This window comes from Variovorax brevis, from assembly GCF_030317105.1.
Taxonomy (GTDB): domain Bacteria; phylum Pseudomonadota; class Gammaproteobacteria; order Burkholderiales; family Burkholderiaceae_C; genus Variovorax; species Variovorax brevis.
In genome coordinates this window covers 56,174-112,508 of record NZ_JASZYG010000008.1, presented here as the reverse complement: position 1 = coordinate 112,508, position 56,335 = coordinate 56,174, and the positions used below count along the sequence as shown (strand labels likewise).

Below are 56,335 nucleotides of genomic sequence, written 5' to 3'. Positions count from 1 at the left end.
AGCCGAGAGTGGCGTGTAGTCGGCTGCGAGCACGTGCGCCATGCGGTTCTCGAACATCCAGCTGTTGCCGGCGCTGTGCGTGATGACTTCGTAGAGCGCGTCGGGCGCCACGCCTTCGCGCAGGCCCAGCGCCATCGCCTCGGCCGCCGCGGCGATGTGCACGCCGGCCAGCAGCTGGTTGATGATCTTCACCTTGCTGCCCGCGCCTGCGCAGTCGCCCAGGCGGTAGACCTTGCCGGCCATCGCGTCGAGCAGATCGCCGGCCTTGGCGTAGGCCTCGGGTTTGGCGGACGACATCATGGTCATCTGCCCGCTGGCCGCCTTGGCGGCGCCACCGGAAATGGGTGCGTCGATGTAGTGGATGCCGGCGGCATGGAGGCGTGCTTCAAGCGCGATGGACCAGTTGGGATCGACGGTGGAGCACATCACGAACACGCTGCCGGGCTTCATGGCCGCGGCCGCGCCGTTGTCGCCGAAAAGCACCGACTCGGTCTGCTGCGCGTTGACCACCACGCTCACCACGAGATCGCATTGCGCGGCCACTTCGGCGGGGCTGGCGTGCGCGACGCCGCCGTCCTGCGCAAAGCTTGCCGCGGCACCGGGTCGTGCGTCGCACACATGCATCTCGTAGCCGGCGCGGCGCAGCGTGGCGGCGATGCCCGCGCCCATGGCGCCCAACCCGATGAGTCCTGCTTTTTTCATGTGGATTCCTGAAGGATGGCTGCCATCATAGAAACGCCACCGATCGGCCTGCAGCAGGATTACCCGCCATGCGTGGCCAGTGGCTTATTTTGCGCGCCTGCGGCTCAGGTCGAAGACCGACGGAACACGCGGCGCCGACGCGGCCTTGCGCCGGGCCGCGGCTTTCTGCCGCTGCACCCACGCGATGTGGTCCACCAGCTTCTTGCGCAGGCGGCGCAGGGCTTCGATTTCGGCGTCGACAGCGACGATGCGCCGATCGAACTCCTCGCGCAGGTCGTCGAAGCGCAGGGTGCCTGCGCGGTAGCGCGGCAGCCAGTCCTGCAGTTGCGCAAGGGAGAAGCCGAGTTCGCGCGCCATCGACACGAAGATCACGTCGCGCACCGCACGCGCCTCGAACTCGCGGTAGCCCGAAGGCTTGCGCGTGGCCTTGAGCAGGCCGATTTCCTCGTAGCGTCGCAGACGATGAACCGATACGCCGGTGGCAAGCGAGAGCTCCGAGACCTTCATTGGCTCTGTGGCAAGGCGTCTTCGACGGTGTACCAAGGCGCCTTGCACGCCACATGGACATGTCGCTGCCCTGTCGCGGGTAACGGCGTGTCAAGCGTGCCGAGGGCCATCGACGATGAATCAGCCATGCACGACCTCCGCGCGAGTGTTGAATGCGCGGCGATCTTAGTACCGCGCAAGGTCTACGGCTTGTCGCCCTCGCGTCGCTCCTGGCCGAGTTTTTCCATCATCTTTTCGCCTTCTTCATCCTTGCCATCGCTGGGAATGGACTCTTCCTGGGTGATCTCGGGCTCTTCTTTCGCGCCGCTTCCGGGTGAAGGCGCCTGGGGCTTGGAGGTGGGGGCTTGCATGCGGTGCTCCTGGGTGTGAGTGAGCCTCACGCTATGGCCGAGCGCGGCAGCTGACCTACAGGCCACCACGCAGAACGCGTGTCAGCGGGAACCGACGGCACTTGATTTCCTGCCGATTCCACAACTCGCTCCCACGCGGTATTGACGGGCCGCACCCGTTGACCGCTATCGCGGAAACACAGCCCCTGAAGCCGACAGCATGAAGTTGATCGGCACTTCGCGCCAGGTGATGGTGCCGTCGTCCTTGAGCGGCTTGAATTGCCACTTGCGCACCGCCGCGACGGCCGCGTCGTCGAGCCGGACGTAGCCACTGGACTTCTTGACCTCCACCCGCGTCGGCCGCCCGTCCGGGCCGGTGAGCACGTGCAGCAGGACCTGCCCTTGCTCGCCATTGACCCGTGATTCCGCCGGGTAGGGAGGCGCGGCGTTGGGTGTGGCTGGCTTCCAGTCATCGGTGGCGCCAGGTTGCTTTGCGTCGCTGGCGCAGCCGGCACTCAAGAGCGCTGCCGCAAGCCCCGCGCATAGAGCACCTGCGACGCTGATTCGTCCTGTTCGCCGACCCGAGAAACCGAGCATGTTGTCTCCTCAAAAAGCTGCCGAAGTCCACTCACTGCCGCGCTGCATGCACGGCGCGCCGCGAGTATAGGGGCCGCCATTTGCGCCATTTGCGCGACTTGCGCCACTCGCGCCGCCTGCGCCCTGCGCGACACCACGCACAACCCTCGCACAGTGCGAGGGTCGATAGCCTGCCGCTTCACTTTCCGGAGCTTCGCAAATGACCCCCCACATCGCTTTCCTGCGCAACGCCGTGCTCGCCATGCCCATGGCGAAAACGCTTCAGCTATCGTTCCTGCGCATCGAGCCTGGACACGTCGAGCTGGAAATGCCCGTGCTCGATGCCTTCTGTTTTCGGCCGGGACAGCTTCAGGCGACCGCCGTCTTCGCCATCGCGGACTTCGCCGCCGTGGCCGCTGCCGGCACGCTGCTGGAACCGGGCTGGATCAACGCCACCATCGACGGCACGCTCAAGCTCGTGGCGCCGGCCCGCGGCACCCATCTGCGCGCCCGTGGCCGCGTGGTCGATGCCGCCCGATTGCTGACGGTGTGCGCGGCGGACGTCTACGCAGTGGATGGCACGGCAGAAACGCTGTGCGCGACGCTGCTCGGCACGGCGCGAAACATCGACGGCTCGAGGCACTGAGCAACGCCAGTCGACACCAGCCCGCGTCACGGCGCCTCTGGCCGTCCGGCGTCCAACTGCCCGGCGGGTTGAGGGGATCGTCAGCGCGCCGACGACTTTCCGGCGCTCCGTTGCGCCCTCGCGCGACCGGCGTTACGCGGCGACGCTTCTTCCCCCTCCGCTTCCACCAAGGCGCGCAGACGCACGATAGCCTCATCCCACTGCCCCGAAATCTGGTCGAGGTACCGGCGCGCTTGCGCCAGCCGAGCGGCCTCGAGTTCCCAGACGCGCTCGCGGCCCGAACGACCGCTGCGCACGAGCCCCACGCCCTCCAGCGCCAGAAGATGCTTGGTGATAGCCTGGCGCGACACCCCGCCGCCCTCGGTCAGCCGGACGATCGACTGCGGTCCCGCATTGCACAGCCGGGCGACGATCTGCAGGCGGGTGGCATCGCCCAGGGCCGCAAAGAGCGGTGCAGCGCCGTCGAGGCTGCCGCCCGAAAGACTACGCATCCGGCTGCAACGCCAGGTACTTCGCGATGAGTTGAGCCTGGTGCGTCCAGCCGCCGTCGTTGGCGGCAAAGGCCTTGGCGCGGCGTTCAAGCGGTATCTGATCAAAGCCTGATTCGGATATGACCAGCAACGTGCCCCCGGGTGCGTCCGAAAGCTCGAACACGATGAGCGTCGTGGGTTCCTGGCTGTAGTCCACGCCCGGCTCGATGGCGAAGGGATGCCAGCGGAAAGAGATCAAGCGCATCGGTTCGATGGCGACCACCGAAAACTCGAAGGGCATGCCGGTGTGTGGCTCCTGCATCTTCGCGACTTCGGGATCCACGGTCGTGGGGGTGATCCTGCCCGTGAGTTTCGCGCCTGCCGTGAAAGGCGCGTCGAAGCGGACGCCGAACCAGCTGCCGAACTGGCTGGCGTCGCTGATGGCACGCCACACACGCTCGCGCGATGCCTTCAGGACCACTCTCTTTTCAATGCGATCTGTGCTCATGAGCAACCTCCGGGTTGCGTATTTGTAGCACCCACCACGTCGTCACGCAACCCATGGGTTGCGCAGTCCAATGTGCATCATGCGCCGGTGTGCTTCAGAATTGCGCGATCACGCAATGCGGAAGGAATGCGATGTCCAGGCTTCGAGTCCAAAGTTTCTCGCTCTCCATCGACGGCTATGGCGCAGGTCCGCGCCAGGACCTGCAGAACCCGCTGGGCGTGCGCGGGCCGGAAATGATGGAGTGGGTCTTCCACACGCGCATGTTCAGGGCGATGCACGGCCAGGGCGAAGGCGGCGAGACGGGCATCGACAACCGCATCGCGGAACAAGGCTTTGCCAACATCGGCGCGTGGATCCTCGGCCGCAACATGTTCGGCCCCGTGCGCGGCCCCTAGCCCGACGACGACTGGAAGGGTTGGTGGGGGGACGAGCCGCCCTACCACACGCCGGTCTTCGTGTTGACGCACCATCCGCGCGCACCGCTGGCCATGGCGGGCGGCACCGAATTCCGCTTTGTCACGCAGGGCATCCACGCCGCGCTGGAGCAGGCGCGCGAGGCGGCCGGTGGGCGTGACGTCCGACTCGGAGGCGGCGTCGCGACGGTTCGGCAGTATCTGGCGGCGGGCCTCGTCGACGAAGTGCATCTCGCCATGCCGCCGGTGCTGCTGGGATCGGGCGAGCATCTTTTTCAGGGAATGGACCTGTCCGCACTCGGCTACGAAGCCACGGAGGCCGTGGCCGGCGAGCGGGCCAACCACGTCTTCCTGCGCAAGCGGGCCTGAGCTGCGCAGCAAGCACTGACTGGCGCCGCACTATCGGCGGCGGCACTCAACCCAATGCGCGGCGTGCAGCGTTCGCGACGCTCTCGGCATCGACGTGGAAAAACTTGCGCAGCGCCGCGCGCGTGTCGCTGCGACCAAAGCCATCGGTGCCCAGCGTGATGTAGCGGCGTCCCTGCGGCAGGAACGCGCGGACGCTTTCCGGCACCGCGCGCACATAGTCGGTCGCCGCGACGATGGGTGCTTCGGGCGATGTGCCCAACTGTTGCGCGATGAAGGCCGTGCCGGGTTCCGCGTCGCCCTGCAATGCACGCGCTTCACAAGCCTGCCCATCACGCGCCAGCTCGCTCCAGCTCGTGACGCTGAAGACCTCGGCATCGATGCCTTCTTCAACCAGCATCCGGGCGGCCTTGATGACTTCGTTGAGGATGGCACCGGAGCCCAGCAGCGTCACCCTTTTGGCGCCTTCCGCTCCGGACCCATAAGCCCCGAAGCGATAGCAGCCACGCAGCACGTCCGCCTGCGCACCGGACGGCAAATCCGGCTGCGCGTAGTTCTCGTTCATGAGCGTGACGTAGTAGAAAACGTCCTTCTGCTCCACCACCATTTCGCGAATGCCCGCATCCACGATGACGGCCATCTCGCCCGCGAAGGCCGGGTCGTAGGCCTTGCAGTTGGGAATGGTCGCGGCCACGAGGTGGCTGCTGCCGTCCTGATGCTGCAAGCCCTCGCCGCCGAGCGTGGTGCGGCCCGAGGTCGCACCGAGCAGGAAGCCACGCGAGCGCTGGTCGGCAGCAGCCCAGATCGCATCGCCCACGCGCTGGAAGCCGAACATCGAGTAGTAGATGTAGAAGGGCAGCATCGCCATGCCGTGCACGCTGTAGCTCGTGGCTGCGGCCGTCCAGCTCGCGATGGCGCCGGCTTCGCTGATGCCCTCTTCCAGTATTTGACCGTCGGTGGCTTCGCGATAGCTCAGCACCGAGCCGATGTCTTCCGGTGCGTAGCGCTGGCCCACGCTGGAATAGATGCCGACCTGCTTGAAGAGATTGGCCATGCCGAAGGTGCGTGCCTCGTCCGCCACGATGGGCACGATGCGCGGGCCCAGGGCAGGGTCTTTCATGAGGTTGCCGAGCATGCGCACGAAGGCCATCGTGGTGCTCATCTCCTTTCCGTTGGCCGCGACGGCAAATTGCGCGTAGCTTTCGATGTCGGGCTTGGGCACCACGTCGCAATGGGTGTCGCGGCGCGGCATGCTGCCACCGAGCGCGGCGCGCCGCTCATGCAGGTAGCGCATCTCGGGGCTGTCGTCGGCCGGCTTGTAGAAGGCGAGCGAGGTCGCCTGCTCATCGCTGAGCGGCAGGTTGAAGCGGTTGCGAAACGCGATCACGTCGCTGTCGTCCAGCTTCTTTTGCGAGTGCGTGGTCATCTTGCCCTGGCCGGCGCTGCCCATGCCGTAGCCCTTCTTCGTGTGGGCAAGGATGACGGTGGGTTGTCCGCGATGCGCAGCGGCTGCGGCATAGGCGGCGTGAATCTTCACGATGTCGTGTCCGCCGCGCTTCAGGCGGTCGATCTGTTCGTCCGTCATGCCTTGTGCAAGGCGGGCCAGCGCCTCGTTCTGGCCGAAGAAGTTGTCGCGGTTGAAGCGGCCGTCCTTCGCCGCGAAGGTCTGCATCTGGCCGTCGACGGTGTCGGCGAAGGCGCGCGCCAATGCGCCCGTGGTGTCGCGCGCAAAGAGGCCATCCCAGTCACTGCCCCACACGAGCTTGATGACGTTCCAGCCCGCGCCCGCAAAGAGCTTTTCCAGCTCGTCGATGATGCGGCCGTTGCCACGCACCGGACCATCGAGGCGCTGCAGATTGCAGTTGACCACCCATACGAGGTTGTCCAGCTTTTCGCGCGCGGCAAGGGTGAGCGCGCTCATCGATTCGGGCTCGTCCATTTCGCCGTCGCCGAACACGCCCCAGACTTTCCGGTCTCCGCAATCGAGCAGGTTGCGGTGTGTGAGGTAGCGCATGAAGCGCGCGTGATAGATCGAGCTGATCGGCCCGATGCCCATCGAGCCGGTGGGGAACTGCCAGAAGTCCGGCATCAGATAGGGATGCGGATAGCTGCTGAGGCCGCGTGCGCCTTCGGCCACGTCCAGCTCCTGGCGGTAGTGCTTCAGGTCGTCTTCGCTCAGGCGCCCTTCGAGAAAGGCGCGTGCGTAAACGCCCGGTGCGCTGTGCGGCTGGAAGAAGACGAGGTCACCGCCATGCTGGCCTTCGCCTGCATGAAAGAAGTGGTTGAAGCCCACCTCGAACAAGTCCGCCGCACTCGCATAGCTGGCGATGTGGCCGCCGAGTTCTCCGTAGGCCTGGTTGGCGCGCACCACCATGGCCAATGCGTTCCAGCGCATGAGCGAGCCGATGCGCTCCTCGATGGCGAGGTCGCCGGGGAATACGGGCTGCGCATCGACCGCAATCGTGTTGACGTACGGCGTCGACAGTTCGGGCTGCCATCCGATGCGGCGCTCGCGCGCGAGGCGGGCGAGTTCCTCGAGCATCCAGCGTGCGCGCTGGGGGCCTTGCGCGTCGACCAGCGCGGCAAAGGCTTCGCGCCATTCGGCGGTCTCCTGCGGGTCGGGGTCGTGCGAGGACATGTCGAGCAAGGTGCGCAAATGTCCGGGAGTGATCGGGGCGTTCATGACCCGCACTTTAGGCCGTCGCGCGCAGAATCGGGTGCGGATGCGGGATCTTTGACGGTGCCTCGACAGCATAATCTGCCGCAATTCCCCCGATTTACGGAATGCCATGAAGCTCGATGCCATCGACCTGCGAATCCTCGATGAATTGCAGCGCGACGGCGCGCTCGCCAACGTCGAGTTGGCACGCCGGATCGGCCTTTCTCCGTCGCCCTGCCTGGCGCGCGTGAAGGCGCTGGAAGCCGCGGGGGTCATCGACCGCTATGTCGCCATTGCCAATGCGACGGCGCTGGGCTTGGGCCTGAACGTGTTCATCTCCATCAGCCTGACCTCGCAAAGCAAGGCCTCGCTCGCTGCGTTCGAGCAACGCATTGCCGAGCACGACGAAGTGATGGAGTGCTACCTGATGACCGGCGACAGCGACTACCTGATCCGCGTGGCCGTCGCGGACATTGCCGCGCTGGAGAAGTTCATCCTCGAACAGCTCACGCCCATCGAGGGCATCGAGAAGATCCGCTCGAGCTTTGCCCTCAAGCAGGTGCGCTACAAGACGGCGCTGCCCTTGCCGGCAACGCCGTCTTCCTGACGAGACTCAGCCCTTCAGCGAAGGCTGGATCGGATCGGCCGTGAGATAGCCCACCGCCGCGCTGTAGCGGTTGTTGTAGTTGGCGCGGACCAGCGGATCGAGCGTGGCCTGCACCTTGGCATGCAGCGAGCTCCAGTCGCCGGGGTGCTGGAAGTTGCTCATGATGTAGGTCCAGCCGTTGAGTTCATCGACGGCATGCAGGCCGGTCGATTCCGCACCGGCCGGCGTGGACATCACGCGCGACAGCGTCTTCGTGTCCACGTTGTAGGCCCACAGGAAGTTGTTGACGTGGTTGCCGCTGTCCTCGCCGATGAACAGGGTGCGCATCTGCTCCGAGAACTTGAGGTTGTCCGGGCTCGCCACCTTGTCAGCGTTGGCGGTGTTGCCCAGCGCGTCGGCGGCGACGTCTTCGCCGACCAGCAGCATCTGGCTCGACGCCGGCACCCATTCACTCACGATGGCGGCGCCGGTGGTGTCGGTGCGTCCGCCGCCCATCTTGTGCGCCAGCACGCCGCCAGCCTTCAGCGCCTTGGGCAATGCGATGTTGGTGTCGGCATACCAACCCTTGCCGCCGGAGACCATCGAGTCCTGGATGTTGGCGAGCGCCGAGTACGCCACCTTGTCCTTCACGTTGACGGTCGTGCCTTCCATCTTGGTGAAGGCCATGCTGCCGCCCTTGAGCGCGGCGTAGCGATGGGTTTCCAGGAAGGCCGCGGCCAGTTCCTGCCCGGGCACGACCTTGACCCAGTTGGCGACGCCGCCGAAAAAGATCTTCGTGAAGCTGGCGTCCAGCGGGTCGGCGGTGCGCACGTCCATGATGTCCGTGGGCTGCAGCGTGTTGGCCAGCACCTCGATCTCGGCACTGGTGGCGTGGCCGAGCTTGATCCAGTTCATGTTCGCCGCGGCGGCGGCCGGGTCGAGCGACAGGCCCGCGTCGTAGTGCGCCACGTAGAGCGTGCCGGCCGACAGGTCTTTCTCCTTGTCGGCCACGAACATGAAGAGGCCGCCGTTGGTGGCGTCATCGCCCATCAGCACCGTGCGGTTGTCAGGCATCACCTGCACCAGTTCGTGCGAGATGCGGCCCAGGCCATAGTGCTTCGTCACGCTGCCGGTGCCATCGGGGTTCACGGTGATCTCGGGCAGGTGGCCGTAGTGGTAAGGCCGCGCGGTCGTTTCGTCGCCGAAGGTGTTCTTGCTGAACGCCTTGAACTGCGCGCTGCTGGCCGCGGTGAAGGCATCGGGCTCGTACTCTTCGCTCGACAGGTGCGTGTTCCACGGCGAAAGGCTTGCGCCGCAGGTGATCCACAGGCCATGCGCACTCGACATGTCGACATTGTGGTACTTCACCAGCGTGAGCTTGCCGGTCGTCGGGTCCTGGTCGAGCGTGAGCACGGCGATGGGTGAAGGCAGCGTGCCGTAGGTGTCGGCGCCGCTCAGGTCGCGCGAGTTGTATTCGAACTGCACCACGGCGAACACCGCCTTGCCCTTGATGCCCGGCACGGTCGGGTTGGCCAGCGACAACAGCGAGGTGCCGTCCGGGCTGTCGGAGAAGAACTGGCGCTCCTGCCCGGCCACCGACTTGTCGATGATGGGCTGGTTCTGAGCGTCGAAGTAGCCGCCCGCAAGCACAGTGCCGCCCTTGCCATCCGGCACCTTGTCGCCGGTGAGGAAGAAGGGGTGGTAGGCGAGCTTGTATTCCTTGCTGCTGCCGTCGTCGAAGCTCACCTTGAGGGTGGAGCCGACCGTTGTCGTGGCCATCGCCGCGGCGTCCGCAAGGCTCGGTGCGGCCATGTTCGAGAAGGTGGCCGAGACGTAGTTGGGCTTGGCCGAAGCAGGCGCGGGTGCAGGCGCCGGGGCGGGCGCTGCAGCGTTGCTGCCGCCACCGCAGGCGGTGAGCAATGCGGCGCCGCCAAGGGGCAGCAGGGGTGCGGTGAACAGCTTGAGCGCCTGGCGACGCGAGGCACGGAATTCGATCACGGATTCAGACATGTGGGGTTCTGCTTGTTGGACTCAGGAGGCCCGAACCTTAGAAAGCCCACATGACGCAGGCATGCAATCCGCGTGAAGGAACGATGACTGTGCCGGCTCGACAACAGCGGGCCGTTGAAGCTCGGTCCGCGCAGGACGTGTTTGCAGTCTCCTCAGTTGGCCGCAGCCTTGGGCCACAGCGCCCAAAGGCGCAAAGGTTGATTCACAGCGGACGCGAGCCGCCCCGCCTCCGCGCCCGTCCCGGCGAAATAGTCTGCGCGAACGGCGCCCAGAATGGCGCTGCCCGTGTCCTGGGCCACCACCAGCTTCTGCAACTGCACGGCCGGTCCGCTGGAAGCGAGCCAGACCGGTGTGCCATAGGGAATGCTGTCGCGATCGACCGCAATCGAACGTCCAGCGGTCAAGGGCACGCCTTGCGCTCCCCGGGGGCCTGAAGCGGCGTCGACTTCGTTCAGCGGCTCCTCGCGAAAGAACACGTAGCGCGGATTGCTCCACAGCAGTTGCGACACACGCTGCGGGTTCTGCGCCACCCAGGCCTTGGTCGCATCGGGCCACGGGTTGATGCGTGTCACGCCCTGGCTCAGCAACCACTGGTTGACGCTGCGATAAGGCTGGTCGTTCGATCCCGCAAAGGCCACGCGCACCGTGCGCTTCGAACCATCGGGCTCGGTGATGCGCAGCCGCCCCGTGCCCTGGATGTGCAGCATCAATGCATCGATGGGGTCGGACAGCCACGCGATCTCGCGGCCGCGCAAGGCGGCTTGTGCTTCAGGAAGCGTATCGATCTCCTGGCGCGTGTACCAAGGCCTGCGCTGCGCCGCGGCTGCAGGCATCTGATAGAGCGCGACGTTGTTGGTGGCCGTGGGCCGCCGCGTCGCATCGAACACCGGTTCGTAGTAGCTGGTGAGCTGGCCATCGACCTGACCCGCCAGCGACTCGATGCGATACGGCTGCAGGCGCTGCGTCATCCACACACGCTGCTCGTTGGCGTCCGCGAGCGACAGCTGCCGCACCTCGCCGCACAAGGGTGCGAATGCGGCGTTGGGACGCGCGCAATTGGAGACCAGCGCGGCCCAGCCTTCGTGCAAGGGGTCATCGCTGAAGCCTGGCAGCTCGCCCCATGTCACAGGCACCCATCGGCTCTTGGGATGCGTGAGCGAGCCCGTGAGCGGCGGCAGTGCGGGACGCGCGTCAACGGGTGGCTGTGCCACGGGCACGTCGATGGGCCGCGGGCTCGTCGCGCAACCTGCCAGCGCAGCTAACATCACCAGCCCCGACCACCACAGGAGTCCATTTCTCATGGGTTTGATTTTGCTTGAAGCGCTCGGTGCATTGGTCGTGCTGATCCTCATCGTCTGGTGGACCATGTTTTCCGGTCGCAAGGGCGGTGAGCCGGACCATGCCGACGAAGCGGATGACAGCGCGTCGCGCGAGGCAACGAATCGCAAGGATTGACAGCACGTGTGACTCGTGCGCATTCCGGTGTAGGCCATCACGCCGAATCACTTTCATGGGCTCATTGCGGCCCTTTGCGTCAACATAATCAGCGCACTGAACGTTCAGCACGCTCTTAGTTTCGCGAAAGGGAACATCATGAAAAAACTTATTGCAACGGCCGCATCTGTCGCCATTCTGTTAACCGGTTGCGCCAGCGGTGGCATGACCGAAACGCAAAAGACCACGGGCATCGGCGCAGGCGCCGGCGCTCTGGCCGGCGCGGCCATCGGCTCGTTGACCGGCGGCAATCGTGAGTCGATTGCAGCAGGTGCCGCACTGGGTGCTGCTGCAGGCGCCGCGGGTGGCTACTTCTGGTCGCAGCGCATGGAGAACCAGAAGAAGCAGATGGAACAGGTCACGCAAGGCACGGGTGTTGCCGTCACGCAGACGGCCAACAACGAACTCAAGCTGCAAATCCCGAGCGACGTCTCCTTCGACGTGGGTCGCTCCAACATCAAGCCGAACTTCGCACCGATCCTTGATCAGTTCGCCAATGGCTTGCGCAACAACCCGAACGCGGACGTGCGCATCATCGGCTACACCGACAGCACCGGCACCGACGCCATCAACAACCCCCTGTCGATGGACCGTGCCGCCAGCACACGCGACTATCTCGTCGCCAAGGGCGTAAAGACGACCGCCATCCGCATCGAAGGCCGCGGCTCGCGCGAGGCCATCGCCGACAACGGCACCGATGCAGGCCGCGCGCAAAACCGCCGCGTTGAAATCTACGTGGGCGAGCGTCCGCAGGGCTGATGCTTCATGCGTGGCGCCGGGACGCTCTGACGTTCAGGCGCCACGAAGCAGATTGGCCAGTTCAACGGCCGATTTCACATCCATCTTGTCGAACACGCGTGCGCGGTGAACTTCCACCGTGCGCACGCTGATGTTCAACTGGTCGGCAATGAGTTTGTTGGGCAAGCCCTCGACCACGAGCTTCATCACCAGCCGTTCACGTTCCGTCAACTCGGCCACGCGGCTCGCGATGGTCTGGCGTTCGCGTTGCGCCGCGATGGCCCGCAGGGAGGCACCCAGCGCCTGCTCGATGCGGTCCACCAGCGCGTTGTCCGAGAACGGCTTTTCGCAGAAGTCGAAAGCGCCGCGCTTGACGAGGTCGACCGCCGTCGGCACGTCCGCATGACCCGTCAGGAAGATGACCGGCATGGCGTCGAGAAGGCCACGCTCGGCCAGTCGATCAAACAACACCAGCCCGCTGGTGCCGGGCATGCGCACGTCCAGCAACAGGCAGCGCGGCTGGCTGGGCGTGGCGGGCGATTCTTCTTCCGCCAGCCGTGCCTCGAAAGCCTCCGCGCTCGGAAAGTGTTCGCTCTGCAGGCGCCGTGAGCGCAGCAGCCACGCGAGTGCTTCGCGCACACTGGCGTCGTCGTCCACGATGAAGATCTGTGCGTCGATCAGGGGTTGCATGGGATATGTCTCCAGCGTCAGGGCGCTGCCGGTTCGGACACCGGCAGCGTGAACCGGAATATCGTGCCACGCGGGCGATTGGGACCGTGCAGCAACACGCCGCCGTGCTGTTCGACCACCGTGCGGCACAGGCTCAGGCCAAGCCCCATGCCGTCGCTGCGCGTCGTGAAAAAAGGCGTGAACAGGCGGGCCGCCACCGCATCGTCAATGCCGACGCCGCAGTCCGCCACGGAAAACTCCACCCATCGACGCGCCTCGCCACCCGCGGCACCGGGCGCGGCCAGCGCCGCGCTCAGGCGCAGTTCGCGCCGCTTGATCTCTGGCAGGTCCATGGACTGCATCGCGTTGCGCGCCAGGTTGAGCAGCACCTGCTCCACCAGCGTGCGGTCGCACATCACCGGCGGCAGGCGCGACTCGACATTGACCTCGATGCGCACGCCCAGCTTGTGCGCCTGCAGGTGAACGAGCGGCAACACCGCATCGAAGAGGCCTTGCGCAGAGGACTTCTCGCGCGTGCGGTCGCGGCGGCGCACGAAGTCGTGAACGCTTCGAATCACCTGCCCCGCGCGCCCGGCCTGCTCGGCGATGCGTTGCAGGGCCATGACCAGTTCGGTCATCGTGGTCGCCTGACCGTCTTGCAGCAGATTGAGTGAACCGCTGGCATAACTGGAAATGGCTGCCAGCGGCTGCGTGAGTTCATGGCTGAGCAGTGACGCCATTTCGCCGACGGTGGCGAGGCGCGCACTGGCCTGCAGGCGCTCCTGCGTGGCGCGCGAGAGCTCTTCGACACGGCGCTGTTCGCTGACGTCGAGGAACGCGCTCATCCACCCGGTCTGCACACCGTGCGCGTTGATGAGCGGCGCCTCGAAGATGAGCACCGGAAAGCGCGAGCCGTCCTTGCGCATGAAGACCGACTCGAAGCCTTCGCGCGGCGGCACGTCGCCCGCGAGCCGCGTGGCCTGCCGCATCTGATATTCATGCGCCAGCTCGGTCGGCCAATAGGGCGCGTCGGAAGTGCCACTCGTGAGTTCGTCGGCGCTGAATCCCACCATTTCGCAGAACGCGGGGTTCACGTAGGTGATGCGGCCCTGCAGGTCGCGCGCGCGCAGGCCGGTGATGACCGAATCTTCCATCGCCTTGCGAAAGGCCAGTGCGTCGGCCAGGTCGCTCTCGGCCTTGAGGCGGCGGCGTGTGTCGCTAGCGAGCAGGACCAGCACCGACACCAGCGCGATCGAGATGCCGGTGACCAGGCCGGTGAGCACGTTGGGAAACAGATCGGGCTCCGCACGCCAGCCGTCCATGCGCAACATCATCGCGACGCCGGGCAGGTCGACCAGTTGCTGCGACGTGAACACGCGGGTGCCGCTCCGGCGGGGCGATCCGACCACGGCCAGGCGCGTGCCGTCGACTTCCGACAGCGCCACTTCCTGCCCCCGGCGCAGCGACGGCGCCACGAGTTCGATGAGCGCATCGCGCAGCGAATACACGGCCACCACGACGTTGCCGCCTTCCAGCGGCAGGCACATCTCGATGACCTCCAGGCCTGCGCCTTCGGTCATCACCGCATAGTGGCTTGGCGAGTAGGCGACGCTGGCGAGCTTGCGCGCCGACGCGCAGGCGAGCCCCACGTCGGCCTGCGCGGGCCCCCGACTGGCGGTGTCGAAAAAGCGCGGGTGGTAGGGCGACTCGGCCGTCGCGATGGGGTTCAGCTGACGGTCGCGCAACTCGAGGCGCATCCACTCGCGGTGCCCGCGCAGCAGCGTCTTCGCATGCTCTTCCCACAACTCCTGGTGATGCTGGTCGGCCTGCAGTGCCCGAAGGCTTTGCGCATTGCGCTGCAGGCCGTTGCGCAGGTCGGCCACGGCATCGGCCGTGTCGCGATCGAGCGAGTCCTGCACCTGTTGTATTTCATGCCGCCCGGCGAGCCAGACAACGACGGCCACCAGCAAGAGCACCAGCACCGCCAGCAGCACCCACAGGAACCACCGCTTCCATGCGGCCCGCAGAAACGCCAGCAGGTCGTGGCTCGTACGAAGCGCCAGCAGCGCACGAAAGCCGGCCGTGCCGGGTGGAGCGCCTGCGGCCATCGCTAGTGCCTCACGCGGGGCTGGCTCATGTGTCGACAGGCCCTACAACACACGGTGCGACAGCGCGGGCAACTGCGCCCGCGCGCGCTCCACGTGACGCGCGTCGAGGTCGAACATCACCACGGCTTCATCCGTCGCCTGCTGCGCGACGACCGTGCCCCAGGGATCGACGATGAGCGACTGGCCCCAGGTGTGGCGCCCGTTCTCATGCGTGCCGCCCTGCGCCGGCGCGACGACCCACGCCAGGTTCTCGATGGCGCGGGCGCGCAGCAGCACTTCCCAGTGCGCGGCGCCCGTCGTGCGCGTGAAGGCGCTGGGCACCAGCAGCAGCTCGGCGCCGTCGCGGGCCAGGGCGCGATACAGCTCGGGAAAACGCAGGTCGTAGCACACGCTCATGCCCACGCGCCAACGTTGACCATCGCGCGAAGGCAGATCGAAGGCGACCGGCTTCGTGCCCGGCGTGATGACGCGGCGCTCGTCGTAGTGCTCGGTGCCGTTGTCGAAATAGAAGAGATGGATCTTGTCGTAGCGCGCAACGCATTGGCCTTCGGGCGAGAAGGCGAGCGAGGTGTTGAGCACGTGGTCTTCTTCCTCGCTTTCGAGGGGCAGTGTGCCGCCGACGATCCACATGCCGAATTCGCGCGCCGCATCGCCCAGGAAGGATTGCACGACGCCGCCCTCGGCGTGCTCGCGCAGGGCCAGCTTGTCGGTGTCGCGCCGGCCCATCACGCAGAAGTATTCCGGCAGCACCGCCAGCTCCGCGCCTTCTTCCGCGGCCTGCGCCAGCAGCGAATGCGCGCGCGCAAGATTGGTTGCGCGCTCGATGCTGGACACCATCTGGATGGCTGCGACTTTCATGGTTTGGTCTCCGTTTGTGCTTCCTGCCGTGCGGATGGAACGGGAACATCCAGCGCGGGCCTGCGTGGCATTTTCGTGATCTTCGGGTCGGTCCAGGTCCCGTCGATCTGGAACTCCTGCGTGGCCGCCGCGCTCAGGGGCTTGCGCAAGGCCATCTGCGCCAGGAAGGTCGCCAGGCCGATGGCCGGGTTGATGGCGGTGGCCACCAGCGAAGCCGTGCCGGCGTTGATCTCGGGCACCACGACCACGCGCAGATTCTGCGTCTCGCGCGCAAAGTCTGCTGAGCCGTCCATCAGGGCCGCGGCGTTCACGCCCTTCATCTGCAGGTTGTTCGTGGATGCCACGCCCTTGGCAATGTTGGCATCGCCGCGAATGAAGTCGAAGGCAAAGCCCTCGCTGAACACGTCGCGGAAATCCAGGGTGAGGCGGCGCGGCAGTGCCTGCAGGCTCAGCACGCCCAGCAGCTTGGCAAGGCCCGGATCGGCCTTGAGGAACTGGCCCGTCTCCACATCGATGTGCAGCTTGCCGTCCATGCTCGGATAGTCGATGGAAAAGGGCGAGCCGCGCCAGCCCACGTCGCCTTCGAGGCGGCCGCGTCCGCGCCGCACGACGTCCTTCATGCCGAAGCGGTTGAGCAGGCCGCCCGCATCGCTGATGTCCAGCTTGAAGGTCAAGGAGGTGCGACGGGGCTCGCCGGCGATGCCGTTGGGCGTGGCCCAGGCGCCCAGCGCGGTGAAGCTGCCCTCGGGCACCGTGAGGTTCAGGCGGTTCAGCCGCCATTCGCGCGTGGGGCCACCACGGTTCACCGCTTCGATCTCGGCGCGGCCGAGCCGCTTGCCGAGCAGCTCGAAGTCATCGACCACGATGTCCAGCGCCGGCAGCGAAGCCGACTGCTCGTCGAGCAGCGACTCGACTTCCGACGCCTCGCCGCGCGCAATCTTCAGGCGCGCCAGCCGCGCGTGCAGCCGTCCGGCCTGTGCCTGGCCGTACTCGATGTAGCCGCTGAGTTCGTCCGAGTCGACATTGGCGCGCCACACCGTACCTTCGCGGCTGCCGCCGAGCACAACGTTGTTGAGCCGGCGGCCGGCAAAGCGAAGCTCTTGCGCACGCACGGCGATGGCGCTGGGCAGATAGGGCGAGGCATCGTCGCTGGCGGTACCCGCAGGAACGTTGGTCGCGACGCCGGTGGTTTCGCTGAAGGCCGCCTTCCAGGCGCCCACGTCGAAACGCGCAAGGTTGATGTTGGCCAGCACGCCGCGCTCGGGCGAGACGACGGTTTCGCCCGTCGCCAGGCCCACGCCGATGCCGCCGTTGACGATGCGCTCCTGTGGCCCCGAGATGTCGCGCAGCCACGTGGCCGAGGCCATGCGCCCCAGGTCGAAGGAGAGGCGGTCCTGCACGCGTTCCTGCGTGCTGGCTTTCTCGCGCAGCACGATCTTCTTTTCAAGACGCAGCGCCATCACGTCTTCGGCCGGCTTGATGAGGGGCGCCGGCAGTTGCAAGGCCAGCCCCTGCAGGCTGCTGGTCACCAGGAACTCCGAAACACCGTCGCGCAAGCTGAAGTCGGCCGTGTAGGCCGTGCTGCCATTCATCTTGCGGGCCAGGCGCGACAGCCAGCCCACTTCGCGCACCGCACGCAGTCCTTCGGCGCTCACGATGCCCTGCGCGTGAAAGCCCAGGTCGTGGCTGGTGCCGGCGTAGCGGCCCTTGCCGTCGATGCGCATGTCGCCACCGGCCAGCCGCGCCCGCAGCGCCGTCAGGCTGAAGCCGCTTTCGGTGAAGTTCAGAACGCCCTTGGCCTGCGTGAAAGCGGGGATGTCGGGGGCGATCTGCAGTTCGTTGTCGTTCAGCGTGATGCTGGCCTGCACCTTGGCCTTGTCCGGCGTCTCCAGCGGCAGGTCGAGGCGCAGCCGGTAGTCCGCATTGCCGGTGGCGCGGGCATGGGCCGCGATGTCGCTGGCCTGCCCCGCCAGCGGCGCGCCCGCCCGAAGCACTTCCGCCAGCGGCCCGCTGGCCTGCGCATCGACCTTGAGCAGCGGCGTGCGGTGCGACATGTCGGCGATCTCGGCCTCGCCCTTGGTGATCTCGATGCCCTGTGCGCCGGCCAGGCGGGCGCGGGCGTTGCGAACCTGCATGCCGGCGCGCTCGAAGATGAGTTCCGCCGACGCGCCCGTCAGCGCGGGCCACGTCGGCTGCGCCGCGCCACTTCCGCCGTTGGCGCCGCTGACGTGGGGAACGTAGGCATAGGTCACGTCCGACACCTTGGCCACGATGCGGAAGGTGCCTTGCCGCGGGTCCATGAAGGGCATGTCGAACAGGTCGCCCTTCACGCGGAAGTCCACGCTGCTGGCCACCCCTTTGGTGATGGCTTCGTGGACATAGTCGCGCGTGTGCTGGGGGATGTGAAGCGGCAGGTACCTGAACACGCGGGTGCCGTCGGCGCGCGTGAGCTTGCCCTCCAGGTCGAGCACGCCGGGAAAGCGGTCGCGGCTCGGCGAGGTGGCGGCGTCGCTGGTGCGCCAGGTCATCTTTGCTTCGCCCTGTGCGTCCGGATTGGCAAAGCGAAGGTTCGACAGTTGCACTTGCGTCTTGTCGCCGTCGAATTTCCATTGGGCGCGCGTCGAGAGTTCATCGATGGGCACGACCGGGTTCTCGAACACGCCCGGCAGGTCCAGCGCGCCCTTGGCGATCGCCAGGGTGGCGTTGCCGCCGTCCTGCGAGGCCTCGAATTCGACAGTCGCGCCCGACACACCCGGCTTGCCGACCGCACCGGCATGGTCGCCGGGTTCCGAGGCGAGGGACATGCCGCTCACCTTGCCGCGTGCGTCGTAGTGGGTGGGCGATTCCATGGCGCCGTCCCACGACATCTCGATCTTCTCGACCAGTCCGCGGGGCGCGCGCGCACCGAGTTCGCGGTGCAGCGTGTCGCCAAGCGGCAGCCGGTTGGCGATCTGCGCGAGCATGGCCAGGTCGAGCTTGTCGGCACGGAAGGCGCCGCGTTCGACCGCTCGTCCGGTGGGGAGCGTGTGCTTGAACCACAGGTTGCCGCCCGGCCAGCGCACACCGTCGCTGGTGTTGAACTGCAGGTTGGTGGTCGAGAACTCGAGGGTGTTGTCGATCTTGCTGGCGGCCAGGCGGCCCGTGACGGCGCGCAGCGCCAGAGGCTCGAGCTTCTCGTTGATCGACACGTCGATGGCGTCCAGTCCCAGGTCGACCACACCCGAAACGAGCCGGCCCTTGCGCACGTCGCCCCAGGCGCGCAGTGCGCCGCTGCCTTGCCGCACGACCACATCCAGCGACACATAGCTGCCGATGCGGCTCACGTCGACGTGCGGAAGGTCGGCGTAAATCTGGCCGTCCCATTCATGCCAGTTGCCGCTGCGCACCGACAGCAAGGGCTGGCGGAACTCGCCGCGGATGGCAAGGCGCTCGCCCCAGCCCTGTGGCGGCGTGGCCTCCAGCGCCAGTTCATGAGTGCGGCCGCGGTTGCGTGCGGTGAAGTGCACCTCGGTGAGCAACAGCGGCGGCGCGGCGCGGCGCTCATCGGTCCAGCGCACGGTGCCGCCTTCAACGACGACCTCGCGCTGCGAGAAGATCCAGTCCGCACCGCGCGATTCACCGCTGGTCTCGGTCGACATGTCCAGCCCGGCGATATGGATTTTGCCCAGCGCGTCAAGCCGCACCTCCACTTCGGGCCGTTCGATGAAGAGGCGCTCGAAGCTCAGGCGCCACATCGAGCGCGGCGAGAAGCCGGCAACCACGCGGCCCAAGCGCAATGCATCTCGATTCTGGGCGTCGTGCAGCACGACGTCGCGCAGCTCGAAGGTGGGAAAGAAACTGCCCAGCAGACCCTCCGACTTCGCCGTGATTGCGCCAATCGTCACGGGAACCCCGATGGAGCGCGTGGCCTGCGCTTCCAGCACCCCACGGTATTCGCCGATTCGCGGCACAATCCAGCCGTGTAGGACAACAACCACAAGTGCGAACAAGAGCCATGCTGCGACCAGCAGACCCAGCAGCCAGCGCGCCGTCACAGCGGTGATCTTGAGCAGACGTGAAGGGGAGGACGCCGTGACATTCATTGAGGATCGCGCTGTGCCGGGAATTATGACTGCCAGCTCAAGTTCGGGTTCCACCGAAGCCCCCCAGAAGAAGGGGCCTCCGCCGCTTTCTTCTTATTCGCGCTTCGTGCAGCGCTTGCGGCGCCGCTATGCCAGCGAGCTTGCACTGCTTCCGCCCGGCGCGCCAGGGCGCGAACACATGGCGCAGGCCTATGCCGCATTGCTCGAACGCGGCTACGGCGTCGGCGACGCGCTTCGCGTGGTTCGCCAGCTGGTCATGGAGCGGCTTGTCACGCTCGATTGCGACCGCGACGCGCCCTTGTCCGAGATCACGACGGCCGTCACGCACCTGGCGGAATTCGCACTCGACACCGCCTGCCACCAGGCCGAGAAGGAGCTTGAAGAGCTTCACGGCATGCCCGTGGGCACCGACGGCCAGCGCGCTCGCCTGTGGATCATCGGCATGGGCAAGCTGGGTGCGCGCGAGCTGAACGTGTCCAGCGACATCGACCTCATCTACGTGTTCGACCAGGCCGGCGAAACGGCGGGCAACGAACAAGGCCGCAATCGCCTGTCGAACCAGGAATACTTTGGCCGCATCGTCAAGCGCATCTACGCGCTGGTGGGCGACTCGACGGAACACGGCTTTGTGTTCCGTGTCGACTTGGCCCTGCGGCCCAACGGCAATTCGGGCCCGAGCGTGGTGTCGGTGGACGCGCTGGAAGAATATTTCCAGGTGCAGGGCCGCGAATGGGAGCGCTTTGCATGGCTCAAGAGCCGCGTGGTGGCGCCCCGCAATTGCGTGGAAGACGGCTCGGCGCAGGCGCTGCGCACCGTGGTGCTGCCCTTCGTGTTCCGCCGCTATCTGGACTACGCGGTGTTCGAATCGCTTCGCACGCTGCATCATCAGATCCGCGAGCAGGCGGCCCGCCGCAGCGCGGGCCGGCCCGAGCGCGCCAACGACGTGAAGCTCTCGCGCGGCGGCATCCGCGAGATCGAGTTCATCGTGCAATTGCTGCAGGTGGTGCGCGGCGGCCAGTTTCCTGAACTGCGCACGCGTCCGACGCTCGATGCGCTGCAGCGCCTGGCCAACGCCGGGCTCATGCCGCAGGCCACTGCCGACGCACTGGCCGATGCCTATCGCTTCCTGCGACGCGTGGAGCACCGCATTCAATACTTGGACGACCAGCAGACGCACGTGCTGCCAGTGAGCGACGAAGACCAGCACTGGATCGCCTCCACGCTCGGCTATGTCGACTGCTGCGACTTCCTCGGGCAACTGGACACGCACCGCGAGTTCGTGGCGCAGGAGTTCGACAAGCTCCTGGGCGGCAACGAGAAAAACGGCAAGTGCCAGAACGGCAAGTGCAATGGCAAGGCGGTCGCGGCCACGCCCTCCGACCTCGCCGACCTGCTGCCGGAACTGCCGCTGCCTTTTGCCGAGCGCGTGAAGTCGTGGTGCGACAACCCGCGCGTCACCGCCATGCGCGAGGAAACGCAGGCGCGCCTGCGTCAGCTGGTGCGACGCACCGGCCAATGGCTCAACGAACCCGACGGCGACCTGGAAGGCCAGACGCCCAACCACATCGGTGCGGCGCTGCGCTGGGCCGACTGGATCGAGCCGCTGTTCCGTCGCGAGAGCTACCTGGCCCTGCTGGTGGAGCGGCCCGCGGTGCAGGAACGCCTGCTGCGCATCCTGGGTGCGGCCAAGTGGCCCGCGCGCTACCTGATGATGCATCCGGGCGTCATCGACGAACTGGCCAACAACGAAATGCTGACCAGCCGCTTCAACGCGGCCGAGTTCGAGGCCGACCTGGAGCGCCGCCGCTCCGCATTGCACAGCACGGGCGAAGCGGACGAAGAGGCGCAACTCAACATCCTGCGCCGGGCGCACCACGCGGAAGTGTTCCGCACGCTGGCACGCGACGTCGAAGGCCGCATCACCGTCGAGGAAGTGGCGGACGACCTGAGCGCACTGGCCGATGCGGTGCTGCGCACCACCGCGCGCTGGAGCTGGCGTCATTTGCGCAGCCGCCACCGCGAAGAGCCGCAGTTCGCCATCATTGGCTACGGCAAGCTGGGCGGAAAAGAGCTGGGCTACGGCAGCGATCTGGACATCGTGTTCGTGTATGACGACGATGACGAGCGCGCCGGCGACGTGTACGCGGCCTTCGTGCGCAAGCTCATCAACTGGCTCACGGTGAAAACGCGCGAAGGCGACCTGTTCGAGATCGACACTGCCCTGCGGCCCAACGGCAACTCGGGCATGCTCACGACCACCTTCGAGTCCTACGAAAAGTACCAGCTCGGACGCGGCAGCAACACCGCATGGACCTGGGAACACCAAGCCATGACGCGCGCACGCTTCGTGCTGGGCGACGCCGCACTGGGCCAACGCTTCGACCGCGTTCGTGAGGCGACGATCACCTCCATCCGCGATCTGGACGCGCTCAAGACCGAGATCGTCGCGATGCGCGAGAAGGTGCGCGCGGCGCATCCGGTCAAGCCGGACCGCTTCGACGTGAAGCACAGCCCCGGGGGCATGGTGGATGCGGAGTTTGCGGTGCAGTACCTCGTGCTCTCGGCCTCGGCGCGCTTTCCCTCGCTCATTGCCAACGTGGGCAACATTGCGCTGCTGCAGCGTGCGGAACAGGCGGGCCTGTTGCCAAGCGGCGTGGGCCAGCAGGCGGGTGCGGCCTATCGCGAATTGCGGCGTGCGCAGCACAAGGCGCGGCTCAATGAAGAACCAACGCAGGTGCCCATGACCTCACTGGTGCATGAGCGCGAAGCCATGCTCGCATTGTGGAAGGCGGTGTTTGATTAAGCGAGCGGCATTGCATTCGGCCGCGGGCAGCGCGCTCGCGCTGAGCCTCTTGTTCCTCGCCGGCTGCGCGAGCAGTCCCCGCGACGGCGCGCCATCGAATCCGCCGTCGAACCTGTCTCAGTCAGCGGACGCCGAGCCGCGCGTTGAAACCATCCGCAGCAGTGGCGGCACCAGCAAGCCTTACACGGTGCTGGGCGTGTCCTATGCGCCGATCACGGACGACAGGTCGTTTCGCGAAAGCGGGCTGGCCTCGTGGTACGGCAAGAAGTTCCACGCCCAATCGACCGCCAGCGGCGAACCCTACGACATGTACGCGATGACGGCGGCGCACAAGACGCTGCCCTTGCCGAGCTATGTGCGCGTGCGCAACCCCGCCAACGGCCGCGAAGCGATCGTGCGGGTGAACGACCGGGGCCCCTTCGTGGAAGGGCGCGTGATCGACCTGAGCTATGCGGCGGCGGCAAAGCTCGATCTGCTGCGCGGCGTGGCGCCGGTGGAAATCGAGCGCATCACCAACCAGGACATCCGCGCCGGAACGTGGCGGCGCGATGGGAGTGCAACGGCGCTGGCGGCGGCGAGCACGACAAGCGCTGCGTCAACGGCGGCGCCTGTGGCGTCATCCGCACCCAGCGCACCCACTAACGGCGAAGTGGCCGTGCCATCGGTCATGGTGATGCCCGTCGTGAGCGCTGCGCAGCCCGAAGTAAGGCCCATCGTGGCGATGCCGCTGCCGGCGGGCGTCGAGCCACCGGCCGGGCCGCCTGCCGTTGGCTTGACGGGCAACGCGCCCACATCAGTTGCTGCGGACGCGCAGCCTGCCTCGCCCGCGCCGGGCTACTGGATCCAGTTGGGTGCCTTCAGCCAGCGCGAGGGCGCACAGGCCTTGCGCCAGCGTGTCACGAGCAACATGCCTTCGCTCGGATCAGACGTCTACGTGTTCAATGAACGCGGCATGTACCGCGTGCAGGCCGGACCATACGCTTCGCGCACGGACGCGGGCGGAACGGCGGACCAGATTCGCAACGGGATGCAGCTCGCGCCCATCGTCGTCGAGCGACGGTAGGAGCGCGATGCGGGGGCGGCGCGTCAGGCGCCCTGGTAGACCGCTTTGGGCGCGAGGGTCGCGGCCAGTTCCTTGCGGTAGCGGTTGAGCTCCTGCACAGTCTTGAAGCTGCGGTTCATCAGCAGGCTCAGGTTGTGCAGGATGCGCTCGCCGACCTTGGTTTCCCAGACGCTGTCGAACTTGATCTGGTTGTCGAGCCAGTGCTCCAGCCAGTCCGGGTCGGGCATGCGGCTCTGGATGGTGTCGTTGGGGAACAGCGACTTGTTGACGTGCAGGTTGGTGGGATGCAGCGCCTGCGCCGTGCGGCGGGCACTCGCCATGAGCACGCCGACCTTGGTGAAGGCGGCACGCGCTTCGTCGCCGAACTTTTCCATCGCCCGTTTCATGTAGCGCAGGTAGGCGCCGCCGTGGCGCGCTTCGTCTTGCGAGAGCGTGGTGTAGATGTGCTTGATGACCGGCTCGGTGTGCCACTCGGCGGCACGGCGATACCAGTGGTTCAGCCGGATCTCGCCGCAGAAGTGCAGCATGAGCGTTTCGAGCGGCGGCGCCGGGTCGAAGTCGAAGCGCACTTCGTGCAGTTCCTGCTCGGTGGGCGCGTGCTGCGGGCTGAAGCGCTTGAGGTATTCGATGAGCACCAGCGAATGCTTTTGCTCTTCGAAGAACCAGATGGACATGAAGGCGGAGAAGTCGCTGTCATGACGGTTGTCGCGCAGGAACATCTCGGTGGCCGGCAGGGCCGACCACTCGGTGATCGCGTTCATCTTGATGGTTTGCGCCTGCTCGTCGGAGAGCTTTGTCGCGTCGAAAGACTGCCATGGAATATCCCGGTCCATGTCCCACCGCACGGATTCGAGTTGTCTGAAAAGTTCCGGATACAGCATCTTTGTCTTTCGTTAGGCTTTCGATTTTAAACGCCCGCTTTTGCACCCTACCGACAACCGCGCGATGATTGCGATCATGTTGCGGCTCGCGCAGGAGATTTCCATGCGGCTTTTCCTTGTTTCATCGGTCGGCGCCGCCGCTGTGACAGCGGTGCTTGCCTTGGCTACCAACCCTGCGCCCGCCCAGAACGCCGCGCCGGCCGCTTCGGGGTCTTCGCCGTCGGCGTCCGCTACTCCCGCGTCCTGCCCGCCCCTCCTGCGCCACACCTTCGACCGCCTGCAGGACGAAAAACCCCAGCCGCTGTGCCAGTACGCCGGCAAGGTGGTGCTCGTGGTCAACACCGCGAGTTTCTGCGGCTTCACGCCCCAATACAAAGGGCTGGAGGCCCTGGACAGCAAATATCGCGCGAAGGGCCTGGTGGTGCTGGGCTTTCCTTCCAACGATTTTTCGCAGGAGACAGGTTCGAACAAGGAGATCGCAGATTTCTGCGAGAACACCTTCGGCGTGAAATTCCCGATGTTCGCCAAGTCCTCGGTGCGCGGCCCCGATGCCAATGCCTTGTTCAAGGAATTGGCGCAGCAGTCCGGCACCGCGCCCAAATGGAATTTCTACAAGTACCTGATCGGCCGCGACGGCAAGCTCGTGGCTTCTTATTCGAGCATGACGGGTCCGGACGACGCTGCTTTCGTGCGTGAAATTGAACGGCAAATTGCAACGAAGCAAGACGGGTGAAGGCCCCCTCACCAGAGGGAGCGCGTGGGTGAGACACCATTTGTTACCTTCACGCCGGGAACCGGGAAAAGCGGAGCGCGCTCATACCGTTTCGAGTGGCATAGTTGCCCCGAACGGTTTATGTGCTGCGAAGCCTTCCGGGCCTTTTTGCCCAGACGAAATCCTGAAACGACTCTTCTCCTCCTCCCTCCCTCCCTCCTTCGTTTCGGGGCGCTTCGCAGCACTTTTGTATTCTTCGTCGACCAATGAAAAAGGCGCCTTTCTCAAGGCGCCTTTTTTGTTTCCAGTGGGACGAAGCGATCAGCCGGGTTGCGTGTCCGCAAAGCTCGGCCGCGTCATGAGCTTGTCGTAGAGCTTGGCCAGATTGCCATGCTTGCCGCGCCAGTCGATGTCCGGAAAGCGGAAGCCGAGCCAGCCCAGCGCGCAGCCGACTGCAATGTCGGACAGGCTCAGGTGGATGCCGCTGCAAAAGGGCTTGTCGCCCAATCCCTTGGACATGGCGTCGACGCCGGCGATCACCTTGACGTGCTGGCGATCCATCCACGCCTGGCTGCGCTCGTTGTCAGCGCGCTTGGCCCAGGTGGCTTCCAGGCGCATGAGGATGCCGGCGTCCATGACGCCGTCGGCCAAAGCTTCCCAAGTCTTGACTTCGGCGCGCTCGCGGCTTTGCTGGGGAATGAGCTTGCCCACGGGCGACAGGGTGTCGAGGTATTCGACGATGACCCGCGAATCAAACATCGCTTCGCTGCCTTCCATGATGAGGCAGGGCACCTTGCCCAAGGGGTTGGACTGGCCAATGGTCGTGTCGTCGGCCCAAACGTCTTCCCTGATGAACTGGTAGTCAAGCCGCTTTTCGGCCAGGACGACACGAACCTTGCGGACATAAGGGCTGGCGGCGGATCCGATCAATTTCATGCGGTCATTTCTCTCACGGTGTCATCGAAGTAGCGCTTTGATTTTAGGGGGAAGACCTGCCGATCGAGCGTCAACTTAAAATTCACGAATGAGTCTCTCCACTGTTTCCGCACTGTCTCCCCTTGATGGCCGCTACGCGCCCAAACTGGCCGCCCTGCGGCCCCTGATGAGCGAGCAGGGCTACATGCACCGCCGCGTACAGGTGGAAGTCGCGTGGTTCATCGCCTTGTCCGACGTCGGCTTTGCCGAGTTCAAGCCCCTGACCGGTGGCGCCCGAAAGTACCTTTTGGGCTTGGTCACGAACTTTTCCGAGGGGGATGCCAAGGCGATCAAGGAGATCGAAAAAACAACAAACCACGACGTCAAGGCCGTCGAGTACTGGATCAAGTCGAAGTTCGAGGCGCGTCCGGAGTTGGTGGCCGCTTCGGAATTCGTGCATTTCGCCTGCACCAGCGAGGACATCAACAACACCAGCCACGCGTTGCAGATCAAGGCGGCGCGCGAAGGCGTGATCCTGCCCGCCATCGACGGGCTGCTGACCACGCTGCGGGCCATGGCCAACAACTTTGCCTCGGTGCCGATGTTGGCGCGCACTCACGGCCAAACCGCCAGCCCGACGACGGTCGGCAAGGAAATCGCCAACGTCGCCGTGCGCCTTGCCAAGGCACGCGAGCACGTGGCGGCCGTTGATTTGCTGGGCAAGATGAACGGCGCCGTGGGCAACTACAACGCGCATCTGGCGGCCTGGCCCGAGTTTGACTGGGAAGCCTTCAGCCGCAAAGTGGTGGAAACGCCCGCGCCGCTGGGCCTGGGTTTGACTTTCCAGCCCTACAGCATCCAGATCGAGCCGCACGACTACATGGCGGAACTGTTCGACGCGCTGGCGCGCGTCAACACCATCCTGATCGACTTTGCACGCGACATCTGGGGTTATGTGAGCCTGGGCTACTTCAAGCAGCGGCTCAAGAAGGGCGAAATCGGCTCCAGCACGATGCCGCACAAGGTCAATCCGATCGACTTCGAGAACGCGGAGGGCAATCTCGGACTGGCCAACGCCCTGCTGCGCCATCTGAGCGAAAAGCTGCCGATCAGCCGCTGGCAGCGCGACCTGACGGACAGCACTGTGCTGCGCAACGTGGGCGTGGCGCTGGGCTACGCGACGCTCGCGTATGCAAGCCTGGCCACCGGCCTGAGCAAGCTCGAGCTCAATGAAGAAGCGCTCGCGGCTGACCTCGACGCCTCGTGGGAAGTGCTGGCCGAGCCGATCCAGACGGTGATGCGCCGCTTCGGCGTGCAGGGCGCGTACGAGCAACTCAAGGAAGTCACGCGCGGCAAGACGGTGACGGCTGAGGCGCTGCATGGCCTGATTCGCTCGCTGGAGATACCGGAAGCGGAGAAGGAGCGTTTGCTCGCGATGACGCCGGCGTCATATACCGGCAAAGCCGCCGAACTGGCGCGGCGCGTATGAGAACCCCCACGTTCGGCACTTCGTGTCCTCTCTGCCCCCCGAGGGGGCTGATTCGCCTTGGGGCGGCCCGGCGGCGAATCACAGCCCCCACGTTCGGCACTTCGTGTCCTCTCTGCCCCCCGAGGGGGCTGATTCGCCTTGGGGCGGCCCGGCGGCGAATCTGATGGCCCTCAAATCAACGATCTTCAAAGCCAATCTAGCCGTTGCCGACATCGACAACGGCTACTACGCGGACCATCAGCTGACGCTCGCCCGCCACCCGAGCGAAACCGACGAGCGCATGATGATCCGGCTGGTTGCGCTGGCGCTCAACGCGCACAAGCTGCAGAGCGTCTGCGATGGCGACGGCACGCTGAGCTTTGGCGCCGGCCTGTCGAACCCGGACGATCCGGACGCCTACCTGCGCGACTTCACCGGCCGCACCCGCGTCTGGATCGAAGTCGGCCAGCCGGAAGAAAAGCCGCTCATCAAGGCCTGCGGCAAGGCCGACGAGGTACTTCTGTACTGCTTCAACCACGCGGCGGAAATCTGGTGGCGCGGCATCGAGACCAAGCTCACCCGCGCCGACAACCTGCACGTGTTTCGCATCCCGACCGCGTCGTCGCAATCGCTGGCCGAGCTGGCCCAGCGCAGCATGCAGCTCCAGGCGACGATCCAGGAAGGCGCATTGATGCTGGGCGACGGCGACCGCAGCATCGACATCGAGCCGATCCGCTGGAAGTAAACGGCCGCTACATCATCTCGCCGCAGCGCCAGCACTGCTCGAAGCCGCCTTCCACCACCTCGCCGCAGCGGCAATGCCAGCGCCGCTGCGGGCGATGTTGCAAGGCATCGAGCAGGCGCGTAGCCAAGGCGAGCTGATCGTCATCGGCGACCCAGATCTCGGGAAGGCATTGGTCGGGCGGCAGTTGCCCGGCGGCGGCGGCGAGGAATTCACGCTGCACCAAAGCATTGACGCCCTCCTCACGCAGCGCATGCACCCACAGCGTCGCGATCGCCAGGTTGGGTGCTTGCGCCAGTCGCCGCATGATCTCAGGACATGGCGGGCGACACCAGCCGGTCGGACTCGCGTGCCCGTTCGGCGTATTTGTTGAAGCGCCACGCGGTGTCGAGCATGGTGATGCGCCGCCAGGTGGCGCGCTTTTCGGTCGCACTCATCGCGGGCCAGTGCTGCACTTCGTGGAAGCTGCGCCCGCAGCCCTTGCATTCGTCGTCGCCCTGGCTCGTCGAGCAGATGGCAATGCAAGGCGTGTCCGGCGTTGATTGGTACCACGTCATCCACGCATCCCATGCCTTGGCGGGAAAGCCGACCTCGTCGACTTCGTCTTCGTGGTGAAACACCATCAGCGCGTAAACCTCGGCCAGCGCGCGTATTTCCGCGGCCAGCGTGACGCCGTCCGGAGAGGGTTTGCGCTCGCGCCAATAGTTGATGGCGGCCTCGATGTCGGTGATGTGAATGGCGGCCATGCGTGCGAATTGAATGCGGGCGGGAATGATAGACGGAGCAATCCCCACGAAGACACAAGGATATCCCAGCTACAAAAAAGAGAGCAGCCGGGCCTTGCGCATCAACGCCTGCGGGCGCCTTTCATTCAGGCTCGTGGAATTCCCGGTTGCCGCGACCCGGTCGCGATGATTTAATCCGGGTTCCGAAGGGGAGTAGCTCCCGACCGGCGTCTCAGGGGGGCCGGCAATCGGCAGGCCGTCAACACGAAGCACATAACTAAAGCTTCCGGTCTGTCGGGGTGGCGCGCGAAAGCGGGCGACCGGGCAAGACCTTCGATTTGAACCTGCGCGCGGTTCTGTCGAAGCATGTGCCATTCCCGAAAGCCGTTGGCTTTTCGGTCTCCAGGCAATCATCCATTCGATCCTTGCGCAGGCTATACGAGTCTTGTCCTTGGAGAATCTTGCGAATGGAATTCCTCTCTGCCCCATGGTGGTCCGCGCTGCTGGCGATCATCCTCATCGACCTCGTCCTGGCGGGCGACAACGCCATCGTCATTGCGCTGGCCGCGCGCAGCCTGCCCAAGCACCTGCAGAAAAAGGCCATCGTGTGGGGCACGGTCGGCGCCATCATCGTGCGATCGAGCATGACCGTCGGCGTGGTCTGGCTGCTCAAGATTCCGGGACTGATGCTGGTGGGTGGCCTGGGGCTGCTGTGGATTGCCTACAAGCTGATCGCCGATCAGGACGGCCACGAGGAACACGGCCCGGCCGTCACCACGTTCTGGGGCGCCATGAAGACCATCATCGTCGCCGATGCGCTGATGGGCATCGACAACGTGCTGGGCGTTGCCGGTGCGGCGCATGGCGCCTTCGACCTGGTGGTGATCGGCCTGCTGATCAGCGTTCCGATCGTGGTGTTCGGCAGCACGATGGTGCTCAAGCTGGTCGACCGCTTCCCCGCCATCATGTACATCGGCGCAGCGGTGCTGGCTTACACGGCCGCCACCATGATCGTGAACGAGCCGTTCCTGTCGAACATCTTCGGCACCAAGGACGCACCGCAAACCATGCTGCGTATTGGGGTTCAGGTGGCTTCCATCGCGCTGGTGCTTGGCCTATCGTGGCTGGCAACGCGCGGCAAGAAGCCTGAAGTCGAAGCGTTGTCGGCCAACCGCGAGCCCTCGTCGCGCGAAGCCTGACAGGCCCTGTCCGTTTCCTGGTTCCGTCACAACCACTCAAACAATCTGAAGGAGCGTCTCATGGAAAAGATCATTGTGTATGTCGACGATGCAGCTTTTGCGCGCGAGCGCCTTGCCAGTCTGCTTGCCGACATCGCTTCGAAGCCGGAGGCGAGCAAGGCGGCGGTTCACTGGCTTGTGGTGGCCTGCGCACCGCGCATGACGCATCGCATCAGCAAATGGGTCAGCCACAGCGCCCGCGAGAACTGGCGCGCCAAGTGGTTTGCCAAGACGCAAGAGCAGTTGCAACCGGTGCTCAGGCGCAATGGCGACCAGATCCACATGCTTCTGGCCAAGGGACCGCTCACGGAGCTGACGCAGCAGCTGCGCATGACGCACGGCGCGGCAACGGTCGTCGACATGCGCCGGCCCAAGGTGGGTGTGGATCTCGAGCCCGTTGCGCCGGACCAGACGCCGCCGCATGCGTCGGGCTGGGCCTTGCCGGGCGCGGTGGTTGGCATGGGCGCGCTGCTCGTGCTGGCCAATGAACTGGGCGATTGACTGTTGCTCGCCCCCAGGCTGCGCGCACTTCGTGTCGCTCCTCCAACCCCCTGCCGGGGGCAACACCAGCGGCCCGGCAAAGCCGGTTCCGCGGTGTTCCCCGAGCGTTTGCCTTTCCCTTCACGGACCGGTCCGCGCGCCGGTTTGTTGATATCCTGACCTGATGCGACTCCTCTTCAAATGGCTTCTCAGCGCCCTTGCGTTGCTGGCGGTGGCTTACATCTACAGCGGCGTGCAGGTGGTCAGCTTCACGTCGGCGCTGATTGCCGCGGCGGTCATCGGCCTCTTGAACATGGTCGTGCGACCGGTGCTGGTGGTGCTGACCTTGCCGGTGACGGTGGTCACGCTCGGGCTGTTCCTGTTCGTCATCAACGCGCTCATGTTCTGGGCTGCGTCAGGGCTGCTGGAGGGCTTCCACGTCAACGGCTTCACGGCTGCGCTGATTGGCTCGCTGATCTATTCGCTGCTCGGACTGCTCATCGACGCGGCGCTGTCGAAAAACCAGGGCGGCTGAACTTGCTGCTCAGCGCGGCAGGTCTTTCTGTTCGAGCATGTTCTGCCGGATGCGCGCATCGACCTCGCGTGCGCGGGTGTCGATGATCGACGCCTCGTAGTGGTCCACCGGGGTCTTGCCGGAGGCGGCCATGGTGCGCACCAGATCCTGTGCGGCCTTGAGCCGGTCGCGCGCCGCCGGAAAGTCGAGGATGGCGACATTGGCTTCGGCGTCGGCGCGAATCGCACGCACCGGATCGTTCTGGGCGTTGTAGAGCGTGGAAAGCGTGCGCCAGGCGCCCGCATCGCGCGGGTGCGTCGCCACCCAGTCGCGCAGGTCTTCGGTGATGGGCGCCATCTGGGCGGCACCGGCGCGGGCAGCGACCGAGGCCTGCGCCGCGAGCAGCATCTCCGGTCGATCCTTGGCCTTGGCATTGAGGAGTTGCACCGCACGCGGCGCCGTGCCGGCGGCGACTTCGATTTCAGCCGAGAGCAGGCGCGCCAGCCGCGAGGACACCGGGTCGTTCGCAGTGCGTGTGACCAGCCGCGCGGCCATGTCGCGCGCCACCTTGTAGTCATGCAATTCGCTCGCGGACATCGCGGCAGCGTAGAGGCCTCCGGCCTGTTGCTCGGGTGAACTTTTCGCAAACTCGCCGGTGTCCACCGAATTGACCCACAGGCGCAGCACGTCAACGCCCGGACGCGTCAGCACGCGTGCGCGCGAGGCGATCATGGCGTGGTCCATGCGCAGGGGCACGGCCGCTTCGGTGCCGGGCGTCAGCTGGAAGCGGCCCTGCATGTCGGCGATGCGCTCCGAGTTCAGCGGGTGGCTGCGCAGGTAGGGATAGGAGCCGTTGTCGTTCAGTCGCGAGGCGTATTGCAGTTTCTCGAACATGGCGGCCGCGCCCTGCGGCGCGTAGCCCGCTTGCGTCATGACACCGAAACCGATGCGATCGGCCTCGCGCTCCATGTCGCGCGAAAAGCTCAACTGGCTGTTCATGGCCAGCGCCTGCGAGCCGGCGATCACAGCCTGGCCAGCGTCCCCGCTCCTGCTCTTGGATGCTGCGATCGCGCCCAGCACCATGGCGGCGATGATCAGCGGCATCTGCTTGGCTTGGCGCGAGAGCATCCGCGAGATGTGCCGTTGCGTGATGTGGGAGAGCTCGTGGCCCATGACCGTGGCCAGCTCGTCGTGGCTGCCGACGACGGCGATCAACCCGAGGTTCAGGCCCATGTAGCCGCCGGGCAACGCAAAGGCGTTGATGTCGCGGTCGCGCATGAGCAGGATTTGCCATGCAAAGCGCTCGTCGAGTTCGGGCGTGAGTTCGCCGCGAATCTTGGCCGCGGCGATCAGGCGTTGCCAGATGTCCTGGACGTATTCCATCACCACCGGGTCGTCGATGTACGAGTTGTCGCGGTACAGCTCGCGCGCAATGCTGTCGCCCAGCTGCCGTTCGGCGCTGGCCGTCATTTCGCCGCCGTCGCCCATGCCGGGGAGCTGGGCATGCACGGCGGCCGGCACGAAGACCTGCGACGCGACGACCACCGAGACGCACAGGGCACGCAGCGCGGACATGAGCGTCCGCCCGGATCTTCTGGACAAAAGAGTCAAGCGCAGCATTCCTCGTTCATGGGCCCGTCCGCCTCGTGGCATCCGGCAGCCCCGTATGATGGGCTTTCGTGTCGAACAATCGCTTATGAGTTCCCTCACCCATTTTGACGCCCGCGGGCAAGCCCACATGGTGGACGTTGCCGCCAAGCCGTCCACGCACCGCGTTGCCATCGCCACCGGCCGCATCGAGATGCTGCCTGAAACGCTCGCGCTGATCGAATCGGGCACCGCCAAGAAGGGCGATGTGCTCGGCATTGCCCGAATTGCCGGCATCCAGGCCGCCAAGAAAACCAGCGACCTGATTCCCCTGTGCCACCCGCTGGCGCTGACGCGCGTGGCGGTCGAATTCGCCACGCTGGACGCCACGGCGGGCGACGTGCCGCAGGTGCTTTGCACGGCCACGGTGGAAACCGTCGGGCCCACCGGCGTCGAAATGGAAGCGTTGGCCGCCGTTCAGGTGGCGCTGCTCACCGTGTACGACATGTGCAAGGCGGTGGACCGGGGGATGACCATCACCGGCGTGCGGGTGCTGGAAAAGCACGGAGGCAAGTCCGGCAGCTACGTGGCGGACTGACTTCTTTCAGTCAGCCCGTTCCGTTGCGACCGGCAGTTTCGCCGGAGCAGGCGGTTTGCGAGCGCTCCAGCGCTTGAATTCCGCCGGAAATGCGCGCTGGAAACGCAGCGTATGGGCCGCAGCCTCGTCATCGAGCCCCAGCGTTTCGGCGCTTTCGATCACCTTGCTGATCACGCGCGGCTCGGGCGAAAAGTGCAGCAGGTGAAGGGCAAGTGCGTGGATTTCGCGTGCGTTGGCGTTCGTCAGCGGAGTGAGCGTCAGTTGCGCAAAGCGCGCGTGGTTGGCAAAAAGAGCTGACTCCTCCGCTTGGGCCAGCGTGTCTTGCTGGAAGCCGGGAAGGCGCCTGGCCGGGTCGAGGTAGATCTGGCTGACGCGTGTGTAATCCCAGGCGGTGAAGCCGAGGGCGCACAGCATCAGGGCAGCCACTGCGGCCGATGCCGCGCGTCGAGGGGCGGGCGCTTGCGCGCCGGCATGGCCTGCAGACGCCTCGCGCGGCCAGAGAAATCCCAGGCAGAGCCCGAACACCATCTGGAATGGCCCGAACCAGAGCGGGTATTCGACCATGCTGTGGACCAGGATGGCGCCCAGCAACCCCCACACCGCCAGCCGGTTCAGGTCGCGCTCGGCCCATGGCTTGCCCCTCCACACCAGCCAGCCGAAGAAGCCGCACAGCAGCAGCGCCGCAGGCACGCCCAACTCCACAGCCAGATGCAGCGGCAGGTTGTGGGCGTTGTCCAGGACGCCCGGAAAACGCGCGTCGGCATAGAGGGTGTCGAAATGGGCGAAGCTCAACTCGCCCCAACCCCAGCCGCGCCACGGGTGCTGTTCGATCTGGTCGAGCACATTGCTCCACAGCGCCGTGCGGCTGTCCGAGGCGATGTCGCGCAGCCGATGCAGCATGCGCAGGGGGCTGCCGGAGGTGGCCCGTGGCAAGGCCCACAGGGCCAAGCCATAGGCGGCCATCAGCGCGGGCAAGGCCAGCGGCCACCGAAAGCCCTTGGAATGATGGTCAACCGTTGTGGCCGTCCGCCGCCGCAGCAGCACGCCGACGGCCACGACGATGAGCAGCAACTGGAAAAACCCCGTGCGCGAGCCGCTTGCCGCAAGTGCGAGGACGAGCAGCACGCCGGCCGCTTTCAACGCCAGTCGAAGCCGCGCTCCGTCACTCTTCGCATGCAGCCAGAGCGCGGCAATCAAGCCCATGCTGATCAGCGTGGCGAACTGGTTGCGCTGTCGCAGGTTGCCGAAGGCCTGGCCGTGGTCGGACGCGGCCATCCACGGGGCCAGCGATCCGCCGAGGCGGCTGTATTGCAGCAGCCCGATCGCCGCGCTGACGAGGGCCGCGGCAAACAGGCCCCATGCCAGCGGCAAGGGATCGGCGCGCGCCATGCCGGCGCCCACAGAGGCGGCGAGCCCCACGACGCAGATGGCGGCCGGAGCGGCGAGCCGTTGGCCGAGGTCGCCGCTGCCGGAAAGGGCGACCACCCCCCGCGGCGAGCGCAAGCCATCCTTCGACGCGCAATGCAGGCCGCCCGACGGGTCGCACCATGAGCAAGAGCGCCACGCACGCCCAGCACACGAGAAGCTGCCAGGCGCTGGGAGAAGGTCCGCCAGCGAACGGAAAAACGAAGGGCAGGGCGATCAACGCGGCAACGCCGAGCGTGCGCATCCGTGCCTGCTGCTGTTGCTCCCATCCCCGCACTCCGACGCCGTCCTTCATGGCCGGAATTGTGCGGGATCGGCGATGCTGGCTCGCCGCGCTGCCGTGCAGCCTTTAACGCGCCGCGCCCTTGCGTGCGAGGCTTATCGCTAATTCCAGCACTTTTGTGCGGCCGCCAGGTTGCCGACGGCGCCAGTCCCGAAGCCCGTGTGATTCACCACCGACTTTCTGCCGGTACTCGTCACCACGAAGTCGCCGCACCGGTCTGAGGCCATGGAACCCGGTGATATTCGCGCGGCGGTCAGGGTGTAGTTCCGGCCGGCGTTCTCGGTCGTGAGGGTGATGTTGTAGGCAGCATTGCCCTCACCCGCCAGCGGCGCTACGCCGAACTGTGAATTGAAGATGCCGCCCGCGGTGTTGTCGATATTGGTGCCGGCCAGCGTCTGGTCGTAGCGGTAGTTCTCGCTGTAGTGGCGCTCCAGCCACTGCTGCGCGCTCGCCAGCACCGTCTTGGCCTGTGCGCGCTTGCCCTTGGCAACGCTTTCCTGGTAGCTCGGGTAGGCGATGGAAGCCAGGATGGCCACCACGGCCACCGTGATCATCAGTTCGATCAGCGTGAAGCCGGCGTTCTTGCGCTGGGATCTCGTGTTCATCAATGGCTCTCCGTGGTGGTCTTCAGGCCCGGGATCTCGCGCCAGAAGATGCGCGACTGCGTGCTGTTGCGCTTGGTTTCCTCGTCGGTGTTCTGGCCCAGGATGCGCTGGCAGTTCAAGCCGGCCTCGCAGCGCACCGTCGAGTCTTCCGTGACGCGGAAGCGCTGGTCCAGCTTGGCGATGCCCACGACGATGCCCGACGTGCTCGTGGTTCCGAAGATGTTGACGGTGGCCGTCCCGTCGACAGCGCTGATCTGCACATAGGCCCCCTCGGCGTTGTCGTTGCACACGTCAGTGGTCGTCGCCTGCTTGTAGACCATGGGAATGCCGACGTCCTTGGTCACCGACGGATACAGGAGGTTGCTGAGCACCATGCCGGAGGACAGCGGAATGTCCAGGTACCAACCTTTCTGCGTCGTCCAGTTGATGCGCGTGACGCTCCCCTGAACGATGGCCTTCGAATCAGAGCTGAGCGTCCAGGATCGTTGCTGCAGGTCGGAAACCCCCGACGGAATGGTCGATGGAGACGATGCATAGGCGGGCTTGTCCCAAATGCCGAAGATGCGCTGGCTGCGGCCCGTGTCGGGGAAGTCGCCCGACACCACCGACTTGCCCGTGCCGAACACGACGATCTGGCCGCCGCCCGGATGAAAGCGGATGGCCGGGGCTGCGGCGATCGGCAAGGCCGCCGTGCCGGTGGCATCTTTCGCCGAATACAGCGGCTTGCCATAGGCTTCGTGCCAGTTGTCGGGATCGGTGTCGGACACGTCGAACTTCCACATGTTGCCCTTGAGGTCGCCGGCGTAAATGGTGTCGGCCAGGCCGTCTTCGTCGGTGTCGATCCACGAGGGCTGCATGAGCCCGTTGCCGCCGGACGAGTCCACGACGATCTTCTTGTAGTACCGTCCGCGCCCGATCCCCCAACCGCCGCCGCTGTCGGGCCCGTCCACGAAAAGAACGTAGAGCACGGCCTTGCCGTTGGTGCTGGACAGGCCATTGCCAAAGATCACGGCGAACTTGCCGTTGGGCATCTTCGCGATCTGCGCGGCCTGGTTCGTGATCGGGTGCGTTCCGCCTTCGGAAATGATGTAGCCCAGGTCGGCGTCGTCTTGCGAGGTGAATTGCCAGGCAAAGATCGACGATGCATTGGCCTCGGTCAACGCGTTGGACGTGCTGTCGGTCGGCGCCGTCACATTGAGCGCAAAGATGCCTTTGCCACCGCGACCGAGCGTGCCGAACAGATAGGTTCTCCACGCGTCTGCGGTGGTGCCCGTACCCACCATCACGTCGCCGCTGAACGGTGATCCGTCCATGTAGGCGTTGACGTCGGTGATGCCGGCGTTGGCCGTTTCCTTGAGCCGCGGCACGAGCGGTTGGGGCACATAGGACATGATCGGCGTCAAGGTGTCGGACGTGAAGCCGTGCAGCATGCCGTCCGACGCGCCCACCCAGATCATGCGATCGCGCTTGGACTGGCCGGCCTTGAAGGTGCCGTAGCTTGGGAACTTGCTGCCGAAGAAATTCGCGCCCGGCCGGTCTTGCAACCACGGGTTGGAGTTGATGACACCGCCCATGATCGACGTGGCATTGCGGACGCGGAAGTTGAGCAGCGTGCCCTCGTTGACACGCGATCCGCGCATGTAGTCGATGAGGGCGTCCTGGCGGGTGCTGGAACTCTCCAGCGAGTCGAGGTAGCCTTGTCCTGCCGTCGTATCCGTCCTGATTGCGGTCGAATTGAAGGCCACGCCGAGCTTGTTGCTGGTGTTCGTGATGACCCGCCGCGACGACGGCAGCGTGCTGGTCAGGTTTTCGTGCCCCTTCGCGCTGGCGGACAGTTCGAAGTTGCCCTTGTCGTCCAGCTTGTACGCCGTGAGTTCGCCGTGCAGATCCTGCGGCGAGAACGTGGCGATGTACTTGAAGTCGCCATCACGCAAGTCGGGCCGCGAGACCGCCGGCGCCGAGTTCGAATTGGCGGTGAGGTCCGCGAACACGAGGCGAAGCGACTCTTCCAGCAGGTCGGGCCGGCGCGCCAGGAAATAGTTGTCCGGGATGCCGTCGCTGCATGCCGGCTGACCCGACGCACCGCACAGTGCGCCGTCCGCGCGCTTGGTGTCCCACTTCGTGATTGCATCGGGCTTTTGGGTAGGCGCCGTCGTCGAATCCTTGAAGCCGCCGTACTTGGCGATGTACCAGAGCGGATCGCGAATGACGGCGTCCAGGCTGCCCGTCATGTCGTAGGTTTTGAGGGTCTCGCCGAAGACGTAGACGTCGCTGCCGTTCTTGGTGAAACGCACGCACTTGCGCGGATCGTTGCAATTGCCGCTGCCGGAGCCGGTTGCGACCTGGGTCGTGGCGTCGTAGACCGCGTCGTTGTCACGCGCGTACCCGTTGTTGATGGCACTGTGCGAATGAAAGCCGTCGCTTGACGTGCCGACGAGGGTGTAGCCAAACAGGAAGGGGACTTGCGAGCCGGTGTCGGATTCGAGCGTTTGCGTGTAGATCTTCAGCTTTGGCGGCGAGGTGCTCCTGTCGAACTCGTAGCGGATGCTGCCCAGCATGTCCTGGTCCTGGTCTTCGCCGAGCATGTAGTGTTGCCAGAGCACAAGGAAGCTGCCGGACGATCCATCCGCCGCCCGGTTGAGCACCTTGAAGTCCACCATGTTCCCCGCGAGCGGGTTGGTCGTCGAGATCAGCGAGTCGATGCTTGCCGGCGTGATGTAGACGTACTTGGTGGGCGACGTTCCGGGGACCGGGATCTGGATCGACGCAGAGCCGCCCGCCATTGAAACGGCGTACTGGCGAACCTTCAGGACCTCCGGGTCCGCCTTGCCGGGAATGGTCAGGTCGGTGCGGATCTGGTTGGTATGGGCCCAATAGGCTGCGCCCGCTCCCAGGTAGCTGCCCTTCATGTTGGGCGCCTCCGGGCACAGTCCGGTCAGCGTCGCAAGGTCCGTGATGGTCTTGCCTGTGCACAGGTCGTTGTTGTCCGGCGTCGTGATGTCGCCGTTGTTGCCGATCAGGCGCGTCGTGGACGTGATGCCTTCCTGCGTACCGATGCTGGTCGTCAGGCTCGCTGCCGTCGAAGACAAGGCAGAAAAGGCATTGATGACCTTGTCGTTGTCAAAGGAGCTGACGCCGCTGGAAATGGTGACCATGTTGAGCGGTCGGCAGACGTTCTTGCCGTAGAGGGCCGCGCGGGTCTTGGTGCTGTTGGCATAGGTGCGGCTCGCTGTCAGCGGGTCGCTCCATGCAGGCGTGGGCAGCGCGAACTCGGCATCCTTGGCGCCGTTCGAACTGAAATAAGCACCCTTGCCCGCGTAGTAGCGAAGCCCCTCGGCCACCATCTCGCTGATGGGATTGCCCCATGACGGGCAGGTGCCGTTCGAGATGTCCCGGGAGTTGCAGTTTTGCGAGTAGTTGCCGTTGTTGGGGTTGTATCCGTACAGCCGCAACCTGCTCAGCGCCTGGATGATGCTGCCGTTGGCGGAAGCCGCAAGGAACTGACCTGTCGCCTGGTCCACCTCGCTGTTGATTTCCTCCATGTTCTTGCGCAACACGGCGCCATCGAGGTTGGAATCGAAGGACCCCAGCAGCATGGCGAACTCAGCCTTGGCAGCCTTGTTGCCGAAGTTGTCGCTTTCGCCGAATTCGTTGAGCAGGCCGCGCGGCTTGTATGGATTGCCGGCGGAGTATTGCTTGCAGTTCTCGTCGCCGAGCATGGATGCGTTGCAGGCCTCCAGGCGCGCGGTGTACTCGTGGGAATTGGCGTCAACGCTGGGCGACGGTGGCGTTCCACCCTTGTGCGTTGTCAGCGTGCCGCCAACGCCCTGGTAGTTGGCGCTGACGAAATTGACGGTCGGCGTTTTCCAGTTGTAGCCGATCTCCTGCGTCCAGTTGCAGGTGCGCACTTCCGTCATGTTCCACAGCAGGTAGTTGCCGGGCGCCGTGCGAATCACGGGCAGGAGCGTGGTGCTCTGTGATGCGCTGTCGCCAGACGGATTCTGGTGACGGCGGCACAGCGTGATGCCATCGTCATAGCTGAAGGGCGTGAGCCGGCTCAGGTCGGCGCCGTTGTAGTACTTGACGAAGGCCTGGCTGTTGCGCGGCACGAAGGAAAGCTCGAGCACCGTCTTGCCGTCGGTGCCTGCCGTGTCGGTGGAACGCAAGCCGCCGAAGAGGATCTTGCGCAGCACGTCCATGCGCGACATGGTCGCCCAGTTCAGGAAGTTGCCGCTCCAGTACGAATTGCCCGCTGCGCAGTAGTACTTGCCGCCTTCCAGCGTCGCGGGCGCCGCAGGCACGTAAAGACCGTTGTCGGCCGTGCTGTAGGTGTAGCACTTGGTGGAATCGAAGTACCCGTAGTACTTGAAGTCCGGCATGAAGGTGTAGTCGACGGCGCCGTCGAAGTTCAGGTCTTCATAGTCGGTGTAGGCCCGGCTGAACATGCTGAAGTCCTTGGAGACGTTCAGCATCACCATCGGCAGGTTGGGATCGGGGCTCACGTTCGGCGGCACCGCCTGCAGGGCGGGAATCAGCGGAATCGTCGGCGCGGCCACCGGCGACTTGAAGGCCAGCAGGATCGACACCGCCACCCCAAGTGCCAGGGCAACTTTCAGCACAAGTGATTTCATGGTGTTCTCTTCAGCCTCGCTTGAAGTAGGTCTGCAAGACGACTTCCGTGTTGGGGTCCAGGCCCCAGCCGCGCGCCGTGTTGCGGAAATAGATGTCGTCGCCGCGCTGCATGTACTCGATCAGGTACTCGGGCTGGCGCGCGACGCCGCGCACGCCCGGCTTGTTGGTGAAGGTCCCGATGGGAACGCCACCGGAGAAGTCGCATGCCGTTGGAGGGGCGGCTTTCCATCCGACGCCGCCGGGCCACCACGGCTCCGGATTGGTAAATGTGGCGGCATTGCTTTGCGCGTAGTAGTTCACCGGTGTCTGCTCGCCGAAGCGGCACTGGCCGCGCGGGCAGGTGGCGCCGAAATTGGGCTCGCTGTAGGCGCTCTTGATGGGTCGGTCAGCGCCACGGGCACACTTCGCGCCAACGACGCTGTCGGCCAGCATGATGTCGCGCTCGGCGTCGCGCAGCGCCGACTCGGCGGCCTGGCGCGCGACCTCGACGTCGAGCATGTTTCTGGCCATGCCCTCGCCAAAGAGCACGCGCCGAACCGCAAAGGCGGAGACACCCGAGAGGATGACCAGGAAGATCAGCACGATGATCAGTGAGACGCCGCGCTGCAATGTGAGGCGATTCATGGTTGGGTCAGAACGTCTGCGTGAGGTTGTTGCGAACGCCGAAGACGCGCGTGCGCTGCTGGTAGATCGCGCGGTCCGTCGCGGAGTAGTTGACCGGGACGCCGTCGCAATCGATGTACGAACCCGTGGTCGTCTGGCGGACGCTGGGGTCCAGCGTCTTGGCGAGCACGCACACCTGCACGGCGCTCACGCGCTGCCAGCCGGTCCTGGGCTGCCCGTTGATATCGATCGCCGCCATCGCGCTCACCTCCGTGGCGGTGTAGAAGCGCTCGGGCGCCTCCATCGACGTTGCCGATGCCACGCCATAGCGGAAGCGGAGCTGCGAAATGCCGGGCAGGAGCGGCTGGTAGGGGTTGGCGTTCGGTCCGTTGCCGGCGCAGCGGAAACTGCGCGTCTGGATGGACTGCCCCCCCTGCAGGTAGGTGTAGCTCGCCCCCAATCCATAGGCATTGCTGATGAACAGCGGCAGCGACACCGTGCCGACGCCTGCGGAGCCCGCGCCGGCCCGTGCGGCGTTGTAGGTGGTGCCGCTGAACGCAGCCAGCTCGACGTTCTGGCCCAGGCAATCCTGCCGTGTGCCGACGCCCTTGACCGAGAAGGTGTCCGACGAAAAGTAGTTGATGACCAGCGAATCGGGTTCGTTGGCGTCAGGCGTCGGGCAGGTGCCCGTGGTCACATTGAAGATGCCGCCAACGCAGCCGAAGACGCCTTGGTCGAAAGCGGGGACTGCCGCCGAAACGGCGTTGCTGTAGGCGCCCTGGAACTTCGCGGACGCTGTGGTCGTCGGAAAGCCCGCAGGGTAGAAGCCGGCGTTCTTCAGGTCGCGCCCGATGATGTCGAGCACGATGCTGGCCGTCTCCTGCTGCTGGGACTTGGCATCGAGCACCTGCGAGATGCGATGCGTCGACAGGAACAGGTAGCTGGCCGCGGCAGCCAGCAGCAAGCCGATGGCAATGGAGATCAGCAGCTCGATCAACGTGACGCCGCGCTGGCGCCGAGGCAGCTTCGTCTTCATGGAACGATCCTCGCGGTGTAGCAGCGCACACCGTCCGGCACTTCGGCGTCCGAGGGGCAGCAGAAGCGCGCCTTGCCCGAGGTGTCGCTGTCGGCGGCGTTGCACGAGCGTGCGGCGATCAAGGTGTCGCTGGCATCGACCGCACTCTTGTCGGCCCACATGACACTCACGTCGAAACCCTTGACCACGTCGCCGACGATGTACCCCGCGCCCCCCGGCAGGGTGGCGCGCAGCAGGTTCTTCCAGTGGGCGATGTCGTAGTCCGCCATCTGGGCGGGAGTGCAGGACGCGCTGGCGCAATCCACCGTGGGCGTGGAAGGCACGGCACTGACCTGCGCGGTGTAGGTGCTGGAGAGCTGGTAGCCCGTCGCCTTGGTGGTCACGCCGCCAACGACGGCTGCGAATCCGTTGGCGCCGGCCACGTTGACGCGCAAGCGCTCGGACAGGTCGTTGAGGGCGGCGCTCACATTGAAGCGGGCCTCGTTGCCCGTCTGGTACTTGATGGCCGAGGACATCAGGCCGGCGATGCCGACCATGCCGATCGAAAAAATCAGGAGGGCCACGAGCGCTTCGATCAGTGTGGCGCCGGCTTGGGTGTGGAGCTTCGTGATCATGAGGCGCCTAGTTCTGATTGGTGCCGTCGCAGCTGATGCTGCCGGCATTGCCGATGCGCGCACGCCCGAGCATGTCCACGCAGATCATCTTGGTGGCGGATTCGCCGGGAGGTGACACGCGCAGCGACACCGCTGCAGCCAGCGTGGCGCGACCCCGCGAGTCAAACAGGATGGTGCGCGGCGTGTTGGTGCCGGTCAGCGATGGCCCGTTGGGGTCACCGACGTAGGCCTTGAGCAGTTCGGCCGTGCTGTCGGTTGCATCGCTGTCGCACTTGGGGTTGGAAAAGATGATCCACCCGGCATTCCATTCGCCGCTGGTCACAACGCAGGCGGGCGTGGCCGCGCTGATGTCGTCCGCGGCGCAGATCGTGACGCACTTGTTGCGCGTGATGGCTTGGCCGCGCGCATAACCGACCCCCAGGACGAACTCGTTGCCCAAGTTCGAAACGCGCGAGTTGCTCATGAGCGCTCCGAAGCTCGGCGCTGCGATCGCGATCAGGACGGCCAGCATCGCGACCACGACCATCAACTCGATGATCGTGAAGCCCATCACCCTTGAGCGTCTTTGGGAACGAGAACGAAACATGACTCGCACCAAGTTGGTTGCAGATGTTACGAAGTGTGTTTACTTTCGATGCATTTGCGCAACCCGATCGGACCCTCTGAGCAACCGTTCGTCGGGAAAAAAGCAACTGCAGGCACTGTCCTACAGTTTTCGCAAGTGAGCGCAAACCAAGGGTTTTCGCGACTTTGAGGCCTGAAAACGTGCGAACTTCCGCGAAATGGAGCTCCCGCGGCCTCGCACCGTGGAACGCCAGTAAACGCCCATTTCAGGTTTCGAGATGTGACTTGTGCTAGGAGGCGCGTTCCGCCACGTCGTGTGCGACGGGCGGCACCCGCCCTCCCACTTCGTTTCACACGTTACGAATTGAGGCTGAATCCGATGCGCTCACGCAACTAGAGTGAGCAACTACTGACGAACGGCACTGCGCCGGGGCTCAGTGGTTTGGAGTCCGACCTCTTCAAGTGGCACTCTGTGACGACTGTAATTTTTGTGTGCTTCAGCGTCACACAAAGCCAAGGGCGTCTTCATGAAATCGGCAGGGGTTCCATCGACAAGCGGGCGCGAAGCGTCAAGGCTTCAGCGCGGCTTCACGCTCATCGAATTGATGATCGTGGTGGCCGTGGTGGCCATCCTGTCGATGATTGCCGTTCCGAGCTACACGGACTACCTGCGCCGCGGCCAGGTGCAAGAGGCGCCGGGCGCGCTGGCGGACTACCGCACGCGGATGGAGCAGTACTACCAAGACAATCGCAATTACGGCACGGGCGGCAACTGCGGCGTTGTGATACCGACGGCGAAGTACTTCGACTTCACATGTAACTCGGACGCCGCCACCGGCCAGACATATCTTGCGACTGCGACGGGCAAGGGCGGACAGGTGGCCGGCTTGGCCTACACCGTTAATCAACTCAACACCCAAGGCACGACCTGCACAAGTTGCGCCTGGAACTTCAGCGCCCAGAACGTCTGGGTGCTCCGCAAGCCATGAACCGCCTGCAGTCGCGCCAATGCCGCCGCGGTCAGTTCCAAAGGGGCTTCACCCTCGTCGAGCTGATGGTGACCATCACGCTCTTTGCCCTCCTCAGCGTCTTCGCGTACCCGAGCTACACCAACTACATTCAGAGCGCCCAGGTCCGCGCGTCGGCCGAGTCGGTGATGAGCGGCCTGGAACTGGCACGGGCCGAAGCGATTCGCGGCAACCGCAACGTGCAGTTCAGCATGCTCAACACGTCCCGCGGCGTGGCGGTCACGGGGGGCGGCGGCACGGACTGGTCGGTCATGACCGCATTGGTGGCAACGCCGACAACGTTCGACCAGAACGTGCAGACCCGCCTGGAAAGCTCTTCGACCTCGAACGCACGGGCGGGCACCGCCACCGCCGTGAGCGCCACCGTGGCCAGCCCCGGTGCGGGCATGCCGGCGAACATCCTGTACACCGGCATGGGGCGCTTGGGCACGGCGACCGCGGTGCGCAAGATCGACTTCACCGGCGCCGCGGGCAGTCGCACACTGTCGATCGTTCTTTCACCAGGCGGCGACGTGCGGCTGTGCGACCCAGCCCTGTCGATGGCGACCAACCCACAAGGTTGCGCATGACATCCAGACCCCGCCCCCATTCCACGCGCCTGCAACGCGGCGTGATGCTGATCGAGGCGCTCGTCGGCATGGCCATTTTTTCCTTTGCCATCCTGGGCATCATGGGCCTGCAGGCGACCGCCATTCGCACGGTGCGCGACGCGGACTACCGGTCCAAGGCCAGCCTCTTCGCCAACCAGATCGTGGCGAGGATGTGGGTCGATCGATTCAATGTACCGACCTATGCCCTGAACGCCGATGAGGCGGCGTGCGCCCCGGGCTCCAACACGACGACCAAGACGGCCGTGTACGACTGGATCTACGCCATGTCCGACATGACCAACCCCGGCGCCTTGCCGGGCGCGGCCAATCTGCAGCAGCAGATCATCGTCGGGCCGAACAACACCGTCAGCTTGACGCTGTGCTGGCAAGCGCCGCAAGACACGGCGCCGCACAACTTCACGCTCAAGACGCAGATCCTGGGGTGAACGACGATGCCCATTCTTCGAACCAGCCGCCAACGAGGCTTCAGCCTCGTCGAGATTCTTGTGGGCATGGTGGTGGGGCTTGTCGTCACCATCATCATCTACCAAGTGGTGGCCACCAACGAGGGCGTCAAGCGTTCGACGACTTCCGGTGCGGACACGCAGCAAAACGGCATCTTCAGCCTCACGACGATCGAGCGTGACGTTCGTGCTGCCGGCTGGGGCATTCCTGCGGCCAGTTCGATGCCCTGCGCGAATTACTACACCTACTTCAACAACGGTGCGACCAGTGGCCCCGTGCCCAACTTTCCGGGCACGGCGGTGCGCATCAACGACGGCGGCACGGCGCCAGGTGCATCGGACAGCATCACCATGCTCTGGGGCTCTTCCGTGCGCGCCAATGTGCTCAATGCGTTGCTGCAGAACGTGACGCTGAGCCCCACCGGCACCGCGGCGGCCAGCCTTCGACCGACCACCAAGGTGGGCATGTCGTCTATCGGTGGCTTCGTGTGGCTGACCGATGACATCGGCAACTGCGTGGTCACGCGCATCACGGCCTCAACCGATGTGCCCACCACGCCGCCGTCAGCGACGATGACGGTGGTGCTGGCGCACGACCCCATCGCCTCGCCGACGCCTGTACTGCCCAGCTACAACCCGCCGGCAGCCTACATGACGGCCAACGCGTGGCCCGTGACCTTCAACACCAATCCGCGCATCTTCGACGCGGGGGCGCTGACGCAACGCACCTACGCCGTCGTGAACGGTTCGCTGGTGTCGCAGGACTACTTCACCACGACGGACACGCTGCAAGTCTCCAACAACGTCGTCAGCCTCAAGGCGCAATACGGCATCAGCGACGCCGGCAGCCAGATCGTCAACAACTGGGTGCGCGCGACCAATGGCGCCGCCGGCAATTGGGCCCTGCCCACCGCCAACGACCTGCGGCGCATCAAGGCCATTCATGTGGCGGTGGTGGTTCGCAGCCCGCTCAAGGAACGGCCCACCGCGGGCACGACCACCTGCGCCACCACGGCCGTCGCGCCCACCAGTTGGCCGGGCGGCCCGGTCATCGACCTGAGCAACGACCCCGACTGGAAGTGCTATCGCTATCGCACCTTCGAGACGGTGGTGCCACTGCGCAATGTTCTTTGGGCCAACCTGTCATGACTGCCTGGACTCCATCACGCCTTGCCGCCGCTCAGCCGCAGCGCGGCGTCATCGTGTTCATTGCGCTGATTGCGCTGCTGATCCTTTCGCTGGCGGCGCTCTCGCTGCTGCGCTCCACTGACACGGCGGGCGTCATCTCCGGCAACGTCGCCTTCAAGCAGGCAGCGACGAGCGCGGCGGACACGGGGGCGGAGCGCGCATTCACTGCACTGCCAGCCCTGGCAGCGGCGGACGTCGACACCAGCACGCCGCACAAGTACTCCCGGACGATGCTGATCGTCGATGCAGACGGCGTGCCCACCCTGCCCTTCAAGTGGGAAGACCTGCCCTGCTACGACAACGCCGGCGGCGCCACACCGATCGATTGTTCCAACGAGTCGACGTATCGCGTGCAATACGTCATCGACAGGCTGTGCACCATCGCGCCGGTGGCCGGCGATTCGCTCACGCAGCTCACCAGCAAGTGCGTGGCCGGCCAGCCGTTTGCCGCCGGCAGCGCCGTGGGCGCCGACACCGACAGCCACGCGCAAACGACCAACGTGTTCGGCGGACTGACGCCGCCGCCGGCCGTGCGGCCCACCATCCATTACCGGATCACGGTGCGGGTGCTGGGCCCCCGCAACGCCTCCAGCATCGTCCAGACAACCGTTGAGCTGCCGTTTGGCTGATTCGATCGGGAAAGACAAGAGCATCAACATGCAGCACGCAGCCCCGAAACGAACCCAGGCCACCATTGCCTCGGCGCTGATCATCTCGATGGTGCTTCAGCCTGTGGCCGCGTGGGCAGCCTCCACCGATTTGACGAACGTGCCGCTGGTGGTGCAAAGCCAGGTGCAGCCCAACGTGCTCTACATGCTCGACAACTCGGGCAGCATGGCGTGGGGGTCGATCACCGGCGCGGACATCGAGGCTGAATACACCAATGGCGCGAAGAACATGCGCGCCTACTACTCGCCCACCTACAACCAGCTTTACTACAACCCCGCCACGACTTACTTGCCCGGCGTGAAGTACGACGCGACGGCAACAGCGTCGAACTTCACCACGTCCATGGGAAACAGCGTCAGCACGACGGCGCTGGTGGACCCCTACCTGGCGCCGGCGCCTTCCGGTGCCAAGGTCGACCTGACGAGGATGTGCTTCAGCACGGCGTCCATCACCTTGCCCCTTTTCGACAGCGCCCCCTTTGCCAACAACAGCAATTGCGTCATTCCCTCCTCCGGATCGAAGACGACGCTGTATGCGCAATACGCCTTCTATTACAAGTGGAAAGGCACGGGCACCGAAGACGGAAGCACGGCGCAGAACCTCGACAGCAACTACACGCGCGTGGAAATCATTCCTGCCACGGCGCTCTATGCCCGGGCAGCCACGCGCACGGATTGCGGCACCGGCGCCAACTGCACCTACGCGCAGGAGATCCAGAACTTTGCGAACTGGTTCACCTACTACCGCACACGCCTGCAGGCCGCCAAGTCGTCGCTGGGCATTGCGTTTTCCGTGCTGGACAACAAGTCCCGGGTCGGCTTTGCGACCATCAACGACGACAACGGCAACACCAACACCACGGCGCGCAATTTCGTGGCGCTGTCGTCCTTCAACACTTCCCAGATGTCGACGTGGTACAGCGAGCTGTATGCCGTCACGCCCAAGGGCGGCACGCCGCTCGTCGATGCGCTGAACCGCGCCGGCACCTACTACCAGACCGGCAAGATGCAAGGCACCAGCACGACCCGCGCGCAAACCGTGCCGCTGGCCTGCACGCCCAACTACACGATTCTTTCGACGGATGGCTACTGGAACGGGTCGGACCCCACGAGCGGAACGACCCAGGACCGGAAGGTGCCCACCCTCCCCGCCAACGTTTACGTGAACCCTGACACAGGCGCCACCGTCAACGACCCCATTGCCGGCGTGCCGCTCGTGGCCGCGCAGAACTTTCCGGCGCCCTTCTACGACGGCGGGCTCAGCGGCTCGCGCAACACACTCGCCGACGTGGCGATGAAGTACTGGATCTCGGACCTGAACGCGCCTTCGGCCGGCAAGGTGGCGGCGAACCCGTCAGACCCCGCGACGTGGCAGCACATGGTGACCTACACCATCGGCCTGGGCGCCAAGGGAACCCTCACCGCGCCGCCGACAGGCTCGAGCTTCTGGCCGGCACCGACCGCGGACGATCCCACGACCATCGACGACCTCTGGCACGCCGCGCTCAATGGCCATGGCCAGTACTTCAACACCAAGGACCCGGTCCGGCTGCAGACGGCGCTGTCGGCCATCCTGAACGACATCGTCAGCCGCACCGGTTCGGCCGCATCGCTGGCGGTGAGCAATCCCAACGTCGAGGCAGGAGACAACAACGCGTATGCATCCAGCTTCAGCTCGGGTACGTGGGCCGGCGACTTGCAGGCCTTCACCATCGACACGACGACCGGCCAGCTGGCATCGACGCCCAACTGGTCCGCGCAGGCCAAGCTCGACGTCAAGCCGCTGGGCACACGCTACATCGCCAGCTATGACGGCACCCTTGGCGTGCCGTTCACGGCCACGGGGTTGGCCGCCAGGCTCGGGCGCTTCAACTCGCCGACCTCGCCGCCGGGGCCCATCGACGGCGCGGCCGTCATCAACTACCTGCGCGGCGACCGCACGGGCGAAGGCAACGGCAGCAATCCTGCACAACCCTACCGCCTGCGCGCGCGCCTGCTGGGCGACATCGTGGATGCGGAACCCGCCTACATACCTGCACCGCGCGCCAGCTACACGGATGCGGGCTACACCGCCTTCAAGGCGAATCTCACGGTGGCAAACCGCACCAAGGTGGTTTACCAGGCGGCCAACGACGGCATGCTGCACGCGTTCAACGCGGTGACCGGCGACGAGATGTGGGCCTATGTGCCGAGCGCGCTGGTCAACACCAATCTGTCGACGACTTACAGCAGCACCAGTTCACTGGTGGGGCTGACCCAACAGGAACTGTTCCAGCATCGATTCTATGTGGATGGCACGCCCATTGCCACGGACATCGACCTGAGCAACACCGCGGCCTTCCAGCCGCCCAATCCTGCCAGCGCGAACTGGATCACCCTTCTGGTCGGCGGCTTGGCCAAGGGCGGACGGGGCTATTACGCACTGAACGTGACCAACCCCGCGGCCGACTCGGACGCGACGGTCGCCAGCATGGTGATGTGGGAGTTTCCGAACGCCAACACGGCCGCCACCGACGCGGCCAACATCGGCTACACCTACGGTATTCCGCTGAACGTGAAGACCAAGGCGGCCGGCTGGGTGACGCTGGTGACTTCGGGCTACAACAATGGCGCCGACACGGGCGGCGACGGCACGGGCCACTTGTATGTGCTCAACCCGGACCGGGGCACCATCATCAAGGACCTGAGTACCGGGGTGGGGTCGAGCGCCAATCCGAGCGGGCTCGCGAAGATCAGCGCGTTTCTGGTGAACCCCGGCGTGGACGACACGGCGGACTTTGTCTACGGCGGCGACCTGTTGGGCAACGTGTGGCGCTTCGACCTGACGGGCACCTCCACATCGACCTGGAACGTGAAGAAGGTGGCCACGCTTGTGGACAAGAACGGCGTGGCGCAGCCCATCACGGGATCACCCGAGCTGGGCTTGGTGAACGGCAAGCGGATGGTCTACGTGGGCACGGGGCAGTACCTTGGCGCGACGGACATTCCGGGCGCAGCGGGCGCCAACGCGAGTGCGACGCAGGGCCAATCTTTCTACGGGCTGATGGATGACCTGTCGTCCACCCCGACGATTTCGCCGCTGCGGCTGAACCTGGTGGCGCAGGCGGCCACGGTGGCGGGGACGAACATCAACGTGACGACGAATCCGGTGAACCTGGCGACCAAGCGGGGATGGGTGCTGGACTTTCCGACCAGTCCGGTGGGGGAGCGGTCGTACACGAGCCCGGTGCTGTTCCAGGGGGTGCTGGCGTTCACGACCAACATTCCGTCAAGCGACCAGTGCACGCCTGGGGGGAGTTCGAATCTTTACTTTCTGAATTACGCCAATGGCGGGGCGATTCCGAATCTGGCGAGTCGCTTTGTGGGGAAGGTGCTGTCCAGCCGGGTGCAGCCTGAGGGGTTGCCGGGTGGGGCGGTGAAGATCCTGGTGCGGACTTCGGATGGGGGGACGCGGGTGTTTGGGGTGACGGTGCCGTCGTCTACGGAGCCTGCGCGGGTGATGTGGCGAGAAGTGACGAGGAATTGACGGAGCAAGGGTGGGGCAAGAGGTTCGCGCAACGCGGATCCGCATCGACCTCCCCATCCAATACCTTTTCATGACTTATTTTGCGGGCACTGTTTGAAGGCCTGACGAACGGTTGTGCTTGAAGGTCGAATGGCTTGTGAAGCTTGGAAATGGCTTGTGACAATTAGTCACCGTCGTCACATTTGCTGCGATCTTTCGTTGCAGCAATACCAAAGTTCTCATGCATTCACCACAGGACTCCAAGCAGAGTGCCCCAGCCCAGTGGGCCCAATCCGGTTTCACGTTGATCGAACTCATGATCACCGTGGCCGTCATCGCGATCCTTTCCACAATCGCCTACCCAAGCTACGCGGACTACATGCGGCGCGGACAGTTGCAGGAAGCCCCCACCAACCTGGCCGACTACCGCACGCGGATGGAGCAGTACTACCAGGACAACCGCAGCTATGCGTCGGGCAGCAACTGCGGCGTCACGCTGCCTGCCACGCCCACTGCCAAGTACTTCACCTACACCTGCGCCACCGCTAACTCGGGTCAAACCTACACGGCGACGGCGACGGGCTCGAGTGGCGCGGTCAGCGGCTTTGCCTACACGATTGACCAGCTCAACACCCAAGCGTCGAGTTGCACAAGCTGCGCCTGGAATTTCAGCGCCCAGAACTCCTGGGTGTTGCGCAAGCCATGAGCCACGCAGGACGAAGTGGGGTGCGTGGCTTCACCCTCATCGAGTTGATGGTGACCATCACGGTGCTGGGTGTGCTGTCGGTGTTCGCGTACCCGAGTTACGCGAACTTCATCCAGAACACCCAGATCCGATCGGCGGCTGAATCGGTGGTGAGCGGTCTGCAAATCGCCCGCGCCGAAGCGATCCGTGGCAACAAGAACGTGCAGTTCCAGTTGCTCAACACCTCCGCGACCAGCACCGTCACGGGCGGCGGCGGAACGGACTGGTCGGTCGTGAGTGCCGCGGCAGCAACCCCTACGGTGTTCGATCAAACGGTTCAAACCCGATACGAAAGCTCGGCCACCTCCAAGGCGCGCGTGGGCACCGCCACCACGGCAAGCGCCACTGTGGCGACAGCAGGCGCGGGCATGCCGGCCACGATCACCTTCACGGGCATGGGGCGCACCACCACCACCATCCAGCAGCTGGACTTCACTGGCGCCTCGGGCACCCGCAATCTGAGGGTGCTGATCGCGCCCGGCGGCGACGTGCGACTTTGCGACCCCGCATTCGCGCTGTCGGCCAACCCCCAAGGGTGCTCATGATGAAGAAGCGCTTCTCCCAAGGCAGCCGCAAGCCCTCACGACTGCAGCGCGGCGTCATGCTCATCGAGGCGCTCGTCGGCATTGCGATCTTCTCTTTCGCGATCCTCGGCATCATGGGGCTGCAAGCCACCGCCATCCGGACGGCGCGAGACGCGGACTACCGCTCAAAAGCAAGCCTCTTTGCAAGCCAGATCGTCGGGCGGATGTGGGTCGACCGCTTCAACGTCCCGACCTATGCATTGAATGCCGACGCAGCCACTTGCGCCACCGGCACCAACTCGAGCAGCAACGCGTCGGTCACCAGTTGGCTCAGCGGCCTGGGCGACTCAAGCAACCCGGGCTCGTTGCCCGGCGCGGACGCTTTGCAGCAAAAGATCGTCGTCGCGACGGACAACACCGTCACCCTGACCCTGTGCTGGCAAGCCCCGCAAGACGCGACGCCCCACAACTTCACCCTTACGACGAAGATCCAAGGCTGAGACATGTCATCACTTCAGCGAGCTGGTCGCCAGCGCGGCTTCAGCCTTGTCGAAATCCTTGTGGGCATGCTGGTGGGCCTGGTCGTCTCGATCATCATCTACCAGGTCGTCGCGGCCAATGAAGGCGTCAAGCGTTCGACCACCGCGGTCGCGGACACGCAGCAAAACGGGCTTTACGCACTCTCGGTCATCGAGCGCGACGCACAGGCCGCCGGCTGGGGCATTCCCACGGCGGACGTGATGCAGTGCTCCGCGTACTTCACTTACTTCAACAACGGAACTACTGCCGGTGCGGTCCCCAACTTTCCCAGGGCGCCCGTGCGCATCGCCGATGGCGGCTCGGCAGCGGGCAATTCCGACAGCATCACCGTGCTGTGGGGCTCCTCGGTGCGTGCCAACGTCAAGAATCCGCTCTTGCAGAATGTCACGCCCAATCCGACGGGCACCACGGCTTCCCAATTGCAGCCCACCACGATGGTGGGGATGTCGTCGGGCGTCAATGGATTCGTCTGGCTAACCGACGACGTGGGCAACTGCGCACTCACCCGGATCACGGCCGCCGTGACCAACCCCGCCAGCACGTCGACGCAGACCCTGTCCCACGACCCGCCTTCCGGCTCGCCCACCGCCGCAGCGCCCAGCTACAACCCGGCAGGCGCTTACATGACGACCGCAGGCTGGCCCACCGTCTACAACACGAACCCCCGGATCTTCGACGTGGGCGTGCTGACGCAACGCACCTATCTGGTGACGAGTGGATCCTTGACCACGCAGGATTACTTCAGCTCGACCGACACCGCACGCGTGGCCAACAACGTCGTGGCCCTCAAGGCGCAGTACGGCGTCAGTGACGCCGGCAGCCAGATCGTCAACAACTGGGTGAGCGCGACCGGCAGCTGGGCCACCCCCTCTGCAACCGACTTCAAGCGCATCAAGGCGATCCGCGTTGCCGTCGTGGTTCGCAGCCCCTTGAAGGAAAGGCTGGCCGACGGCGCCACGGCATGCAACACGACGACCGTCGCACCGACGACTTGGCCGGGCGGCCCCACCGTGGACCTGAGCAACGACTCCGATTGGCGCTGCTATCGCTATCGGTCTTTTGAAACCGTGATCCCCCTGCGCAACGTGCTCTGGGCCAACCTGTCATGAAACAAGTCCAATTCGTTCCCGAGCCTGTGCCGAAGGCACGGCATTCTCGCGGCCAGGCCGGCGCCCAACGCGGGGTCATCGTCTTTATCGCGCTCATCGCGTTGCTGATCCTTTCGCTGGCTGCGCTCTCGCTCGTGCGCTCGACCGACACGGCCGGGGTCGTGTCCGGCAACGTGGCCTTCGCGCAAGCCACGACCACGGCGGCGGATACGGGCGCAGAGCGCGCCTTCAATGCGTTGCCAGCGCTGGCAGCGGCGGATGTCAACGTTGCCAACCAGTACTACCGCCTCATGCAGGCGACCGACTCCTACGGCGTGCCGAGCACCATCACCTGGGCGAACGTGCCCTGCTACGACACGGTGGGCGGCACCACCGCCATCAGTTGCACGGACGAGTCCTTGTATCGCGTGCAGTACGTCATCGATCGCCTGTGCTCCACCGCCCCGTCGGCGACCGATGCCCTCACGGCGCTCACGAGCAAATGCGTGGCCGGGCAGCCCTTTGCCGTGGGCGGCTCCGTCGGCGATGACAAGGACAGCCACGCCCAGACGACCAACGTGTTCGGCAGCTTGACGCCGCCACCGGCGACCCGCCCGACGATCCATTACCGGGTGACCGTGCGTGTCCAAGGTCCGCGCAACACCAGCAGCATCGTCCAGACAACCATTGAATTGCCATTCGGTTGATTTCGGCCACAAGAAAAACTCACCATGAATCCAAATTTCAGAAAAAAACCGACGGCAATCATTTCCACTTTGATTGCGTCGATGGTTTTCCAGCCATTTCTGGCGTTGGCGGCAACAACCGATTTGACGAACGTTCCGTTGGTGGTTCAGAGCCAGGTGCAGCCGAACATCCTGTTCACGCTGGACAATTCCGGGAGCATGGAATGGGGATCCATTACCGGGACCGACGCGACTGACGAATACAACAACGGCCGGCGAGCCTACTATTCGCCCACCTTCAATAAGTTGTATTACAACCCGGCGATCACCTATGCCCCAGGCGTCAGATACGACTCCACCGCGCCGACATACACCACGCAACGGTCCAACACTCCGACGACGGCAGCTCGAATCGAGCGATACCTCAGTGGCAACACCAATACGGTCGACCTGACAACCGTTTGCTACAACACCTCCACGCCACCCGGTCTTCCGCGCTATGAAAGCGACTTCTCGACCAACAGCACTTGCGCTGGCAGTCAAAGCGGCACCAAGACGACCAAATACGCGCGCTACGCCTTTTATTACGTGTGGAAAGGCAGTAGCAGCACCACTGAAAGCGGCAGCGGTGGCCAGGACAGCGACGATAACTACAACCGCGTAGAAATACTTCCGACGACGACCACCTATTCAAAGGCCGCCTCAAGAACAGATTGCGGGACCGGAACGACCTGCACTTACGACCAGGAAATCCAGAACTTCGCCAACTGGTTTGCCTTTTACCGAACCCGCATCCTGACGGCCAAGACCACGCTCGGCCTCGCGTTTTCGGCCCTTGATGCCAAGTCGCGCGTCGGTTTTGCGACCATCAACAGCCCTAACAGCAACTTCGTTCCTCTGGCGAGTTTCGACAGCACGCAGAAGTCAACCTGGTATTCGAAGCTCTACGCCATCAATCCAAGTGGCGGCACACCGCTGGTTGCGGCGCTCGACCGGGCGGGGCAGTATTTCCAGACGGGGACCATGCCCGGGGCGGACACGACCAATCGCTCGACGACGGTTCCCCTTGCCTGCACGCCCAACTATTCAATCCTTTCAACGGACGGCTATTGGAACGGGGACCTTCCTAGCGTGGGCAACAAGGACAAGACCGTGCCGACCTTGCCAGCGAACGTCTATCGAGACGCTGAAACGGGCCTAGACGTCAATGATCCGATCGCCGGCGTTCCATTGAAGGCGGGCAACAACTTCCCGGCGCCCTTCTATGACGGCACCTCGACGTCCAGTTCGCTCTCGGACGTGGCCATGAAATACTGGATCTCAGACCTCGCGGGTAGCTCGGCGGGCAGCGTCCTCTCTAATGCTTTCGACCCGGCCACCTGGCAGCACATGGTGACGTACACCATTGGCCTGGGTGCAAGCGGAACCTTGAGCACGCCGCCGACGGGCACGTCTAGCTGGCCCGCACCGTCGGCAGACTCTGCCACGGCGATCGACGACCTCTGGCATGCAGCGCTCAACGGCCACGGCAAGTACTTCGACACCAAGGACCCAGCCAAGCTGCAGACTGCGCTGGCATCCATCCTCAACGACATCGTCAACCGCACTGCGTCCTCCGCTTCGGTGGCGGTGAGCAACCCCAACGTCAAGTCGGGCGACAACACGGCCTACGCGTCCAGCTTCAATTCGGGCGCTTGGTACGGAGACCTCAACGCTTACTCCATCGACCTGAACACCGGCCTGCTGTCCTCCGCAGCACTATGGTCCGCCCAATCCCTGCTGGACGACAAGGCGTTCGGCTCGCGATATATCGGCAGCTTCGATGGCGCGGCCGGCGTGGCCTTTACGGCGACTGGCTTGGGCACCCTGGCGTCGCGGCTCAACTCGTCTTCGACCGCAACAGACAACGCAGCGGTGATCAGCTATTTGCGAGGCGACCGCAGTAGCGAGCCGACAGGCACGTATCGCACGCGCCTCCATGTGCTGGGCGACATCGTCGATGCAGAGCCGACCTATGTGTCGGCACCGCGTTCCGCCTATACGGATTCGGGCTATGCCACTTTCAAGGGCGGCACGACGGTTGCCAATCGAACCAAGGTG

50 protein-coding genes and 1 pseudogene (2 of these 51 cut by a window edge) are annotated in these 56,335 nt (G+C 65.0%); 26 read left to right on the top strand and 25 right to left on the bottom strand.

The window, feature by feature from the left end; genetic code table 11:
• From ltnD to QTI66_RS24390, 4 genes are all read right to left on the bottom strand, one after another.
• Positions 1-756, bottom strand: partial view of an L-threonate dehydrogenase gene (ltnD, locus tag QTI66_RS24405; protein ID WP_286562945.1) — the 5' portion only. It extends 198 nt beyond the left edge of the window; only the first 756 of its 954 coding nucleotides appear in the window; it begins with the start codon at positions 754-756; its stop codon lies beyond the left edge, outside the window.
• Positions 757-786: 30 nt separating this feature from the next.
• Positions 787-1,209 (bottom strand): MerR family transcriptional regulator, encoded by a 423-nt coding sequence (locus QTI66_RS24400; protein ID WP_286562615.1) that lies wholly within the window; start codon positions 1,207-1,209, stop codon positions 787-789.
• A gap of 182 nt (positions 1,210-1,391) precedes the next feature.
• Positions 1,392-1,559 (bottom strand): hypothetical protein, encoded by a 168-nt coding sequence (locus QTI66_RS24395; protein WP_286562614.1) that lies wholly within the window; start codon positions 1,557-1,559, stop codon positions 1,392-1,394.
• Positions 1,560-1,724: 165 nt separating this feature from the next.
• The gene (locus QTI66_RS24390) at positions 1,725-2,135 is read right to left on the bottom strand and encodes an energy transducer TonB (RefSeq protein ID WP_286562613.1); all 411 of its coding nucleotides are present in this window, start codon (positions 2,133-2,135) and stop codon (positions 1,725-1,727) included.
• Between the two features lie 199 nt (positions 2,136-2,334).
• Here QTI66_RS24390 and QTI66_RS24385 point away from each other — a divergent pair, with 199 nt between their 5' ends.
• Complete coding sequence (locus tag QTI66_RS24385) at positions 2,335-2,760, top strand: PaaI family thioesterase (RefSeq protein ID WP_286562612.1); 426 nt, start codon at positions 2,335-2,337, stop codon at positions 2,758-2,760.
• Positions 2,761-2,840: 80 nt separating this feature from the next.
• Here QTI66_RS24385 and QTI66_RS24380 read toward each other — a convergent pair whose 3' ends face one another.
• Together QTI66_RS24380 and QTI66_RS24375 are read right to left on the bottom strand one after the other, a co-directional pair.
• Positions 2,841-3,251: an ArsR/SmtB family transcription factor gene (locus tag QTI66_RS24380; RefSeq protein WP_286562608.1), complete on the bottom strand. Its 411-nt coding sequence runs from the start codon at positions 3,249-3,251 to the stop codon at positions 2,841-2,843.
• The gene (locus tag QTI66_RS24375) at positions 3,244-3,738 is read right to left on the bottom strand and encodes an SRPBCC family protein (protein ID WP_444815041.1); all 495 of its coding nucleotides are present in this window, start codon (positions 3,736-3,738) and stop codon (positions 3,244-3,246) included. The genes QTI66_RS24380 and QTI66_RS24375 overlap by 8 nt, the downstream gene beginning before the upstream one ends.
• A gap of 131 nt (positions 3,739-3,869) precedes the next feature.
• Between QTI66_RS24375 and QTI66_RS24370 the strand changes: the two are divergent.
• Positions 3,870-4,520: pseudogene (locus tag QTI66_RS24370) on the top strand (dihydrofolate reductase family protein).
• A gap of 46 nt (positions 4,521-4,566) precedes the next feature.
• Here the strand turns inward: QTI66_RS24370 and mdeB are convergent.
• Positions 4,567-7,200: an alpha-ketoglutarate dehydrogenase gene (mdeB, locus tag QTI66_RS24365; protein ID WP_286562606.1), complete on the bottom strand. Its 2,634-nt coding sequence runs from the start codon at positions 7,198-7,200 to the stop codon at positions 4,567-4,569.
• A 106-nt stretch (positions 7,201-7,306) separates the two neighbouring features.
• Between mdeB and QTI66_RS24360 the strand changes: the two genes are divergently transcribed.
• Positions 7,307-7,783 carry an Lrp/AsnC family transcriptional regulator gene (locus tag QTI66_RS24360; protein ID WP_286562605.1) on the top strand — a complete coding sequence of 159 codons (477 nt, stop codon included), beginning with the start codon at positions 7,307-7,309 and terminating at the stop codon, positions 7,781-7,783.
• A 6-nt stretch (positions 7,784-7,789) separates the two neighbouring features.
• Here QTI66_RS24360 and QTI66_RS24355 read toward each other — a convergent pair whose 3' ends face one another.
• Both QTI66_RS24355 and mltA read right to left on the bottom strand, forming a co-directional pair.
• Positions 7,790-9,772 (bottom strand): PhoX family protein, encoded by a 1,983-nt coding sequence (locus QTI66_RS24355; RefSeq protein WP_286562603.1) that lies wholly within the window; start codon positions 9,770-9,772, stop codon positions 7,790-7,792.
• 152 nt (positions 9,773-9,924) lie between these two features.
• Positions 9,925-11,073 (bottom strand): murein transglycosylase A, encoded by a 1,149-nt coding sequence (gene mltA / locus QTI66_RS24350; protein ID WP_286562602.1) that lies wholly within the window; start codon positions 11,071-11,073, stop codon positions 9,925-9,927.
• Here mltA and QTI66_RS24345 point away from each other — a divergent pair.
• Positions 11,072-11,227, top strand: coding sequence for a hypothetical protein (locus QTI66_RS24345; RefSeq protein WP_286562601.1), 156 nt, complete (start codon positions 11,072-11,074; stop codon positions 11,225-11,227). The genes mltA and QTI66_RS24345 overlap by 2 nt on opposite strands.
• A gap of 138 nt (positions 11,228-11,365) precedes the next feature.
• Positions 11,366-12,025: a YiaD family glycine zipper/OmpA-like lipoprotein gene (locus tag QTI66_RS24340; protein WP_286562600.1), complete on the top strand. Its 660-nt coding sequence runs from the start codon at positions 11,366-11,368 to the stop codon at positions 12,023-12,025.
• A 33-nt stretch (positions 12,026-12,058) separates the two neighbouring features.
• Here QTI66_RS24340 and QTI66_RS24335 read toward each other — a convergent pair whose 3' ends face one another.
• Genes QTI66_RS24335 through QTI66_RS24320 form a run of 4 tightly spaced genes read right to left on the bottom strand, consistent with a single transcriptional unit; the run spans position 12,059 to position 19,721 of the window.
• Positions 12,059-12,694 (bottom strand): response regulator transcription factor, encoded by a 636-nt coding sequence (locus QTI66_RS24335; RefSeq protein ID WP_286562599.1) that lies wholly within the window; start codon positions 12,692-12,694, stop codon positions 12,059-12,061.
• 17 nt (positions 12,695-12,711) lie between these two features.
• Entirely contained in the window at positions 12,712-14,781 is a 2,070-nt protein-coding gene (locus QTI66_RS24330; RefSeq protein WP_286562597.1) for a sensor histidine kinase, read from the bottom strand.
• Between the two features lie 42 nt (positions 14,782-14,823).
• Positions 14,824-15,639: a carbon-nitrogen hydrolase family protein gene (locus QTI66_RS24325; RefSeq protein WP_286562596.1), complete on the bottom strand. Its 816-nt coding sequence runs from the start codon at positions 15,637-15,639 to the stop codon at positions 14,824-14,826.
• Positions 15,636-19,721 (bottom strand): YhdP family protein, encoded by a 4,086-nt coding sequence (locus QTI66_RS24320; RefSeq protein WP_286562595.1) that lies wholly within the window; start codon positions 19,719-19,721, stop codon positions 15,636-15,638. Before QTI66_RS24320 ends, QTI66_RS24325 begins: the two co-directional genes overlap by 4 nt.
• A 25-nt stretch (positions 19,722-19,746) precedes the next feature.
• On the opposite strand from QTI66_RS24320, the gene glnE reads away from it, so the two are divergent.
• Complete coding sequence (gene glnE / locus QTI66_RS24315; RefSeq protein ID WP_286562594.1) at positions 19,747-22,524, top strand: bifunctional [glutamate--ammonia ligase]-adenylyl-L-tyrosine phosphorylase/[glutamate--ammonia-ligase] adenylyltransferase; 2,778 nt, start codon at positions 19,747-19,749, stop codon at positions 22,522-22,524.
• Complete coding sequence (locus QTI66_RS24310) at positions 22,517-23,587, top strand: septal ring lytic transglycosylase RlpA family protein (protein WP_353506216.1); 1,071 nt, start codon at positions 22,517-22,519, stop codon at positions 23,585-23,587. Before glnE ends, QTI66_RS24310 begins: the two co-directional genes overlap by 8 nt.
• A gap of 23 nt (positions 23,588-23,610) precedes the next feature.
• Here the strand turns inward: QTI66_RS24310 and QTI66_RS24305 are convergent, their stop codons facing one another.
• Positions 23,611-24,468 carry a ferritin family protein gene (locus tag QTI66_RS24305; RefSeq protein ID WP_286562593.1) on the bottom strand — a complete coding sequence of 286 codons (858 nt, stop codon included), beginning with the start codon at positions 24,466-24,468 and terminating at the stop codon, positions 23,611-23,613.
• Positions 24,469-24,571: 103 nt separating this feature from the next.
• On the opposite strand from QTI66_RS24305, the gene QTI66_RS24300 reads away from it, so the two are divergent.
• A complete protein-coding gene (locus tag QTI66_RS24300) occupies positions 24,572-25,201 on the top strand; it encodes a glutathione peroxidase (protein ID WP_286562592.1) in 630 nt (209 codons plus the stop codon).
• Between the two features lie 300 nt (positions 25,202-25,501).
• Here the strand turns inward: QTI66_RS24300 and QTI66_RS24295 are convergent, their stop codons facing one another.
• The gene (locus tag QTI66_RS24295; protein ID WP_286562591.1) at positions 25,502-26,116 is read right to left on the bottom strand and encodes a glutathione S-transferase N-terminal domain-containing protein; all 615 of its coding nucleotides are present in this window, start codon (positions 26,114-26,116) and stop codon (positions 25,502-25,504) included.
• A gap of 88 nt (positions 26,117-26,204) precedes the next feature.
• On the opposite strand from QTI66_RS24295, the gene purB reads away from it, so the two are divergent.
• Both purB and QTI66_RS24285 read left to right on the top strand, forming a co-directional pair.
• Positions 26,205-27,584 (top strand): adenylosuccinate lyase, encoded by a 1,380-nt coding sequence (purB, locus tag QTI66_RS24290; RefSeq protein ID WP_286562590.1) that lies wholly within the window; start codon positions 26,205-26,207, stop codon positions 27,582-27,584.
• A gap of 163 nt (positions 27,585-27,747) precedes the next feature.
• Positions 27,748-28,308: a YaeQ family protein gene (locus QTI66_RS24285; RefSeq protein ID WP_286562588.1), complete on the top strand. Its 561-nt coding sequence runs from the start codon at positions 27,748-27,750 to the stop codon at positions 28,306-28,308.
• 7 nt (positions 28,309-28,315) lie between these two features.
• On the opposite strand, the gene QTI66_RS24280 is transcribed toward QTI66_RS24285, so the two are convergent.
• Together QTI66_RS24280 and QTI66_RS24275 are read right to left on the bottom strand one after the other, a co-directional pair.
• Positions 28,316-28,612: a putative signal transducing protein gene (locus QTI66_RS24280; RefSeq protein ID WP_286562587.1), complete on the bottom strand. Its 297-nt coding sequence runs from the start codon at positions 28,610-28,612 to the stop codon at positions 28,316-28,318.
• A gap of 4 nt (positions 28,613-28,616) precedes the next feature.
• Positions 28,617-29,051 carry a DUF3717 domain-containing protein gene (locus QTI66_RS24275; protein WP_286562586.1) on the bottom strand — a complete coding sequence of 145 codons (435 nt, stop codon included), beginning with the start codon at positions 29,049-29,051 and terminating at the stop codon, positions 28,617-28,619.
• Positions 29,052-29,497: 446 nt separating this feature from the next.
• On the opposite strand from QTI66_RS24275, the gene QTI66_RS24270 reads away from it, so the two are divergent.
• The 3 genes from QTI66_RS24270 to QTI66_RS24260 all read left to right on the top strand — a co-directional run bounded on the left by QTI66_RS24270 (position 29,498) and on the right by QTI66_RS24260 (position 31,283).
• Positions 29,498-30,229 (top strand): TerC family protein, encoded by a 732-nt coding sequence (locus QTI66_RS24270; RefSeq protein ID WP_286562585.1) that lies wholly within the window; start codon positions 29,498-29,500, stop codon positions 30,227-30,229.
• 60 nt (positions 30,230-30,289) lie between these two features.
• Positions 30,290-30,769: a hypothetical protein gene (locus QTI66_RS24265; RefSeq protein WP_286562584.1), complete on the top strand. Its 480-nt coding sequence runs from the start codon at positions 30,290-30,292 to the stop codon at positions 30,767-30,769.
• A 163-nt stretch (positions 30,770-30,932) separates the two neighbouring features.
• Positions 30,933-31,283: a phage holin family protein gene (locus tag QTI66_RS24260; RefSeq protein ID WP_286562583.1), complete on the top strand. Its 351-nt coding sequence runs from the start codon at positions 30,933-30,935 to the stop codon at positions 31,281-31,283.
• Positions 31,284-31,292: 9 nt separating this feature from the next.
• Here QTI66_RS24260 and QTI66_RS24255 read toward each other — a convergent pair whose 3' ends face one another.
• Complete coding sequence (locus tag QTI66_RS24255; RefSeq protein WP_286562582.1) at positions 31,293-32,882, bottom strand: M48 family metalloprotease; 1,590 nt, start codon at positions 32,880-32,882, stop codon at positions 31,293-31,295.
• A gap of 76 nt (positions 32,883-32,958) precedes the next feature.
• Here QTI66_RS24255 and moaC point away from each other — a divergent pair, with 76 nt between their 5' ends.
• Positions 32,959-33,447: a cyclic pyranopterin monophosphate synthase MoaC gene (gene moaC, locus QTI66_RS24250; protein ID WP_286562581.1), complete on the top strand. Its 489-nt coding sequence runs from the start codon at positions 32,959-32,961 to the stop codon at positions 33,445-33,447.
• A gap of 6 nt (positions 33,448-33,453) precedes the next feature.
• Here the strand turns inward: moaC and QTI66_RS24245 are convergent, their stop codons facing one another.
• The 7 genes from QTI66_RS24245 to QTI66_RS24215 form a co-directional block, all read right to left on the bottom strand.
• The gene (locus QTI66_RS24245; RefSeq protein WP_286562580.1) at positions 33,454-34,932 is read right to left on the bottom strand and encodes a PglL family O-oligosaccharyltransferase; all 1,479 of its coding nucleotides are present in this window, start codon (positions 34,930-34,932) and stop codon (positions 33,454-33,456) included.
• A gap of 324 nt (positions 34,933-35,256) precedes the next feature.
• Positions 35,257-35,760, bottom strand: coding sequence for a type IV pilin protein (locus QTI66_RS24240; protein ID WP_286562579.1), 504 nt, complete (start codon positions 35,758-35,760; stop codon positions 35,257-35,259).
• Positions 35,760-40,391, bottom strand: coding sequence for a pilus assembly protein (locus tag QTI66_RS24235; protein WP_286562578.1), 4,632 nt, complete (start codon positions 40,389-40,391; stop codon positions 35,760-35,762). Before QTI66_RS24235 ends, QTI66_RS24240 begins: the two co-directional genes overlap by 1 nt.
• Before the next feature lie 10 nt (positions 40,392-40,401).
• Positions 40,402-41,016 (bottom strand): pilus assembly PilX family protein, encoded by a 615-nt coding sequence (locus QTI66_RS24230; protein ID WP_286562577.1) that lies wholly within the window; start codon positions 41,014-41,016, stop codon positions 40,402-40,404.
• 7 nt (positions 41,017-41,023) lie between these two features.
• Entirely contained in the window at positions 41,024-42,031 is a 1,008-nt protein-coding gene (locus QTI66_RS24225; protein ID WP_286562575.1) for a PilW family protein, read from the bottom strand.
• Complete coding sequence (pilV, locus tag QTI66_RS24220) at positions 42,028-42,645, bottom strand: type IV pilus modification protein PilV (RefSeq protein ID WP_286562574.1); 618 nt, start codon at positions 42,643-42,645, stop codon at positions 42,028-42,030. Before pilV ends, QTI66_RS24225 begins: the two co-directional genes overlap by 4 nt.
• A 7-nt stretch (positions 42,646-42,652) precedes the next feature.
• Positions 42,653-43,195: a GspH/FimT family pseudopilin gene (locus QTI66_RS24215; protein WP_286562573.1), complete on the bottom strand. Its 543-nt coding sequence runs from the start codon at positions 43,193-43,195 to the stop codon at positions 42,653-42,655.
• Between the two features lie 541 nt (positions 43,196-43,736).
• On the opposite strand from QTI66_RS24215, the gene QTI66_RS24210 reads away from it, so the two are divergent.
• The 12 genes from QTI66_RS24210 to QTI66_RS24155 all read left to right on the top strand — a co-directional run.
• Entirely contained in the window at positions 43,737-44,198 is a 462-nt protein-coding gene (locus QTI66_RS24210; RefSeq protein ID WP_286562572.1) for a type IV pilin protein, read from the top strand.
• Complete coding sequence (locus QTI66_RS24205; protein WP_286562570.1) at positions 44,195-44,806, top strand: GspH/FimT family pseudopilin; 612 nt, start codon at positions 44,195-44,197, stop codon at positions 44,804-44,806. The genes QTI66_RS24210 and QTI66_RS24205 overlap by 4 nt, the downstream gene beginning before the upstream one ends.
• On the top strand, positions 44,803-45,273 hold the full coding sequence (locus QTI66_RS24200; protein ID WP_286562569.1) for a type IV pilus modification PilV family protein: 471 nt from the start codon (positions 44,803-44,805) through the stop codon (positions 45,271-45,273). Before QTI66_RS24205 ends, QTI66_RS24200 begins: the two co-directional genes overlap by 4 nt.
• A gap of 6 nt (positions 45,274-45,279) precedes the next feature.
• Positions 45,280-46,440, top strand: coding sequence for a PilW family protein (locus tag QTI66_RS24195; protein ID WP_286562568.1), 1,161 nt, complete (start codon positions 45,280-45,282; stop codon positions 46,438-46,440).
• On the top strand, positions 46,437-47,108 hold the full coding sequence (locus QTI66_RS24190; RefSeq protein WP_286562566.1) for a hypothetical protein: 672 nt from the start codon (positions 46,437-46,439) through the stop codon (positions 47,106-47,108). Before QTI66_RS24195 ends, QTI66_RS24190 begins: the two co-directional genes overlap by 4 nt.
• A gap of 28 nt (positions 47,109-47,136) precedes the next feature.
• Positions 47,137-50,673: a PilC/PilY family type IV pilus protein gene (locus QTI66_RS24185; protein WP_286562565.1), complete on the top strand. Its 3,537-nt coding sequence runs from the start codon at positions 47,137-47,139 to the stop codon at positions 50,671-50,673.
• Between the two features lie 220 nt (positions 50,674-50,893).
• Positions 50,894-51,358 carry a type IV pilin protein gene (locus QTI66_RS24180; RefSeq protein ID WP_286562564.1) on the top strand — a complete coding sequence of 155 codons (465 nt, stop codon included), beginning with the start codon at positions 50,894-50,896 and terminating at the stop codon, positions 51,356-51,358.
• Between the two features lie 20 nt (positions 51,359-51,378).
• Positions 51,379-51,942 carry a GspH/FimT family pseudopilin gene (locus tag QTI66_RS24175; protein ID WP_286562562.1) on the top strand — a complete coding sequence of 188 codons (564 nt, stop codon included), beginning with the start codon at positions 51,379-51,381 and terminating at the stop codon, positions 51,940-51,942.
• Complete coding sequence (locus QTI66_RS24170) at positions 51,939-52,421, top strand: PilV family protein (protein ID WP_286562561.1); 483 nt, start codon at positions 51,939-51,941, stop codon at positions 52,419-52,421. Before QTI66_RS24175 ends, QTI66_RS24170 begins: the two co-directional genes overlap by 4 nt.
• A gap of 3 nt (positions 52,422-52,424) precedes the next feature.
• On the top strand, positions 52,425-53,570 hold the full coding sequence (locus QTI66_RS24165) for a PilW family protein (protein ID WP_286562560.1): 1,146 nt from the start codon (positions 52,425-52,427) through the stop codon (positions 53,568-53,570).
• Positions 53,567-54,256, top strand: coding sequence for a hypothetical protein (locus QTI66_RS24160; RefSeq protein WP_286562559.1), 690 nt, complete (start codon positions 53,567-53,569; stop codon positions 54,254-54,256). The genes QTI66_RS24165 and QTI66_RS24160 overlap by 4 nt, the downstream gene beginning before the upstream one ends.
• A 24-nt stretch (positions 54,257-54,280) precedes the next feature.
• Positions 54,281-56,335, top strand: partial view of a pilus assembly protein gene (locus QTI66_RS24155; RefSeq protein WP_286562558.1) — the 5' portion only. It continues 1,428 nt past the right edge of the window; only the first 2,055 of its 3,483 coding nucleotides appear in the window; its start codon is at positions 54,281-54,283; its stop codon lies off the right edge, out of view.

What these genes read in the sequence shown, in the direction of transcription:
- QTI66_RS24225 (WP_286562575.1), bottom strand. Translation starts at nt 42,031, where the DNA reads ATGAAGACGAAGCTGCCTCGGCGCCAGCGCGGCGTCACGTTGATCGAG.
- QTI66_RS24170 (WP_286562561.1), top strand. Translation starts at nt 51,939, where the DNA reads ATGATGAAGAAGCGCTTCTCCCAAGGCAGCCGCAAGCCCTCACGACTG.
- QTI66_RS24375 (WP_444815041.1), bottom strand. Translation starts at nt 3,738, where the DNA reads ATGAGCACAGATCGCATTGAAAAGAGAGTGGTCCTGAAGGCATCGCGC.
- QTI66_RS24235 (WP_286562578.1), bottom strand. Translation starts at nt 40,391, where the DNA reads ATGAAATCACTTGTGCTGAAAGTTGCCCTGGCACTTGGGGTGGCGGTG.
- QTI66_RS24400 (WP_286562615.1), bottom strand. Translation starts at nt 1,209, where the DNA reads ATGAAGGTCTCGGAGCTCTCGCTTGCCACCGGCGTATCGGTTCATCGT.
- QTI66_RS24295 (WP_286562591.1), bottom strand. Translation starts at nt 26,116, where the DNA reads ATGAAATTGATCGGATCCGCCGCCAGCCCTTATGTCCGCAAGGTTCGT.
- pilV (WP_286562574.1), bottom strand. Translation starts at nt 42,645, where the DNA reads ATGATCACGAAGCTCCACACCCAAGCCGGCGCCACACTGATCGAAGCG.
- QTI66_RS24285 (WP_286562588.1), top strand. Translation starts at nt 27,748, where the DNA reads ATGGCCCTCAAATCAACGATCTTCAAAGCCAATCTAGCCGTTGCCGAC.
- QTI66_RS24160 (WP_286562559.1), top strand. Translation starts at nt 53,567, where the DNA reads ATGAAACAAGTCCAATTCGTTCCCGAGCCTGTGCCGAAGGCACGGCAT.
- QTI66_RS24240 (WP_286562579.1), bottom strand. Translation starts at nt 35,760, where the DNA reads ATGAACACGAGATCCCAGCGCAAGAACGCCGGCTTCACGCTGATCGAA.
- QTI66_RS24380 (WP_286562608.1), bottom strand. Translation starts at nt 3,251, where the DNA reads ATGCGTAGTCTTTCGGGCGGCAGCCTCGACGGCGCTGCACCGCTCTTT.
- glnE (WP_286562594.1), top strand. Translation starts at nt 19,747, where the DNA reads ATGACTGCCAGCTCAAGTTCGGGTTCCACCGAAGCCCCCCAGAAGAAG.
- QTI66_RS24340 (WP_286562600.1), top strand. Translation starts at nt 11,366, where the DNA reads ATGAAAAAACTTATTGCAACGGCCGCATCTGTCGCCATTCTGTTAACC.
- QTI66_RS24345 (WP_286562601.1), top strand. Translation starts at nt 11,072, where the DNA reads ATGGGTTTGATTTTGCTTGAAGCGCTCGGTGCATTGGTCGTGCTGATC.
- QTI66_RS24390 (WP_286562613.1), bottom strand. Translation starts at nt 2,135, where the DNA reads ATGCTCGGTTTCTCGGGTCGGCGAACAGGACGAATCAGCGTCGCAGGT.
- QTI66_RS24395 (WP_286562614.1), bottom strand. Translation starts at nt 1,559, where the DNA reads ATGCAAGCCCCCACCTCCAAGCCCCAGGCGCCTTCACCCGGAAGCGGC.
- QTI66_RS24215 (WP_286562573.1), bottom strand. Translation starts at nt 43,195, where the DNA reads ATGGGCTTCACGATCATCGAGTTGATGGTCGTGGTCGCGATGCTGGCC.
- QTI66_RS24265 (WP_286562584.1), top strand. Translation starts at nt 30,290, where the DNA reads ATGGAAAAGATCATTGTGTATGTCGACGATGCAGCTTTTGCGCGCGAG.
- QTI66_RS24300 (WP_286562592.1), top strand. Translation starts at nt 24,572, where the DNA reads ATGCGGCTTTTCCTTGTTTCATCGGTCGGCGCCGCCGCTGTGACAGCG.
- QTI66_RS24255 (WP_286562582.1), bottom strand. Translation starts at nt 32,882, where the DNA reads ATGCTGCGCTTGACTCTTTTGTCCAGAAGATCCGGGCGGACGCTCATG.
- QTI66_RS24305 (WP_286562593.1), bottom strand. Translation starts at nt 24,468, where the DNA reads ATGCTGTATCCGGAACTTTTCAGACAACTCGAATCCGTGCGGTGGGAC.
- QTI66_RS24180 (WP_286562564.1), top strand. Translation starts at nt 50,894, where the DNA reads ATGCATTCACCACAGGACTCCAAGCAGAGTGCCCCAGCCCAGTGGGCC.
- QTI66_RS24355 (WP_286562603.1), bottom strand. Translation starts at nt 9,772, where the DNA reads ATGTCTGAATCCGTGATCGAATTCCGTGCCTCGCGTCGCCAGGCGCTC.
- QTI66_RS24195 (WP_286562568.1), top strand. Translation starts at nt 45,280, where the DNA reads ATGCCCATTCTTCGAACCAGCCGCCAACGAGGCTTCAGCCTCGTCGAG.
- QTI66_RS24330 (WP_286562597.1), bottom strand. Translation starts at nt 14,781, where the DNA reads ATGGCCGCAGGCGCTCCACCCGGCACGGCCGGCTTTCGTGCGCTGCTG.
- mltA (WP_286562602.1), bottom strand. Translation starts at nt 11,073, where the DNA reads ATGAGAAATGGACTCCTGTGGTGGTCGGGGCTGGTGATGTTAGCTGCG.
- QTI66_RS24230 (WP_286562577.1), bottom strand. Translation starts at nt 41,016, where the DNA reads ATGAATCGCCTCACATTGCAGCGCGGCGTCTCACTGATCATCGTGCTG.
- QTI66_RS24210 (WP_286562572.1), top strand. Translation starts at nt 43,737, where the DNA reads ATGAAATCGGCAGGGGTTCCATCGACAAGCGGGCGCGAAGCGTCAAGG.
- QTI66_RS24275 (WP_286562586.1), bottom strand. Translation starts at nt 29,051, where the DNA reads ATGGCCGCCATTCACATCACCGACATCGAGGCCGCCATCAACTATTGG.
- moaC (WP_286562581.1), top strand. Translation starts at nt 32,959, where the DNA reads ATGAGTTCCCTCACCCATTTTGACGCCCGCGGGCAAGCCCACATGGTG.
- QTI66_RS24185 (WP_286562565.1), top strand. Translation starts at nt 47,137, where the DNA reads ATGCAGCACGCAGCCCCGAAACGAACCCAGGCCACCATTGCCTCGGCG.
- QTI66_RS24325 (WP_286562596.1), bottom strand. Translation starts at nt 15,639, where the DNA reads ATGAAAGTCGCAGCCATCCAGATGGTGTCCAGCATCGAGCGCGCAACC.
- QTI66_RS24320 (WP_286562595.1), bottom strand. Translation starts at nt 19,721, where the DNA reads ATGAATGTCACGGCGTCCTCCCCTTCACGTCTGCTCAAGATCACCGCT.
- QTI66_RS24280 (WP_286562587.1), bottom strand. Translation starts at nt 28,612, where the DNA reads ATGCGGCGACTGGCGCAAGCACCCAACCTGGCGATCGCGACGCTGTGG.
- purB (WP_286562590.1), top strand. Translation starts at nt 26,205, where the DNA reads ATGAGTCTCTCCACTGTTTCCGCACTGTCTCCCCTTGATGGCCGCTAC.
- mdeB (WP_286562606.1), bottom strand. Translation starts at nt 7,200, where the DNA reads ATGAACGCCCCGATCACTCCCGGACATTTGCGCACCTTGCTCGACATG.
- QTI66_RS24260 (WP_286562583.1), top strand. Translation starts at nt 30,933, where the DNA reads ATGCGACTCCTCTTCAAATGGCTTCTCAGCGCCCTTGCGTTGCTGGCG.
- QTI66_RS24165 (WP_286562560.1), top strand. Translation starts at nt 52,425, where the DNA reads ATGTCATCACTTCAGCGAGCTGGTCGCCAGCGCGGCTTCAGCCTTGTC.
- QTI66_RS24385 (WP_286562612.1), top strand. Translation starts at nt 2,335, where the DNA reads ATGACCCCCCACATCGCTTTCCTGCGCAACGCCGTGCTCGCCATGCCC.
- QTI66_RS24205 (WP_286562570.1), top strand. Translation starts at nt 44,195, where the DNA reads ATGAACCGCCTGCAGTCGCGCCAATGCCGCCGCGGTCAGTTCCAAAGG.
- QTI66_RS24200 (WP_286562569.1), top strand. Translation starts at nt 44,803, where the DNA reads ATGACATCCAGACCCCGCCCCCATTCCACGCGCCTGCAACGCGGCGTG.
- QTI66_RS24270 (WP_286562585.1), top strand. Translation starts at nt 29,498, where the DNA reads ATGGAATTCCTCTCTGCCCCATGGTGGTCCGCGCTGCTGGCGATCATC.
- QTI66_RS24335 (WP_286562599.1), bottom strand. Translation starts at nt 12,694, where the DNA reads ATGCAACCCCTGATCGACGCACAGATCTTCATCGTGGACGACGACGCC.
- QTI66_RS24360 (WP_286562605.1), top strand. Translation starts at nt 7,307, where the DNA reads ATGAAGCTCGATGCCATCGACCTGCGAATCCTCGATGAATTGCAGCGC.
- QTI66_RS24190 (WP_286562566.1), top strand. Translation starts at nt 46,437, where the DNA reads ATGACTGCCTGGACTCCATCACGCCTTGCCGCCGCTCAGCCGCAGCGC.